Annotated in this window: 41 protein-coding genes and 5 pseudogenes (1 of these 46 running past the window's edge); 18 read left to right on the top strand and 28 right to left on the bottom strand. The window is 65.1% G+C overall.

Features of this window, described 5'->3' with window-relative positions; all coding sequences use genetic code 11:
• From ACNJ7E_RS08020 to ACNJ7E_RS08005, 4 genes are all read right to left on the bottom strand, one after another.
• Window positions 1–856 carry the 5' portion of a quinone oxidoreductase family protein gene (locus tag ACNJ7E_RS08020; protein ID WP_280780154.1) on the bottom strand. It extends 89 nt beyond the left edge of the window, so the window shows 856 of its 945 coding nt (coding positions 1–856); it begins with the start codon at window positions 854–856; the stop codon falls past the left edge of the window.
• Between the two features lie 54 nt (window positions 857–910).
• On the bottom strand, window positions 911–3253 hold the full coding sequence (locus tag ACNJ7E_RS08015; RefSeq protein WP_418339547.1) for a CaiB/BaiF CoA-transferase family protein: 2343 nt from the start codon (window positions 3251–3253) through the stop codon (window positions 911–913).
• 132 nt (window positions 3254–3385) lie between these two features.
• Window positions 3386–4366, bottom strand: coding sequence for an ABC transporter substrate-binding protein (locus ACNJ7E_RS08010; RefSeq protein WP_280780152.1), 981 nt, complete (start codon window positions 4364–4366; stop codon window positions 3386–3388).
• A gap of 31 nt (window positions 4367–4397) precedes the next feature.
• Window positions 4398–5189: an enoyl-CoA hydratase/isomerase family protein gene (locus tag ACNJ7E_RS08005; RefSeq protein ID WP_280780151.1), complete on the bottom strand. Its 792-nt coding sequence runs from the start codon at window positions 5187–5189 to the stop codon at window positions 4398–4400.
• 380 nt (window positions 5190–5569) lie between these two features.
• Here ACNJ7E_RS08005 and ACNJ7E_RS08000 point away from each other — a divergent pair, with 380 nt between their 5' ends.
• Window positions 5570–7327 carry a carboxylesterase/lipase family protein gene (locus tag ACNJ7E_RS08000; RefSeq protein ID WP_280780150.1) on the top strand — a complete coding sequence of 586 codons (1758 nt, stop codon included), beginning with the start codon at window positions 5570–5572 and terminating at the stop codon, window positions 7325–7327.
• 392 nt (window positions 7328–7719) lie between these two features.
• Here ACNJ7E_RS08000 and ACNJ7E_RS07995 read toward each other — a convergent pair whose 3' ends face one another.
• Window positions 7720–8364, bottom strand: coding sequence for an RES family NAD+ phosphorylase (locus ACNJ7E_RS07995; RefSeq protein ID WP_418339546.1), 645 nt, complete (start codon window positions 8362–8364; stop codon window positions 7720–7722).
• A complete protein-coding gene (locus ACNJ7E_RS07990) occupies window positions 8365–8991 on the bottom strand; it encodes a MerR family transcriptional regulator (RefSeq protein WP_418339545.1) in 627 nt (208 codons plus the stop codon).
• 193 nt (window positions 8992–9184) lie between these two features.
• On the opposite strand from ACNJ7E_RS07990, the gene ACNJ7E_RS07985 reads away from it, so the two are divergent.
• Complete coding sequence (locus ACNJ7E_RS07985) at window positions 9185–9718, top strand: hypothetical protein (RefSeq protein ID WP_280780147.1); 534 nt, start codon at window positions 9185–9187, stop codon at window positions 9716–9718.
• A gap of 121 nt (window positions 9719–9839) precedes the next feature.
• Here the strand turns inward: ACNJ7E_RS07985 and ACNJ7E_RS07980 are convergent.
• From ACNJ7E_RS07980 to ACNJ7E_RS07960, 5 genes and pseudogenes are all read right to left on the bottom strand, one after another.
• A pseudogene (locus ACNJ7E_RS07980) lies at window positions 9840–10013 on the bottom strand (YidH family protein); the annotation flags it as partial.
• A 151-nt stretch (window positions 10014–10164) separates the two neighbouring features.
• Window positions 10165–12180 carry a hypothetical protein gene (locus ACNJ7E_RS07975; protein ID WP_164061406.1) on the bottom strand — a complete coding sequence of 672 codons (2016 nt, stop codon included), beginning with the start codon at window positions 12178–12180 and terminating at the stop codon, window positions 10165–10167.
• Between the two features lie 35 nt (window positions 12181–12215).
• Window positions 12216–13487: an ATP-grasp domain-containing protein gene (locus tag ACNJ7E_RS07970; RefSeq protein WP_418339560.1), complete on the bottom strand. Its 1272-nt coding sequence runs from the start codon at window positions 13485–13487 to the stop codon at window positions 12216–12218.
• Window positions 13488–13917: 430 nt separating this feature from the next.
• Complete coding sequence (locus ACNJ7E_RS07965; RefSeq protein ID WP_418339544.1) at window positions 13918–14805, bottom strand: response regulator transcription factor; 888 nt, start codon at window positions 14803–14805, stop codon at window positions 13918–13920.
• A gap of 261 nt (window positions 14806–15066) precedes the next feature.
• Window positions 15067–15987 carry a LysR family transcriptional regulator gene (locus tag ACNJ7E_RS07960; protein ID WP_141470546.1) on the bottom strand — a complete coding sequence of 307 codons (921 nt, stop codon included), beginning with the start codon at window positions 15985–15987 and terminating at the stop codon, window positions 15067–15069.
• 432 nt (window positions 15988–16419) lie between these two features.
• Here ACNJ7E_RS07960 and ACNJ7E_RS07955 point away from each other — a divergent pair, with 432 nt between their 5' ends.
• The 3 genes from ACNJ7E_RS07955 (at window position 16420) to ACNJ7E_RS07945 (ending at window position 19995) form a co-directional block, all read left to right on the top strand.
• Window positions 16420–17814 (top strand): SLC13 family permease, encoded by a 1395-nt coding sequence (locus ACNJ7E_RS07955; RefSeq protein WP_317568902.1) that lies wholly within the window; start codon window positions 16420–16422, stop codon window positions 17812–17814.
• Between the two features lie 208 nt (window positions 17815–18022).
• Window positions 18023–19141: a PrpF domain-containing protein gene (locus tag ACNJ7E_RS07950; RefSeq protein WP_418339559.1), complete on the top strand. Its 1119-nt coding sequence runs from the start codon at window positions 18023–18025 to the stop codon at window positions 19139–19141.
• Window positions 19138–19995 (top strand): HpcH/HpaI aldolase/citrate lyase family protein, encoded by an 858-nt coding sequence (locus ACNJ7E_RS07945; RefSeq protein WP_418339543.1) that lies wholly within the window; start codon window positions 19138–19140, stop codon window positions 19993–19995. The genes ACNJ7E_RS07950 and ACNJ7E_RS07945 overlap by 4 nt, the downstream gene beginning before the upstream one ends.
• A gap of 6 nt (window positions 19996–20001) precedes the next feature.
• Here ACNJ7E_RS07945 and ACNJ7E_RS07940 read toward each other — a convergent pair whose 3' ends face one another.
• The gene (locus ACNJ7E_RS07940; RefSeq protein ID WP_283335027.1) at window positions 20002–20922 is read right to left on the bottom strand and encodes a LysR family transcriptional regulator; all 921 of its coding nucleotides are present in this window, start codon (window positions 20920–20922) and stop codon (window positions 20002–20004) included.
• A gap of 213 nt (window positions 20923–21135) precedes the next feature.
• On the opposite strand from ACNJ7E_RS07940, the pseudogene ACNJ7E_RS07935 reads away from it, so the two are divergent.
• A pseudogene (locus ACNJ7E_RS07935) lies at window positions 21136–21468 on the top strand (CoA transferase); the annotation flags it as partial.
• Window positions 21469–21861: 393 nt separating this feature from the next.
• On the opposite strand, the gene ACNJ7E_RS07930 reads toward ACNJ7E_RS07935, so the two are convergent.
• From ACNJ7E_RS07930 to ACNJ7E_RS07915, 4 genes are all read right to left on the bottom strand, one after another.
• The gene (locus ACNJ7E_RS07930; protein ID WP_418339542.1) at window positions 21862–22914 is read right to left on the bottom strand and encodes an AraC family transcriptional regulator; all 1053 of its coding nucleotides are present in this window, start codon (window positions 22912–22914) and stop codon (window positions 21862–21864) included.
• Window positions 22915–23077: 163 nt separating this feature from the next.
• Window positions 23078–24109, bottom strand: a complete 1032-nt coding sequence (locus ACNJ7E_RS07925) for a carbon-nitrogen hydrolase family protein (RefSeq protein WP_280780142.1) — start codon at window positions 24107–24109, stop codon at window positions 23078–23080.
• Window positions 24109–26541 (bottom strand): oxidoreductase, encoded by a 2433-nt coding sequence (locus ACNJ7E_RS07920; protein ID WP_418339541.1) that lies wholly within the window; start codon window positions 26539–26541, stop codon window positions 24109–24111. The genes ACNJ7E_RS07925 and ACNJ7E_RS07920 overlap by 1 nt, the downstream gene beginning before the upstream one ends.
• Window positions 26538–26948 (bottom strand): acyl-CoA thioesterase, encoded by a 411-nt coding sequence (locus ACNJ7E_RS07915; protein ID WP_280780140.1) that lies wholly within the window; start codon window positions 26946–26948, stop codon window positions 26538–26540. Before ACNJ7E_RS07915 ends, ACNJ7E_RS07920 begins: the two co-directional genes overlap by 4 nt.
• A 199-nt stretch (window positions 26949–27147) precedes the next feature.
• Between ACNJ7E_RS07915 and ACNJ7E_RS07910 the strand changes: the two genes are divergently transcribed.
• From ACNJ7E_RS07910 to ACNJ7E_RS07895, 4 genes are all read left to right on the top strand, one after another.
• The gene (locus tag ACNJ7E_RS07910) at window positions 27148–28260 is read left to right on the top strand and encodes a cupin domain-containing protein (protein WP_280780139.1); all 1113 of its coding nucleotides are present in this window, start codon (window positions 27148–27150) and stop codon (window positions 28258–28260) included.
• Window positions 28261–28308: 48 nt separating this feature from the next.
• The gene (locus tag ACNJ7E_RS07905) at window positions 28309–29205 is read left to right on the top strand and encodes a fumarylacetoacetate hydrolase family protein (protein ID WP_418339540.1); all 897 of its coding nucleotides are present in this window, start codon (window positions 28309–28311) and stop codon (window positions 29203–29205) included.
• 27 nt (window positions 29206–29232) lie between these two features.
• Window positions 29233–30030 (top strand): maleate cis-trans isomerase family protein, encoded by a 798-nt coding sequence (locus ACNJ7E_RS07900; RefSeq protein WP_418339539.1) that lies wholly within the window; start codon window positions 29233–29235, stop codon window positions 30028–30030.
• A gap of 410 nt (window positions 30031–30440) precedes the next feature.
• Window positions 30441–33953 (top strand): protein kinase domain-containing protein, encoded by a 3513-nt coding sequence (locus ACNJ7E_RS07895; protein ID WP_418339538.1) that lies wholly within the window; start codon window positions 30441–30443, stop codon window positions 33951–33953.
• Between the two features lie 171 nt (window positions 33954–34124).
• On the opposite strand, the gene ACNJ7E_RS07890 is transcribed toward ACNJ7E_RS07895, so the two are convergent.
• The 5 genes from ACNJ7E_RS07890 to ACNJ7E_RS07870 all read right to left on the bottom strand — a co-directional run bounded on the left by ACNJ7E_RS07890 (window position 34125) and on the right by ACNJ7E_RS07870 (window position 40990).
• On the bottom strand, window positions 34125–35363 hold the full coding sequence (locus ACNJ7E_RS07890; RefSeq protein WP_280780135.1) for a dienelactone hydrolase family protein: 1239 nt from the start codon (window positions 35361–35363) through the stop codon (window positions 34125–34127).
• Window positions 35364–35408: 45 nt separating this feature from the next.
• A complete protein-coding gene (locus ACNJ7E_RS07885) occupies window positions 35409–37130 on the bottom strand; it encodes a flavin reductase (protein ID WP_418339537.1) in 1722 nt (573 codons plus the stop codon).
• A gap of 35 nt (window positions 37131–37165) precedes the next feature.
• Window positions 37166–38386 carry a styrene monooxygenase/indole monooxygenase family protein gene (locus ACNJ7E_RS07880; protein ID WP_418339536.1) on the bottom strand — a complete coding sequence of 407 codons (1221 nt, stop codon included), beginning with the start codon at window positions 38384–38386 and terminating at the stop codon, window positions 37166–37168.
• Between the two features lie 24 nt (window positions 38387–38410).
• Window positions 38411–39205: an SDR family oxidoreductase gene (locus ACNJ7E_RS07875; RefSeq protein WP_418339535.1), complete on the bottom strand. Its 795-nt coding sequence runs from the start codon at window positions 39203–39205 to the stop codon at window positions 38411–38413.
• Between the two features lie 168 nt (window positions 39206–39373).
• Window positions 39374–40990 carry an AMP-binding protein gene (locus tag ACNJ7E_RS07870; RefSeq protein WP_280780131.1) on the bottom strand — a complete coding sequence of 539 codons (1617 nt, stop codon included), beginning with the start codon at window positions 40988–40990 and terminating at the stop codon, window positions 39374–39376.
• A 137-nt stretch (window positions 40991–41127) separates the two neighbouring features.
• Here ACNJ7E_RS07870 and ACNJ7E_RS07865 point away from each other — a divergent pair, with 137 nt between their 5' ends.
• Window positions 41128–41982: a PaaX family transcriptional regulator gene (locus ACNJ7E_RS07865; protein ID WP_418339534.1), complete on the top strand. Its 855-nt coding sequence runs from the start codon at window positions 41128–41130 to the stop codon at window positions 41980–41982.
• Window positions 41883–42311, top strand: coding sequence for a WhiB family transcriptional regulator (locus ACNJ7E_RS07860; RefSeq protein ID WP_280780129.1), 429 nt, complete (start codon window positions 41883–41885; stop codon window positions 42309–42311). The genes ACNJ7E_RS07865 and ACNJ7E_RS07860 overlap by 100 nt, the downstream gene beginning before the upstream one ends.
• A gap of 418 nt (window positions 42312–42729) precedes the next feature.
• Here ACNJ7E_RS07860 and ACNJ7E_RS07855 read toward each other — a convergent pair whose 3' ends face one another.
• From ACNJ7E_RS07855 to ACNJ7E_RS07835, 5 genes and pseudogenes are all read right to left on the bottom strand, one after another.
• Window positions 42730–44385 (bottom strand): indolepyruvate oxidoreductase subunit beta family protein, encoded by a 1656-nt coding sequence (locus tag ACNJ7E_RS07855; RefSeq protein WP_418339533.1) that lies wholly within the window; start codon window positions 44383–44385, stop codon window positions 42730–42732.
• Window positions 44385–46547, bottom strand: a complete 2163-nt coding sequence (locus ACNJ7E_RS07850) for a thiamine pyrophosphate-dependent enzyme (RefSeq protein ID WP_418339532.1) — start codon at window positions 46545–46547, stop codon at window positions 44385–44387. The genes ACNJ7E_RS07855 and ACNJ7E_RS07850 overlap by 1 nt, the downstream gene beginning before the upstream one ends.
• An 11-nt stretch (window positions 46548–46558) precedes the next feature.
• Window positions 46559–47332 carry a cyclase family protein gene (locus ACNJ7E_RS07845; RefSeq protein WP_418339531.1) on the bottom strand — a complete coding sequence of 258 codons (774 nt, stop codon included), beginning with the start codon at window positions 47330–47332 and terminating at the stop codon, window positions 46559–46561.
• 8 nt (window positions 47333–47340) lie between these two features.
• Entirely contained in the window at window positions 47341–48927 is a 1587-nt protein-coding gene (locus tag ACNJ7E_RS07840; RefSeq protein ID WP_418339530.1) for a phytoene desaturase family protein, read from the bottom strand.
• A gap of 906 nt (window positions 48928–49833) precedes the next feature.
• Window positions 49834–49946 (bottom strand): annotated as a pseudogene (locus ACNJ7E_RS07835) (4-hydroxy-2-oxovalerate aldolase); the annotation flags it as partial.
• 441 nt (window positions 49947–50387) lie between these two features.
• Here ACNJ7E_RS07835 and ACNJ7E_RS07830 point away from each other — a divergent pair.
• Together ACNJ7E_RS07830 and ACNJ7E_RS07825 are read left to right on the top strand one after the other, a co-directional pair.
• Window positions 50388–50894 carry a cupin domain-containing protein gene (locus tag ACNJ7E_RS07830; protein WP_418339529.1) on the top strand — a complete coding sequence of 169 codons (507 nt, stop codon included), beginning with the start codon at window positions 50388–50390 and terminating at the stop codon, window positions 50892–50894.
• 305 nt (window positions 50895–51199) lie between these two features.
• On the top strand, window positions 51200–52162 hold the full coding sequence (locus ACNJ7E_RS07825) for an NADP-dependent oxidoreductase (protein WP_280780122.1): 963 nt from the start codon (window positions 51200–51202) through the stop codon (window positions 52160–52162).
• 204 nt (window positions 52163–52366) lie between these two features.
• Here the strand turns inward: ACNJ7E_RS07825 and ACNJ7E_RS07820 are convergent, their stop codons facing one another.
• Window positions 52367–52981, bottom strand: a complete 615-nt coding sequence (locus tag ACNJ7E_RS07820) for a maleylpyruvate isomerase family mycothiol-dependent enzyme (RefSeq protein WP_418339528.1) — start codon at window positions 52979–52981, stop codon at window positions 52367–52369.
• 212 nt (window positions 52982–53193) lie between these two features.
• On the opposite strand from ACNJ7E_RS07820, the pseudogene ACNJ7E_RS07815 reads away from it, so the two are divergent.
• Both ACNJ7E_RS07815 and ACNJ7E_RS07810 read left to right on the top strand, forming a co-directional pair.
• Window positions 53194–53292 (top strand): annotated as a pseudogene (locus tag ACNJ7E_RS07815) (CGNR zinc finger domain-containing protein); the annotation flags it as partial.
• 89 nt (window positions 53293–53381) lie between these two features.
• Window positions 53382–53726 carry a CGNR zinc finger domain-containing protein gene (locus ACNJ7E_RS07810; RefSeq protein ID WP_280780120.1) on the top strand — a complete coding sequence of 115 codons (345 nt, stop codon included), beginning with the start codon at window positions 53382–53384 and terminating at the stop codon, window positions 53724–53726.
• Between the two features lie 498 nt (window positions 53727–54224).
• Here the strand turns inward: ACNJ7E_RS07810 and ACNJ7E_RS07805 are convergent, their stop codons facing one another.
• The gene (locus ACNJ7E_RS07805; RefSeq protein ID WP_280780119.1) at window positions 54225–56546 is read right to left on the bottom strand and encodes an ATP-binding protein; all 2322 of its coding nucleotides are present in this window, start codon (window positions 56544–56546) and stop codon (window positions 54225–54227) included.
• A gap of 402 nt (window positions 56547–56948) precedes the next feature.
• Here ACNJ7E_RS07805 and ACNJ7E_RS07800 point away from each other — a divergent pair.
• Window positions 56949–57187, top strand: a pseudogene (locus ACNJ7E_RS07800) (RNA polymerase subunit sigma); the annotation flags it as partial.
• The coding region (locus ACNJ7E_RS07795) for an anti-sigma-D factor RsdA (protein ID WP_418339527.1) at window positions 57171–57671 on the top strand (501 nt) is incomplete at its 3' end. The pseudogene ACNJ7E_RS07800 and the gene ACNJ7E_RS07795, both read left to right, overlap by 17 nt.

Genomic DNA, 57671 nt, shown 5'->3' with positions numbered 1-57671 from the left:
CCGCCATGCCGATCTCGCCGTCGACGAGGCGCCGAATGAGGTCGGGTGCGAGTTCTGCCTGTCGCGCACTCTTGCGAATCATGTTGACCGGCAGCAACTGTACATCCTTGAGCAGCCAGTTCGGCAAATCGATCGTGAGTTCGGTCCCCAGCGTGTAGCCGATCAGTGCGGCCCGCCCGCCGGGTAGGACGCGCTCGAGCAGGTACGGCAGCGAGTCGCCGCCGAGGGTATCGACGAGCACGTCCGCCACTGGATCGGGCCCCAGCGTCTCGGCCAGTTCAGATCCACGGCCGACCACCGGTCGGACACCGTCGGGGACGAGCGGTACCTGGTCCGCCCGCGCCACCACACCGATCACGTCGGCGCCGGCGAGGAGCGCGAACTGTGCAACCATGGACCCGACCGCGCCGGCGGCGCCGGACACGACGACCCGCTCACCGGCGGCGACGCGGGCGATGTCGTGGACCGCGACGAAACCCGTTGTGCTCGGGAGAAAGAACGTGGCCGCGATCGCCGGTTCGAGGGTCGAATCGAACGGGGTGAAGACCTTGTCGGCGGCCACGAGGTACTCGGCCCAGCATCCGGGCTTGAAGAGGCCGACTCCGCCACCCCGGACCAACACCCGAGTACCGGCGTCGAAAGTATCCGATTCGATCACGGTGCCGGCCCCGTCGGTGCCTCCGACGTGTGGTAGGGCCGGCTTGATGTCGAAGTTCCCGCTGCCGACGGTGAGGTCGAGGTGCCCCAGCGCCGCCGCGTCGATCCGGACGAGGGTCTGTCCGGGTTTCCGGGTCGGCACCTCGACGTCGTCGATGATCGGGTCGTGTCCGAATGTGTGAAAGCGGGCTGCACGCATGTTCTGTCCTTCGGGAGTGCTGTCGAGTGGAAAAGCCTGATCGAAGTGACCGGCTCAGGTGAGGACCGAGTCGGCTCGCAGCCGCGCAACGGTCTCCGCGGAGTAACCGGTGACCTCGCGGAGCACGGCATCGGTGTCCGCGCCCAGCACCGGCGCCGGTTGCCGGATCGTGACGGCTTTCCCGACCCGGATCGGAGCGCCCTGGTGGAGAAAGGCTCCCGCACGGGGATGGACTGCGGGCACGTAATAACCGCGGGCACGCAGATGCGGATCGGCTTCGACGAGGTCCCGCCCGTTCTGCACGGACCCGGCGGGGACGCCCGCCTGCTGGAGTTGCTCAGCGACGAGATCGGCAGGCCGCGGCGACGTCCATGCCGTGATCGCTGCCGCGATGTCGGCTTCGTGCGCCCGTCGCGCCCCGGGCGTGCGGAAACGCTCGTCCGTGGCCCATCGCGAGCGGCCGATCACCGCGCACAATCTGGTCCAGTCCGCGTCGTCACGAACGGTGACCGCGCACCAGCGGTCGGGTCCGAGGCAGCGGAAGACACCGTGCGGTGACATGTCGGGATGAGCATTGCCGAGCGGAACGGGAAGCTGTCCGGCGCCCGTCGCCTGCACGACACTGGTGCCCATGTGTGACGCCATCACCTCCAGCTGGGAGAGATCGACGTGCTGACCGCGGCCCGTGCGGCCTCGGTGCTCGAGAGCGGCGAGAACCGCTGCGGCGCCGTGTAATCCTGCAACGATGTCGCCATGACCGTAGATCACTCCGACGACGTCATCGGCACTCCACCCGGTGAGAGCGGTCAGTCCGGTGGCCGCGGAGACGATGTCCGCGTAAGTGACCCAATCGCGTCGCGGTCCGGTGTGGCCGGTCCCCGACATGGAGACGTACACGATGTCCGGACGTAACGACCGCAGTCGTTCGTACCCGAAGCCCATCTTCTCCATCACCGAGGAACTGAAGTTCTCGACCACCACGTCGGACTGCGCCACGAGGTCGGCGAGCACGGCCAGTCCTGCCTCGGAACGAGTGTCCAGGGTGATGCTGCGCTTGTTCCTGTTGACGTCGTTGAAGTACCCGCTGGTGTTCGGGTCGTCGTGTGGTCCGCGGGACAGGTGCATGAACGGCGCGAACCGTGTCGGGTCGGGTCGGCCCGACGACTCGACTTTGATGACGTCGGCGCCGTGGTCCGCCAGGATCTGAGTGCAGTAGGGACCGGCGAGAACCCAGGTGAGGTCCAGGACCCGGACGCCCGACAGGGGCAGCAGGTCAGGGCCGGATGCGGTCACGGTCGGTTCGAGGACTTCGGTTTCCGGCTCGTAGAGGAGGCACTGGTGCGCACCGATCGGCGGGACCGGCAGGGCCCGGGTCCTCCCTCCTTCCGGGAAGGGGAAGGAGAAGCCCAGATCTCGTACGGTGCACCCGGGCTCGTCGACGTCGACGAAGAAGTCGCGGGCCTGGAGTTGGGGGTTGGACAACAGTTCGTCCGGTCGGACGACGGCGGACCACGGCAGCTTGCGTTGTTGCGCCGTCCGCGCGAAGTCCTCCTTCGGCCACTTGTCGAGGAAACCCTGCAGCACGGCGAAGATGTGGTCCTGGTGCTCATTCCGCTCGACGGGGTCAGCCCATTTCGGGTCGTCCAGATCCTCCTGGGCACCCTCCTCGACCAGCCAGGAGACCAGTGCGTCCCACATTCGGGGACTTCCGCCGAGCCCGCCACCGACATAGCCGTCGGCGGCCCGGAACAGGCCGTGCGGTACCAACGGGTGCACCCGGCCGGGTCGGTCCGGGACGCGATCCTCGTGGAGATAGGCCAGGGCGCCGGCCTCGAGGCCTGCCGCCACGCATTCCTGTGCGGAGACGTCGATCAGGGGGACCGGGCCCTGACGCCGCGACCGGAGTCCGAGCAACACCGCGATCGCGGCGTTCACCCCTGCCAGCTGTTCGGCTTGGCCCTGAGGTAGAGACAGCGGGGGCCCAGCAGGTTCACCCACTTGAGCGAGCATTCCGCCGAGGGCCGCGAGCGTCAGGTCGGTGGCGCACCACTGGCGGCGCGGACCGTCGACGCCGAAAGGTGTGACTCGTACGTGAACGACCGATCCCGGCGCCGGCTCGATCGGCTCGTCGCCGACGGCGCTGCCATCGAGGTAAACGTCCGCCCCGGCCACCAGGCGCGCCAGTTCCGCACGGCCCACGGCTGTCTCGACGTCGATCGCGACGGATTTCTTTCCGGCGTGCCAGTGCGTGAATGCGTGGCCGTCCAGTTCCCGTCGGGTCGGATCGCCCTCCGGCGGTTCGACCAGAACGACCTCGTATCCCAGTCCGACCAGGATGCGGCCGGCGAATCGGCTCAGCGGGCTGGACAACTCCACCACGCGAATTGCGCTTTCCACCAGAAGGACTCCGTTTCATTGTTCCCAGCGGGCGTCCGCCCGTTCACTGGAACCGAACCTACGTCGCGTTCTCGTACCAGTGAATCGATCTGTTCTGCTGACCGAACCGAACGGACGCGCCGTCGCCGAGGGTCAGGCCGGGGGTTGGTTCACGTGGGCTGTGACCCACCCACGGAGCAGAACGCGCGAGGTATCGACTTCTCCTGTGATCTTGCCCTGGCCTCGGAAGAAGGTGACCAGTTGATTCGCCCGTGCCACGTCGTCGTCGGTGAAGTCGCGCACTCCGAAATCGATCTGGGAGACGGTCCGACGGGCCTCGGCCGGATCCATCTGGATCGAGTCGGAGATCGCCTTGGCAGCCCGGTCCGGGTCTGCATCGGTAATTGCAGCAGCCTCGGCGATCACGTCGAAGACCCGGGCTGCGACGTCCTCGTTCGCCGACAACCACGAATCGGACGCCAGGATCCACTGTGAATACTTGGCGCCGAAGTCACCGGTCGTCGCGACGACACGACCGCCTGTCCCCACGGCCTGCTCGACCCACGGATCGAACGACAGGAATCCGTCGATGTCACCGCGAGCGAGCAGCGCCGGTTGCTCGGGTGGACTGGTGTTCACGAGCTTGACCGATGCCGGATCTCGCCCGAGGCTCCGCAGATACAAGTCGGTGAAGTAGAGCCCGATACCGGGGAACACACCCATCGTCTCGATGTCCTTCGGCTCCACACCCTCGCGCAGGACCACCTGGAAGTAGCGGTCGGAATCCTCGAACACACCGAGCGCGCGCAGCGACGGATTCGCGGCCATGACGGTGAGCGCCGTGGAGTCGGCGTTTCCGGACAATTCCGAAGTCCCTGCCACCACGTTCTGCGCGCCGGCCGCTCCGCCTTCGGTCTGCATCACCTGAACGTCCAGTCCGGCGTCGTCGAACATGCCCTCGGCGTCGGCCAGGAAAATCGGCGCGTACGACGGGTCGACGCCCACGGAGATGCGGATCAGCCCGCTCCCCTGCGCTGCTTCGGTCGCTGGCCGGGTACAGGACGTCGAGGCGACGGTGAGGGCCGCCAGTGCCGCGACGGCGAGAAACGCTCGCCGTCCGATCGAGTGTGTCATGAGCATCCTTCGGGTGAGGTGACGAGCAGGGTCAGCGACCAGTGAAATGCGGCGGTCGCTTGTCGAGGAAGGCTTGTAGACCCTCGGCGGCGTCGGCCGTGCGAATGAGGTCGAGGACACCCGCAAATTCCGCGTCCAGTGCCTGATCGAGTGGGAGTGTCCGCCCCGCTTCGACCACCCGCTTGAGGAGGCCGATTGCGGCCGTCGGTCTCGCCGCCCACTCGGCGGCGAGACGGTCTATCCGCGCGTCGAATTCGTCGTCGGGTACCACCTCGTCCACCAAGCCGATCTGCCGGGCCTCGTCGGCGGACAGGCGCCGACCCTCCATCACGAGGAGCTTCGCTCGATGCGCGCCGAGCAAGCGGGGCAAGCGCTGACTGCCGCCGGCCCCGGGAAACAGTCCGAGGCCGATTTCCGGGAACCCGATCGACGCCGACGCCGCCATCACCCGCACGTCACAGGCCAGTGACAACTCCGCTCCGCCACCGAGTGCGTGCCCGTTGAGGGCTGCCAGCACGGGTTTCGGAGCAGTCTCGAGGACCTGCTGCACCTCGATCCAGGGCCGCATCGCGTGCTGCGTCTCCTCCGACAGTTCGCGCATCACTCGGATGTCGGCGCCGGCCACGAAGAAGCGTCCCGTTCCGCGCAGCACGATGCACCGCACGTCGGTGTTCGCCGCCAGCGGCTTCAGGGTGTCGAGCAATTCCGCTATCAGCGCAGGATCGAAAGCGTTCGCAGGCGGTCGCTCGATGCGCACGACCGCCACGGCGTCGGCCACAGCGGCATGGACCGACGCGGCGAGCGGAGGGAAGGAAGGCGTCATCTGTACTCCATGGGTCGGTCGACTGGAACTGAGAATTCGAGTATCGGTACCCGCGCGCCCCGGCACACCTCCAACGGTCCGGTAGGCGAACCCGCGACACGAAACCGGGCCGGGGACGCGAAGCATTTCGCCGAATCGCATGGACTCTCCGTCTCGACGCCTGAGAAACGGGGATGTGTCGCCGGGGCGCTGGCGTCCGGTAGTCAACGCCGACTATGTCTTTCGCAGATCTCCCGCATTCATTTCAGGTCAGCCTTTCGGGTCCGTCTACCGGGACGGCCTTGTTGCGCCGTATGCCTCCACCTGCAGATACTTGGCTGCCAGCGGCGAGGGCTTCAAGCCTTCCTGTACCTGCGAAGTCTCGGGGTGAGCCTGCCGCCGTGAAAACGATCGGTACCAGCATTCCCGAGCAATCCGCCCTACTCGCCCGTGGCGACATCGGCGCCTTCATTTCGTTCGACCAGGCAATCATCTGTCAATCCAAGGAGATTTGGGTGAGCGTTAGAACGCGACTGTTCGCGAAAACAACTATCGTGCTGGCATTGACGGCGGCCCTGACAGGTTGCGGCACACATGCGGGGCCCGAGCATGCAGCTTCACGTTCACAAGCAGAATCGGACAGTCATTCGTTGGTCGTCACAACGAAAACTGGTGACGTGGAGGGGATATCAGCTGGACAGGTGGACCAGTTCCTCGGCATGCCTTATGCGGCCCCACCCGTCGGCACCCTGCGGTGGGAGCCACCCGCACCGACGCCGACGTGGGACGGCATCCGTTCAGCAGCGGAATTCGGCCCGAGGTGCTATCAACCGGTGAGCAGTGGCAGCAACGATGTGTCTTATGGCGAAGATTGTCTGTATCTGAACGTATATACACCGTCCGAACGAACTAGAGGGCCCCTCCCGGTCCTGTTCTGGATTCACGGAGGTGGCTTCATGAGTGGTTCGGGAAGCCAGTCAGATGGGTCACGAATCGCGGAAAAGTTCAACACAGTCGTTGTCACCATCAACTACCGACTCGGCGCCTTCGGCTTCCTCCAGCTACCTGGGGCCGATGACGGCACCGCAGGCAACTTCGGACTCCTGGATCAGCAAGCAGCCCTGCACTGGGTTCAAGAGAACATCGCAGGCTTCGGCGGCGACCCGAGTCAAGTCACAATTGTGGGCCAATCTGCCGGAGGACACTCGGTGTGCGCCCAACTCGCGTCGCCGACAGCGAGCGGTCTGTTCCAGGGCGCGATCATCCAGAGCGGCGGATGCCCCAGCCACTCAACTGAAGAAGCCCAGGCCGACGCCGCCTCGTTCGCAGTTTCGACAGGCTGCTCCGAACCCGGCGACATGGCCCAGTGTCTACGATCCAGATCTGGTGACGAACTTCTCGCAGCGAGCACGAATTTCGGGGGAATCCTCACAGGCCCTCTGCCCATCGTTGGGGGCCCCGAACTTCCGATTACACCAGGCGCGGCGATCAAGTCTGGTTCGTTCAACAACGTCCCCATCATGATCGGAGAGACACGCGATGAAACCCGAGGCTGGGCAATCCCTTTCGCAGACATGACCGAGGACCGATACAAGCAGGAACTGCAAGAAGAATTCGGACCACTTGCACACGCTGTCGCCGACCAGTACCCATACTCGTCATTCCCGAGTCCGTACGGTGCGGCCTACGCACTCAGTACGATATGGAATGACAGCAGTGTGTTCTACGGGCTCGGAGGATGCCAATACCTGACGCTGGCGAACGAAATGGCTGTCCACCAGCCACGAGTCTTCTTCTACAGGTTCGACGACGAGCACGCGCCCACACGCGAAACCAAACTCCCCGATTTCAACGTAGGAGCAGCGCATTCCACCCAGCTGCCGTACCTGTGGGGCGGGGAATTGGCGACGCGGTTCACTCCAGAACAGCAGCAATTGTCGCAATCGATGATGGCCTATTGGGCAGGATTCGCCGCGCACGGCAGTCCCACTGCTCCCACTCAGCCCGAATGGTCAGCGATCGGTGAGGGCAAAATCATGGTTCTGGATTCCGGCACCAACACACGCACCGTCAGCACGGAGCAGTACGCAGCGGACCACCGGTGTGGATTCTGGAACGAGCAGAACTACAACTGGCTCCCCACCACTCCCACCGCCTGAGGTTCGTAACAACACTCTGGTTACCGTCACGCCGAGGCCCGCAGCGTTCTCACACGTACCGGGTCTTGTCAAGGAAGGACGCAGGCCAGCACCGGGAGCGTCGTCGTGGGTCACCGGCGGGTGGATCCACCTCATAGAGGCCGCTACAACCGTGCGCGGCCGGGGCGGAAACCCACATCATCCGTAGTGGACTCAGATGCAGGGTTTCCGGTTGTCAATACACCATCCGAATGATGAGTTGCGGACACCGACACGGGACACCGACATACAGTCCGACCGGACGTGTACCGATCACTTCCCTCCTCCGACCGAAGCGCGTCCTGCAGTCGATGTCGTTCCGTCACGGGACATGCGCCGCGTGCCCAACCGGTTCGCCCACGTGCGTCGCAGCGTCAGGTGATGGTGTAGCCGAGCTGATAGGCCGCGCTGTCGATCGGCCCGGACAACCCGGGATGCGACAACGGCAGCGACAACGCCGGCAGCACGGGGAACGCGTCGGCGGCGCGTTCGGTGATCGCGATGCAGACACCGCCGGCGAACCGGCCGCGGTAGACGATCCCATCGAGATCGTCGTGGGCCCGGTGAATGGTGCGGGCCCAGTGCTGGGTTCGGCCGTGCGCGGCGGAGTCGAGGGCGTGGTTGCCGCCGACCCGGGTTGCCCACGTCCCCTCGCCGATGCCGGACACATCGAGCAGTCTCAGCGGGCGGGTGAATCGCAGCCCGGTCAGATACGGGTCGCCGCGGTGCCGGTCGATCACCCGGGCGCTCTGAAACGCCTCGGCCAACCCGCCGCGGGGACTGGAGGCGCCGTACCAGATGCCGTAACCGGGACGCTGCGCCCGCGGGGGCGGGTGGTGGTCGAACCGCAGGATCGGCCCGAACGTGCGCAATCCATTCCACGGCAGCACGTGGGTGCCGGTGGTGCGATGCACCCGCCACACCACCTCGGCCGGTTGCCAGTCGAACACTTCCTCGCCGCGCACGCCCGCATCACGAAGGTCGGCGATGGACGGCGGTGCGGGCAGCATCGACCCCATCTATGCCGATTCCCATTCGGCGGCGGTGATCACGCCTTGGACCTGTTCGATATCGGCGGCGGTTCCGGCGCTGCCGGTCAACCACGCCACGATCGACACCGGCCGGCCCTCCACGGTCAGGGACGGTTGCGGGCGGGTCAGCAACGCCTGCACGGTCAGCGGGTGCAGGTCCTTCGCCAGCAACGGCGCCACCTGGTCGAGGTGCGGCACCGCGCCGGTGTCGGTGAACTGGGCGGGCGGCAGCAACCGGTTCCGGCCCGACTGGAACGCCCACAGGGTGCCCTCGCCGAGGCGTTGCCGGATCCGGGCCGCGGTCACCCCGAGACGGTCCGCGGCCTCCGCGATCGACAGGGAGTGGCGGACCAGTTCCTGCATGCGAATGTCGCGGTCCACTCGTGCGGTCGTCGCCGCGGCCGGGTCGTCGACGAACCCGGCCCGATCGAGCAGGGCTGCGTCGTGGTCGGACAGCGACGGTGCCGCCGGGTTCCGGCCGGAGAGGCTGTGCAGTATCTGGGCGAAGAACTGGCGTCCGACGTCGGTACCGGTCACCTCCCGCAGCGCCTCCTCGAAGCCGAGATCGCCGCGCAGGTAGCGGGCTTCAGTGCTGGCATCGGCGGGCTCGTTCATCACACCCACCCTCACTTTTATTAATTAACGGGCACAAATTCATGATAGCGGGAACTGGTTGGGGTCACTACCGCGCCCCGCGGCGGAGCCCTCGGGTACGAAGTCGACCCGATGTCACCAAAACAATGCCAATCAGTCGGTTTTTCCTGCACGATGCACCCAGCACCACCCACCCGACGAACAGGACCACCACATGCGCACGACCGCCCGCACCACACTCCTCGCCGCCGCGGCCATCCCCCTCGCCATCGCAACCGCCGCGCCGGCATCAGCGGCCGAAGCCACCGACGTCACCTACGCCTTCAGCGTCACCGGATCGACCGTGACCAACACAATCACCAACAACACCGGCGCCACCATCGGCTGCACCACCTCCCTCGCCGCCGCACCCGGCGGCGTACTCCCACCGCTCGACGACATCATGCGCAGCGGGCAGTCCCTATACCAGCAGGACGACATACCACCTGGCACCACAACCCAATCGGTCACCGACGTCCCCGACGGCTCCTACGTCGCCCTCGCCTCCTGCGGACGCGAAGGAACCGACCCCGCCATGTGGGTCTCCAACTACCCCGGCATCGAGCAATACCTGGTCCAGTTCCCGATGACCGCCTACACCGTGCAACAAGCCTCCACCGTCGTCACCGTGCCCAGCGTCGACCCCGCACCACCCGCCGCCGCACTCGTCCCTGACCTCAGCGAACTAGGCACCCTCTTCGGCAGTTGAGCTCACCTGCCCGAGCCGGCGGACTCGGCGGCGCCCACCCAACTGTGGGAGCCGCCGCCCCGCACCGCCAGCAGATGCGACATCGATCCTCCTGCTCGGACCATGCGTCACCGTGCGCAGCGGAACCCGCGAGCATTCCGATCACCAGCACCGTGTGGACCGTCGGGCCGACCAACTCGGCCCCAAAGGCTTGGAACCCTACGGCGGCCGCGAGAAGCCCTAGCGACGTCCGGATCCAGGCCAGAAACGTCCGCTCGTTCGCGAGGGTGAAACGTGGATCCGGATCTGTACCCACGCGGAAGGCTCGGGGTCGCCATCTGCCCGCACGAACCTAACTCGAGAACAGACACGGCGTCAGCAGGCCGGTGAGCGCACGCCAAAGAGGCTGATCCGTGCACGCCCGGGCATCGTCCGGACCGGCACCATGATTGCGGCGTGAAGTCGAGTCAACAGTCTGCGTGTGTCTCGAGTTCCGGCAGCCGATCCGCACCCCAACTGCGGTGGATGTGCCCCACCACGCGATCGAGCTCGCCTCGGGTGACCCCAGCTACTTCGCCTGGCTCCAGTGGATCGAAGTGGAATATGTACAGCCGGGAGGCAAACTGCTCGAACGGTAGCGAAGATTCGCCGAATCTTTCGCCTTGACCTGCGGTGCTCACGACGACGCCGTCACCCCAGTCCTGTCCGCTGTCATTGTTGGGGTTGTAGAAGTAAACGCGCATCACCTCTTGCGGGTCCAAATTGACCCGCAGCACGGTGATCGCATGCCAGCCGATGAATCGGGCGGCGCTGTCGGTGACAGCGATACCGGCCGGTTGGGGGTGAATGAGCGGTTGGTTGCCGTTGTAAAAGGGGTGATAGCTGGCATAAAAATGACGCAGGAACTCGTCGAGTTCGGTCAGTTTGCCGGTTGGCACGTCCACGTTGATACGGAACCCGCGGCCCGACCACCAGCCGTGGAACTCCGGGTTGACCCAGCGGTGCGGGTCGCCTTCGCGGTCGGCGCACCGCCTCCCCATCTCCGCGTAGATGCGGTCGAGGTGCGGCACGACGAGCAGCGATACCGGGTCGAGGTCGACTGGCAGCACGGTCGCAACACCGGACGCACTGTCGCGAGACGAAATCGGTTGCCCTTCGAAATGCATGACGATCTCGTCGTCCCGTGCCGCCCACACCAGGGTTTGGAGCAGGTAGTCCGGATCGTTGTACGCCCACATAGACAGCGCCCTCGCCGACTGGCACGTCGGGTTGTCGCCTTGTCCCACTCCCAGCGGCAAGCCCAGGATCGACAGCATTCCGGACAACAGCCAAGCCCGAGCGTCCAGCGTCGGCCCGAAGGTCTGGGTCAGGCGTTGCCGCGAATACTCCGACAGTGGTTGCGCCAGTTGGCGCCACATGGCGGGGGCGACGGCCGGTTGATAGAGAATGCCCCGTTCCAGCATCAACGCGAGACCGTAGATGCATTGGGCGGTCTCGATATGGACCGCATTGTCGATGAGGCTGCGCACCAGGTCGTGGTAGCAGAGCAGGCAGTCGCGGCCGGTGCTGGACAGCCCCAGGGCTTCCCCGATCAGGTACTCCCCTTTTTCGAGCAGGTACCGCAGCAGTACGGCGTGGTACGGCGAGACCAGTCCGGTGTCGTGCATTGCGCGCGCGAATCCGGCCGCTTCGTACTGGAGGCCGCTGCTGTCCATTGCTTCCAGGCGACTGCGGTAGACATCGACGCCCGGGTCTTCCCGGCAGGCATCCGTTGTGCCGAAAAGACTGCTGATCAGACGATCGGCGCCGACCCCGCTGGCACCCGGTTCGATGTCCGGACTGTTCCTGTATACGGCGATCTGTGTGATCATCTGCTTGACCTGATCGACCTGTATTGGCCGCTGCCGCAGGATCCTCCAGATCTCCTCCACGAGGTGTTCGAGGATGTTGTCGTACCCGACACCCTGTCCCAGATGACGGAACAGTGCCCGGGTCGCCTGCGCCAGGCGTCCCTGTTGTTCACGCTCCGCTTCGCTGGGGGGCGTCAACAACAGCGACATGTTGACGGCCAGGACTTGCGAAAGATGGTGCCTGGCTTGCTCGGCGGAGATCAACGGGTGCGCATACTCGCCCTTGGCGACGGCCAGCAGGCGCAATTCGTTGACGGCCTCCAGTACCACCGTGTCCGCATTGGCGCTGCTCAATGCTCCGGTGCTCAGCGCCGGGATGAGAATCTGTGGTTCGGCCCAGTCGGTGCCGACGAACAGGCCCGCTTCGTCCAGGTCCGCCGCGCGGGCCTGCACTGCTGCGGCGCCCCCCGGCTGCAACAGAACCAGACGCAGGGCGTCCAGCACCGGGCGTAGCTTGACGTGTTTACCGAAATCGCGGGTCACTGCCAACGATCGGGTGGCATCGTCGAGCCCGGCCAGACGTTTCTCCAACGTCGTACTGTCGGTATTCGTATCGCTGCTGGTCGATTTCAACCGGGGATCCTCACGTATGAACGGACCTGCTCGACTCAAACGTAGAAGTCGAGTTCTTCCTGTTTCTTCAGTAGATCACGCATCTCGTAGGGATCGTCACCGAAGAAGTGGAGGAGTCCCCAGTGCGTGCCGAATGCAGTTCGCTTGGTGACCGTCTCTTCCAATGGCGCTGTGAGCTCGTGGGATTCGAAATAGATGTGGTCCTCGGTCTCCTCTGGCATACACAGTTGGCTGACGACGCGTCGTCGTGGATAGACACCGAAACAGCCGGCATGCCCCTTGGCGTCCACCACTTCCTTCGGGAAGAAGTCCTCGATTTCTTCTTCCGTCGTCTTGGGATCGAATGCCAGCACCAGGCCCTGATATGCGTTGAACCCGTAGGCACGTTCCAGCAACTCGAACACCTTGAAGCCCGGCGGACGGTACGCGACCTCTCCGAAGTACATCTCTCCGTCGCTGGTGACGAAGTACTCGGGATGAACGAACCCGAATTCGATGTCGAAGGTCTTGATCAGTTTCTCGATCTGACGAGTGATCTCCGGACGGTACTTCTCCAACTCCGGTGTGGCCGGGACGAACACGGAGTATCCGAGGGTCACGTACTCCGAGATGTTGAGGAAGCGGATCTTTCCGTTGTGAATCCATGCCTCGACTGCGAACTCCCACCCGTCCAGATGAGACTCCATCAAGACCGGGAACTCCTCGTCCGGGATGGTGTCGACCTCATCCGGGGTGCGGATCACCCGGTGCCCGAGACTGCCGGCCTTGTCGAAGGCTTTGAGATGGATCGGATCGTTCGGGTCGCCGTCCAACTTGAGCAATGTCTGGTTGACTCGCTTGAGGAATCGGATGACGTCGTCGCGTTCGTGGGCTTCCTCGAAGATTCCCACGCGGATGCCGCCGAGTTGGGCGCGACGTTTCATCAAGGCCTTGTCGCGCAGCAGCAGAGACTGGCCGAAGAGTCGTGGATTGTCGAGAAGGACGGAGTTGATCGCGCCCGCCCACTCGACGGTCTCCTCGAACAGTGGGATCGCGACGTCGACACCTTTCGCCTTCAGCGTCTCGGCGATCTCCATGGAACGATCGTTCAATCGCTCGAAATTCCACGGCACATACGGAATTCCGTGTTCCTTGCAATAATCTTCGGCCCAATCGGGCGCGACGACGAGATATCGCCTGTCGAAACGGTCAACAGATTCGATAGCATTCAAACTCCAACCCAGAAGGGCGACATACCCTTTCTCCGGGTTTCTGGTTTTCGATTCGGGCTTCGATACCGACAACTCTCTGCTCCTCTCGAAAGGCATTCGGAACGCATGAGCGGGCAGACGAAATTCGGGCGTGGCCGCAGCGTCGTTGACAGCGCGGTAACGCTCGATTGCGTCGATCTTCACCCGCATCCATGCAGTGAAGGCTACCTGCAGGCGGTTTTCGGCCCGTTCCCACACCGGTTCAGTGCCGTCTCACACCGGCCTGACCAGCCGAGACGTTGTTTGGGTTGTTTCAGATCGATGCACGGGATGTGCTCGGTGAGAGGGGTATCGATGCGGCGGTGTCGGTGTGTGTGGTCACTGCATGGCAGCAGGCGGTGACTACGTTGTGGTGTAAGGCACCACCTGGTTGCCGCCGATGCGTCCGTTTTCCAACGGCCGAGGACGTTTCCGCTCTCGTCGAAGACGAACACCAGGGTCCGACCACGGAAGGTTTCGACCGCGCGGTCGCCGAGCGACACGGTTCCTACTGCATTTGAGGGCAGTGTTTCGATGTTCGCATCCGTGTACTGCGGTGCGGTGCGGTGCTGCAGGAGGCAGCGGCCATCATCACCGCCACCAACGCCGCGACGTGGGCCACAGAATTTTCTCTGCGTGTTTCGACGACCCATGCCGCGACCTGTTCGCGTGAAGTGAATCCCAACTTCGTAAGTAGGTGTTCGACATGCCCCTGAGCGGTGCGAGGGGAAATTTCCAAGCGAGCAGCGATCTCCTTATTCGTCAGGCCCTCGGCAATCAGATCAGCAACCTCCAGCTCACGCTTTGTCAGGTGTGCGGCGGGACCGCAAGGGGTCGACTCCGGAGGATGAAGTTGCTCACCCAAGGCGTAGGCGACCGCGGCGTCGAAACCTAACGCCGCGCCGTCACGATGCGCGGATGCATAAGCCTCCGTACTCGAGGCACGCTGCGTCGCGCCTTCACAGGCTTTCTGGTACTCACTCAAATTGGGCAGTACGACAATCGCGCTTCCCACAGACCGGCTGAGCTCCTCCGATGCCCGATCCATGCCAGCGCCTGCAGACATAGGCTTGCGTTGAACCGGTCGTTCACTTTGAGTCGATTTGCAGCGCCTGTTCGAGCAGCTGGACGCCTCGTTCACGATCGCCGCGTCGCCACACGTCGACCGACACTCCGGGACGATGGGGGTCGACTGGAAGTATCCCTTCGGGGCGAATTCGAGCATTGTCTCCAGCTCCATCGAAGGATGAGCCATCGCGCCCGTGACACGGGCGATGTCCGACCAGCGCAGCCACCGCGTATACCCGCCGTCGTCGACCGACTGCACCGGGTGCAGCACGCGGCCATAAGCTTCGAACCGGGCGGGCACGAGTGAGACCACCGTGGTTTTCCGCATCACCTCGACTCCGTCGCGAACCCAGTACCCAGCTGGCATGTCGTTCCGAATCCTGCCATTCGCTTGCCATACAGCCAGTCTCCGCGGGCGGCCGAATCACCACACGTGTTTGCAGGAACCCGCACCGGGACGAAGTGACGTCCCAGAGCATGCTGGCGGCAGTCCGCCTTCGTTCCGTAAGCGGATCCGTTAGCGGTGAAGCGCTGTGCGCGGTTTGCGGCTGTGAGCAGGCGGCGCCGCGGCCCGCATGGCATCCTCGAGTCAGCGTCGCGCGGTGATGGTGTCGGCGGCGTCGTGAAGTGCCCGGGAGACGGCATGCATGCTCGGGGTGTACTGCCGACGTGCGAGCGAAGCGATGTAAATCGATCGTGTCGGAACCCGGTCGGTGGGAAGAAATCGGACAGCGTGGACGTCCGGGCGATGGTGTGCGACGGCCAGACGCGGAACCATGGCGATGCCCACCCCCGCGGCGACCATCGCTTCGATCTCTTGGTAGTCATGGGCCTCGTAGACGACGTTCGGGGTGAACCCTGCCGTCTCGCAGCTACGGTAGAGCACTTCGGCGGCCGGGTGGTCTGCGTTGCGGATGATCCACTTCGCCGATCGCAGCGATGCTACCGCGACATTGTCGATGTATGGCCCGTCGAGCGGGACGAGCAGGACCGTTTCGTCCTCCATCAGCGGTATGAGGGCCAGGGATTTCTCGGTCTCCTCGGTCCAGTCGTAACTCCAGAGCAACGCCATTTCGACCTCGCTCGAATGGAGCATTTCCAGCAGTCGCGGGCGGACCGCGGATTGGACCCGCACGTCGATGCCGGGCCAGTGGGCGTGATAGTCCTTCAGCGCGTCCGAGAGTAGTGAGGCGCTGACGGTCGGGAAGGAGCCGAGTCGGACGGTGCCGCGCTCGAGCCCCAGCAGAGCTTCCAAGTCACCACGGGCAGCGCGCATTTCCTGGCGGAACAGCCGCGCACGCGTGACGAGAATTTCACCAGCCTCCGTCAACCGGACGCCGCGAGGCAGGCGGGTCAGTACCGGCTGCCGGATCTCCTGTTCCAACTTGGCGATGCGCTGCGACGCGGCGGATGGCGTGACGTTGGCGCGTTCGGCGCCGCCGGTGAGGGATCCGGCCTCGGCGATGTCGAGGAGCAGGAACAGTGTCACCACATCGAACGAGTTGCGCATCGATACCTCCCACAAGCCTTTAATCCTGCTAAACCCCGCCGTAGAAATACGACATTGTCATAAACATAACCCGCTCATAGTGTGATCTGGGTAATGATCAAGCGAAGGATGTGACATGCAGACGATCGCAACTCCCTCACCACCCGGGATCACAGCACCGAATCGCCCTGTCGATCCCGTCGGTCGCCCAGTGCGCTCACTTCGGCGCCCCTCGGCCGGCATCGATGAGGTACTGCAACCCGGTGCGGGGTGGGCGGCCGACGCCGTCGACAGTCACCTCGGGCGGCGGCGAGCACCGCGCACAGCGCCTGCGGGAGTGACAGCTCCCGATCTACACCGCGTGACTCCGCCCCATATTCACGTCTGTCCGTCGCGACCGGCCGCCGACCAGGCGCCGTTCGATCCGCCCCGCAGCGAACCGAAAGAACGCCCATGACTTCCATCGAGATACTGCCACTGATCGCGTTGGTGGCAATGTTCGTGATAGCCACCTTCTTCCCCATCAACATCGGCATATTGGGGTTCATCGGCGCTTTCGTCGTGGGGGCGTTCCTCCTCGGCTACGACGACAAGGAAATCCTCGCCGAGTTCCCCAGTTCGATCGTGCTGACGATCATCGGCGTCACCTACTTCTTCGGTATGGCGAAGAAGAACGGGACCATCGACCTCCTGGTCAACGCCTGCATTCGCGGCGTTCGCGGACGAGTGACGATCGTCCCGTGGGTGTTCTTCTTCTGCGCCTCCGTGCTCACGGCCCTGGGAACGTTCAGCCCGGCGGCCGTCGCATTGATCTCCCCGGCGGCGATGTCGTTCGCCGCCCGGACCCGGATGAGTCCGCTGGTAATGGGCATCATGACCATCAACGGCGCACACGCCGGAGCGTTCTCCCCAATCTCGGTCTCCGGTGTCCTCGTCCGCGACATCGTCGAGTCGAGCGGCCTGACGATCGCCCCCTGGACCCTGTTCTTCGCCAGCTACGGCATCAATTTGCTGCTCTCGGTCCTCACAGTGGTCGGCTACGCCGTCCTTGCCCGGGTACGGAATCTCGAGTTCTCCGCCACCGGCTCGAGCGCCGGCATCGACTCCGACGGTGGTGGGAGCGCGCTGAGCACCCCCACCGCGGGACCCGGGGGAACGCCGGCCGGCGAATCGTCCAGTGGGGGCGGCACTCAGGTCCTCATCCGGACGCCGCGCACCGAGGTCGTCACCGACCACGACGTGCAGCCGGTCACCGGGGTCCAGAAGCTCACCCTCGTCCTGATTGCCGCGGTGTTGGTGCTGGTCCTGGTGCTGCATATGCCGATCAGCTTCGTCGCCATCGCGGCCGGTGCGATCCTCGCCTTCACCGACCTGTCCAAGCAGAGTGAGGCTATCGCCGGTATCAGCTGGTCCACCGTGCTGCTCGTCGCCGGCATGGTCACCTACATCTCGCTCATGGAAGAGATCGGCACGATCGACCACCTCGCCGAGATGGCGATCACCATCGGCGCACCGCTGCTGGTCGCCGTCGTCCTCTGCTACGTCATCGGCGTCACCTCGGCGTTCGCATCGTCGACGGCGCTTCTCACCGCCGTCATCCCGCTCGCGCTTCCTCTGCTGCAGACCGGGGCGCTGCCGGTCGTCGGAGTCGTGGCAGCACTCGCCATCTCCGCCACCGTGGTCGACGTCTCCCCGTTCTCGACCAACGGCGCACTCGTCCTCGCCAACGCCCAGAACATCGAGCGGCCCCGGTTCTACCGGCAACTGCTCCTCAACGCGGGCATCGTGGTCGCGATCGCGCCGGCCCTGTGCTGGCTGGTGCTGGTGGCCGTCCCGACACTGGTCTGACGCGCAGACCGCACCGGCGAGGGTTTAACTGAAGTTAACCCTCATCGACTTATTCGCCATTGTTCTCCACCCTGATGTAGGTCAGGGTGGGCAGTGGGACACCGCTGGGAAGCACGCTCCCCATCCGATCAGAGCCTCCAGCGGTGCCTCACAAACTCTTCGAACCCGAAAGGTGGGCCGGACCGTGTTCACACTTCATGGAACCTGGATGCGGGGAGGAACCAGCAAGTGCTGGCTGTTCAACGCATTCGACGTCGATCCGCTCATTGCTCAGGCCGGCGGCCTCGATGCCATCTTGACGTCGGCATTCGGCTCGGGTGATCCGCGTCAGCTCGACGGTGTCGGCGGCGGCAGCTCGACCACCTCGAAGGCGGCGATCGTGCGCCGCTCCAGCGAGCCCGGAATCGACGTCGACTACCTGTTTGCTCAGGTCGCGATTGGTGACCGCCAGGTCGAATGGGGCAGCAACTGCGGCAACTGCGCCACCGCGATCGGGTTGTACGCGCTGCAGTCCGGGTTCGTTCCGGTCGACTCCGCGACGACGACCGTGCGGATGCGGAACCAGAACACCGGCGCGATCCTGAACGCCGAGATCGCCACCCCGGGCGGGATGATCCCCACCGAAGGCGACGCTGCCGTGCCCGGTACCAGCGCGTTGGGTGTCCCGGTGGGGCTCACCTTCACCGGTCTCGCCGGCGGCGCGGCCACACTGCTGCCCACCGGCGCATCCATCGATCGTGTCACGATCGCGGGCCGCAGCTATCACGCCACGATGGTCGTCGCCGGCGCCCCGGCGGCGCTGTTCGACGCCGCCGACCTCGGCCTGACCGGCCCGGAGGACAACCAGACGATCGCCGAACACCTGCCGCTGCTGCTGTCGCTACGTCGGGAGTCCTCGTTGCGGATGGGGTTGAGCAAGCCGGGAGACCCTATCTCCCATGCGATTCCGAAAGTCGGTGTCGTGGGTCCGCCGGCGGACTACCGCACCAGCGCCGGCGTCGATATCCGCGCCGAGGACTACGACATCTCGGTCCGGATGCTGTCGATGCTCGCCCCGCACCCGGCGATCGGGCTCACATCCGCGGTCGCCGTCGCCGCGGCGTCCACCGTGACCGGAGGTGTCGTCACCGACAACACGCAGGTCCGGTGGCCGGGATCGCTTCGGGTGGGGACACCCGCCGGGGTACTCGATGTCGACCTCTCCGTTTCCCTCGACGGGGTACTCGAATCGGTCACCCTCCACCGGGCGGCCCGCCGCATCGCATCGGCGGAACTGTTCGTCACCGCCCCGGCGCCGGCTCCGGCACTGGTCGGCTCCGCGCGATGAGGATCCGAACACCGGAGAACGTGGCGATCGCACGTCGGGAAATCGATGCTCGGATCGCCCGATCCTGGCTCCTGGTCAACGGCACCCGCACCGACCTGTTCGACCAGGCCTACCGCTCCTGCGCGGACCAAATCGTCCTCGACATCGAGGACGCCGTCGACCCCCAACTCAAGTCCGACGCACGGGAAGAGGTCGCCGCCTGGCTCGAGAACACCTCGGCCTGGGTGCGGATCAACGACCGCTCCTCGGCCTACTGGAGCGATGACGTCGATAGCCTCACCGGGCTTCCCGGACTGGCGGGCGTGATGCTCGCGAAAACCGAAGCCGCCGAACATATCACCGAAACTTTCGACCGACTCGGCAGATCCACCCCGGTACTCGCGTTGGTCGAATCCGCCCTCGGAATCGACCAGGCGCGTGATATCGCCCGCACCCGCGGCGTCTTCCGGCTCGCCTTCGGCAGCGGCGACTATCGCCGCGACACCGGCACCAGCGCCGACGACCTCGCCATGGCCTACCCCCGCTCCCGGCTGGTGGTCGCCAGCCGAATCGGCAACCTGCCCGGACCGATCGACGGCCCCACCGTCAGCAACAGTCACACCGTGCTGCGCGAGCAGTCCGCCGTGTCCGTGTCCCTCGGGTTGACCGGGAAGCTGTGTCTGGACACCGAACAACTGCCGGTAATCAACGAAACCGTCAGCCCCACCCCCTCGGACGTGACCTGGGCGCGGGAGTTTCTCGCCGATTTCGAAGCCCGCGGCCGGATTGTCCGCGACGGCAGCGACCTGCCCCGGCTCGGTCGGGCCGAGAAGATCACCCACCTTGCCGACTGTTTCGGAATCGGCCGAAGCTGACCGGTCCTATCCGGTTTCGAAGCCCTCCTGCAGCTGGTGGGCGGCGGCAGCGCACACCGCGATTCCTTCCTGCGCGGCCGGGCTCAGCCGCCGCTCGGTCAGATGCGCGACCAGGATCCGCCGTTGCGGCGGACGGGTAGCGAGGGGAATCGACCGGACGTCGGGCCGAAGGTTGAGCACGGCCAGTCGCGGAGCAATAGCCACGCCGAGGTCGACGGCGACCATCGCCTGCACCTCACCGTAGTCGTGCGCGAAGACACTCGTGCGTGGCGTGAAACCACCTTGCTGACACAGTTTTTCGAGGGTTTGCGCGACCGGATGATCGTCGGCGCGGACCACCCACGACTCGTCGCGCAATTCGGCGATCCGGATCGAGTCGCGGTCGGCCAGTCGGTGCCGTTCCGACACCAGCAGCACGGTCGGATCGTTCATCACGTGGTGGTACGTCAACGTGGGGTCATCCACCCGGTTCCACTCGTAGTCCCACAGCAGCGACAGTTCGGTCTCCCGGCGGCGAAGCGCATCGACCAAATACGCGAATCGGCCACTGAGCACCTTCAGTTCGACCCCCGGGTGCCGGGTCTTGAACTCCTTGACCACGAGTGGCAGCAGTGACGACCCGGCCGTGGGGAACGTGCCGAGCGCCAGCACACCCGCGCGCAGTCCTTTGATCTCGGCGAGTTCGGCATCGGCGGCCTCGAGTTCGATCAGGATGCGTTCGGTGTGCTTGACCACCGATCGCCCCGCCTCGGTCAACACGATGCCGCGCGCGTGCCGCTCGAGGAGTGGTTGCCCGGCCTCCTTCTCCAGCTTGGCGATTTGTTGGGAGACAGCCGAAGTGGTGTACCCGAGCGCCGCCGCTGCCGCGGTGATCGAGCCGTGCTCGGCGACCTCGCGCAGCGTGAACATCCTGGTCGTGTCCAGCACCCGACCCACCTCCTGACTTTAGAAGAAGTTAATGCCTGTCGACATACCCGCAATTGTAGTTGAACCGTGTGGGTGCCAGTCTGAAGTGGCGGCAGCGGCGCCCTGACAATTTTTCGGCCGCGCCGGGACACCTGGCACCCGCCTATCGGGCGGCACTCGTCCGCGGCGAGCGCCGCACCCATATCGCCTCCCCCCACCACGCGAGGACAGCCTATGACTGCACACCCGAGCGACATCCACTCGCCCGACGACCAGGCCGACGAGAGCACGGGCGCCGGCTCTACTCCGGCGCGCGGTCCCTTGCACGGCATCCGCGTCCTCGACATCAGTACCGTCTACGCCGCACCGATCACTGCGATGATGCTCGGTGACTACGGCGCCGACGTCATCAAGATCGAGCACCCCACCGGCGACCCCGCCCGCTCACACGGAGCCCAGAAGGACGGGCACGGTTTGTGGTGGAAGGTCATCTCGCGGAACAAGACATGCATCACCCTCAATCTCGGCACCGCCGAGGGCCAGCAGGTGCTCCGCGACCTCGTCGTAGCTCAGTCGGAGGAATGGCCGACCAGCCCCAATTCGCATCTGCTCATCTCGACGCACGGTGCGCACGCGGAGAACATCCCGCCCCTCGCGGTGCGCACGATTGCGCTCGTCTTTCGTGGACTGCAACTGTAACCGCACGCATTCGTAGTGACCGCTCTTGTACGAGGCATCCATCACCGAAGATCCCGTACTCCTCATACGTGTCTCGGATCATCAGCCCCGCCGCGATGCATCGTTGCACACCGACTCCCTGTACCGAACCTCGATCCCGGCGCATCGGCGACGCCGAACACCGCGACATGGACAGCTTCATGGATTTGGCTTGGGTGGCACTGTTCCTACAGATTGTGCAGCGCCCTCAGTCCGGTCGGTGAGCAGCGGGCAAACCCACCTTCATCGCCGGAGCGTTGCCGATGGCGTCTCGCCGAACTTCTCTCGGTACTGCACGGAGAAGCGTCCGAGATGCACGAATCCACATCTGCTCGCCGCATCGGAAACCGTCGTCGTCGACGGATCGGCCTCGAGTAGCCAGGCGCGTACAGCCTTCATGCGAACCTCGCGCAGATATCCCATCGGGGTGGTGCCGTAGTACTTCTTGAAACCGTCTTGAAGCGCCCGAACGCTGATGCCCGTAGCCGATGCGACATCCTCGACAGTGAGCAGTTCGTCCGCGTGGTGTTCGAGTATTTCGACCGCACGGCGAATCGTTCGAGGCGCCGCCGGCACTGGCCGCTGCAACGCCTCTGTGTAGTTGTTGGGTTGGGCCACAATGAGTTGACTGAGCAGAAGTCGCTCGAACTCTTTCATAACGATCGGCTCGTTCGGCAGTGAGCCACCGTTTTCCATTTCCCCCCGCAAGAGCTCGAGCACGCTGCGCCAAGAGCGAATGCCGGGTCGCTCCAGTTCCATTCGAAGGTCGAACCGGAGTGGCTCGCGGAGCGGGGCCCCGAGCGCCTCTTGTACTTGCCGCTCCAGACCCTGGCGATCGATCCGAACAATCAGCTGCCGGTTCCCCTTGCGCCATTCCATGGTCGTCGCCCCTCCCGGTTGGAGGATCGATGCGACAGCCGGTGTTGACTCGAATGTTTCTGCACCCCAATTTATTTCCGCCACTCCAGAGAGGGGAATCTGAACGAGATAGAAGTCGTCGAGATCGCTCGGGCGAATGCGCATACCGATGCCGTAGTCCAGGTAGTGCAGGCCGATAGTTCCGGCGGTGGCCGAGTGAAACCTGCAGGACGCCGCACCGTCGCCACCTGTGGGTTCGAGCGTATGCGGACAGAAGGCGGAACCGACCACCGATCGCACCTGGTCCAGATCGACGGTATGAACCTGCTCGAACCGGGCAATGGGCAATGCAGCCAAGTCCGCAACCAATGTCGGGTCCATCGCCATCCCAGCCTTCCAGCGCGGTCGAAATAGCGGCGCCGAAACGATCGTCACCATCTCTACCTACGTATCGTACCTTCCCTGGGGTTCACGCGAAGTGAAGTTCTCGACCGACCCGGTACCGAGCCCGCCACCACAGCTCGGTCCTCGGGGTCTGCGGTGCGCGAGCAATGCGGATCCGCACGGATCCCAGCTATGCGGCGAGTGCCGTCCGGGGCGACTATCTCGCCGGAATCTCGTCCTCACCCCAGGGGCCGATCAGTACGCCTTCCGGCTCTGGCGGCGCTCCCGCGCCGTTGAAGGTGACCGGCTGCATCGGCGCGGTGTTGACGTTGAGGGAAAAGATGTCGAAGCGGTTGTAGTGACCGATGATGTCGTGCATCTGCTTCGGGGCGATGCAGCGTGCCAGGTCGATCTCGCCGTAGACGATTCCTTCCTTGTCCACCAGAGGTTCGGAGACGGGGCGACCGTCGGGTCCGAAGATCCCTGACAGGGCGCTGCGCTCGCGCCGTAGCATCTGGGCCGCTTCCTCGTCGTCCCCGGCCACAATGTCGATAATTTCCTCGGAGACGGTCGAGCAGGAGACGACCGAGAACAGTTTGCCTTCGAAGGCGTGGGCCGCGGTGCGGATGGCGATGGCGTCAGCCATGTCGTAGTCCTTCGGCGCCACCGGGAGGGAGATGTAGTTGGCGACGTGCACGAGTTCTCCCTGTGCCAGCAGCGCGAAGCGGGCGAGGGTGTTCGTGTTCTCCCCACAGGCGAGGACGCCGAGTGGACCGACGTCGGTTTGGTGCACGCGGAGGGTGGATCCGTCGCCGTTGGTCCAGGTCAGCTTTTCGGCCCAGGTCGGTACCAGTTTCCGGTGGACGGCGATCAGGGAGCCGTCCGGCCCGATCGTGAGGACGCTGTTGTACAGCACTCCCAGGCTGTGTCGGCCGCGTTCGTTGACACCGATCACGACCGTGGTCTTGGTGGCTGCCGCAGCGGCACGGAGGGTGTCCAGATGCGGACCGGGAATGTCGATGGCGGCGCGGTACAGCCGTTCGAACCACTCCCCTCCCTTGACCGGGTTCATCGTCCAGTTCCAGTACGGGTACCCCGGGACGAACACCTCGGGGAAGGCGATCAGCGTGGCGCCGGCCGCGGCGGCCTCGTGGATGAGCCCGACCGCTTTCTCTACGGTGGCGTCGGGGTCGAGATACACCGGGGAGGCCTGAACGGCGGCCGCGGTGAAACGTGGGAAGGTGTCCATCAGCGTGCCGCCTCGGTCACGGCGCTTGCGCCTGGGCGCCAGCGTTGGTGGATGTTGTGTTCCGCCTCCCCGAACAAGGCCAGCTGAGGCCGCGCCCGTCCGGCTGTGGGCGGCTTTGCCGATCCGGCAGCGTAGAGAGTCGGCCACTGGCCACCCGCTCCGCGGTATCCGATCTCGGCGGCGGCATGCAAGGTCCACGAGGGGTTGTGCAGGTGCGCGCGGCCGATTGCGATGAGGTCGGCGCGCCCTGCGAGCAGGATCGAGTTGGCGTCGTCGTCCGAGGAAATGGCGCCGACGGCGATGGTGGTGATGCCCACGTCGGCGCGGATGCGCTCGGCGAAGGGGGTCTGGTAGCCGCGCCCGTACTCGGGTCGCTCTTCGGCCACGACCTCACCGCTGGAGACGTCGATGGCATCGACGCCGTGTTCAGCGAACGCCCGCGCGATGGCGACGGCGTCGTCGATGGTGGTGCCGCCCGGGTGCCAGTCGACCGCCGAAATCCGCACGAGGAGCGCTTTGTTCTTTGGCCAGGTCGCCCGTACCGCATCAATGACCTGAAGCGGGAATCGGAGGCGGTTGCGCAGGCTTCCGCCGAAGTCGTCGGTGCGCTGGTTCGTCAGCGGCGACAGGAAGGTCGAGAGCAAGAATCCGTGCCCGGCCTGAATTTCGAGGACATCGAAACCGGCGGTGTCGGCGGCCCGGGCGGCCCGGGCGAAATCCTCGGCTATGCCCTCCAACTCGGAAGCGTCGAGTTCGCGGGGCGCGGGAAGGTCACCGAAAGCGATCGCGGACGGGCCGACGGTCTCCCAGCCCTTTTCACCGAGGGAGGTACCGAGGGTTCCGGCGGCGGGAACGGTGGTCGCACCCTTGCGTCCGGAATGGTTGAGCTGGACGCCGATGGCCGCTGTGGTGTTGTTGTGAACCAGATTGATGATCCGCCGGTAGGCGAAGATTTGTTCGGGGGCGTACAGGCCAGCGCACGCGGGTGTGACGCGTCCGGCAGCACTGACGGCGGTCATGCCGGTCATCACCAGGCCGGCACCGCCGAGCGCCGCGCCGCCCAGACGTACCAGTTCCGCGTCACCGACCAGCCCGTCCGTGGCGGAGTAGGTGGCCACAGGTGCGGCGACGATGCGGTTCTTCAGCCGCGCGTTCGCGATCCGATAGGGCTCGAACATCGGACGGGGCGGCTGTTCGGCGGAGTCCGGCGACTGGGCACGGTGGTACCAATCGTTGAGGGTGTCGATGTATTCCGGATCGCGGTCGCGCAGATTGTCGTAGGTGACGCGGCGGCTGCGGGTGAGCAGGTTGAAGCCGAACTGCGGCGGTTCCTGCCCGACGGAGTGCTCGATCGATTCGAACCACTCCAGGCTCGCCTGCGCCGCACGTTGGGTGGATTCGACGACGGGGCGCCGTTCCTGCTCGTAGCGGAGCAGGGCCTGTGGGACGTCCCGGTCGTCGACTGTCAGGCTCGCTGCAAGAGCGAGGGAGTCCTCCATGGCGAGCTTGGTTCCCGAGCCGATGGAGAAGTGCGCGGTGTGCGCGGCGTCGCCGAGGAGGACGATGTTGCCGTCGCGCCACGACGTGTTGCGGACCGTCGAGAACTGGATCCAGCGGGAATTGTTGGTCAGTAGCCGGCGCCCATCGAGATGCTCGCCGAGCAGGCCGGCGCACAACTCGACGCTTTTCATATCGCTCTGCCCGACGGCGACCTCCTCGGCGGCGAAGGTATCGAATCCCGCATTACGCCAAGTCTTCTCGCTCATTTCTACGATGAAGGTGCTGCGTTCACTGCTGAACGGATAGGCATGCACCTGGATCGGCCCGAATTCTGTCTCCGCGACGATAAAGGTGAAGGCGTCGAAAATCTTGTCGGTCGCCAGCCACATATATCGGCAGTTCCGAACATCGAGGTCGGCCCGATAAGCGTCGGGACGCGACTTGCGGGTGATCGAATTTACCCCGTCGGCGGCCACTACCAGGTCGTGCGTGCGGGCGAGATCTTCCGCGGTGGGGGCGATGGTTTCGTATCGCACGTCGACACCGAGTTGTGCGCACCGCGTCTGCAGGATGTTGAGCAGGGCCCGTCGCTCGATAGCCGCGAACCCATGTCCTCCCGAGGTCAGCACCTGACCCCGGTAGTGGATGTCGATATCGGACCACCGGGCGAATTGGGCTTCCATTTCCGCGAAGATCGCCGAATCCGCTGCGGTGATTCCGTCGAGGGTCTCATCCGAGAAGACGACGCCGAAGCCGAAGGTGGTGTCGGCAGCGTTACGCTCGAATACCGTGATCTCCCGTCGCGGGTCGAGTTGCTTGGCCAAAGCGGCGAAGTACAGGCCGCCCGGGCCGCCCCCGATCACCGCGATCTTCAACGACGGCAGGCCGACATCGACTCGTGCAGAACGCGCTGTTGCTTCTTGACTGGTCACTTGGTCACCACTGCTTCCTGGGCACGAATCGTGCCGAATGCGTCGATTACGGGTTGCGGCCAGGGCGTCGATGTCGGCGACTGTGGGGTGGCGTGGGCGACGACGAGGGTTCCGTCCGCCGCCACGCCCTCCTTGCCGCGCACCTCGAAGGCGTACTGGAGTGAGGTGTTACCCAGGCGAACAACCTCGAGGGTCACTGTCACCGTTTCGCCGAACCACAGCCGCGATCGGTAGTTGACCTCGTGGCGGACCCGGGGAGTCTCCCCGAACAGCCACGCCAGATCGTGCTCGCGGAGCAGCGCTGCCTCTGCAGCTTCCACGAATCGCACGATGCACGAATGATGTTGGTGGCCAGCAGCATCGGTGTCGTACCACTCCACCGTCCGTTCGATCGTCACTTTCGCCATCTGTCACTGACCACCTTTCAACGAAGTCGATGACCGAACTTTATAGCGCTCTTGTGACGCTCGTCAAGACAGGTGTATATTCGGTTTTGCGGCGGGCGGTGACAGCTTGCACAGTTCGATCGAAATCCACGCAGGTTCAGGTCGGCCGCACGCGCCCATTGCCATACACATGCGTCGCCGACGAAAGGGAGGAACACATATGTCACTCAGTGACGACGTTCTCGGTCGGGCTCGGGTCAAGGACACCGAAGCCTTGGAAGCGTTCTATGACGAACTCGGCAAGCGCGACACGGTGGCGCTATGGACCGTGGCCAACAAGATCGAGCCGTGGTTCCCGCAGCCGGCGTCCGTGCCCATCCTCTGGCGCTACGAGGACATCCGCCCGTTCGTCATCGACTCGCTCGACCTGGTCAAACCGGAAGACGCCGGCCGACGAGTGGTGGCCCTGGTCAACCCCGAGCGCAAGGACGTCACCGCGGCCGTCGGCCTGCTGTACACCGGCCTGCAGGGAATGGGACCCGGAGAGTCGATGACCGCGCATCGCCACATGGCGGCCGCCCTGCGCTTCGTCGTGGAAGGCCAGGGCGCCTGGACTGTGGTGGACGGACAGAAACTGAAGGTCGGCCCCCGCGACTTCGCCATCACCCCCAGCTTCACCTGGCACGAACACGGCAACGAGGGCTCCGACGAACCGGTCATCTGGCAGGACGGACTCGACATCCCCCTGGTCAATGCCCTCGACGCCGGGTTCTACGAGGTTCACCCCAATCACTATCAAGAGCGGGGGGCGGTGATCAACTCCTCGCTGCTCACATACGGCGCGGGCCAACTGCGTCCCGTGGGCTTCGAGGACGGTTGGACCAAGCCCTACTCCCCGCTCTTCGCCTACCCTTGGGAACCGACCTACGCGGCCCTGCAGAACGCGGCGAAGGCGTCGGAAGGATCCCCCTTCGACGGCATCCTGCTCGAATACTCGAACCCGCGTACCGGCGGGTCGGTGATGCCGACGTTGAGCGCTCATATCCAGTTGCTCCGGGCCGACCAACACACCCGCGCACACCGGCATACCGGATCGGTCGTCTACAACGTGGCCAAGGGAGAGGGCTATTCGGTCATCGCGGGCCGGCGATTCGACTGGAAGCAGGGTGACATCTTCGTCGTGCCCTCCTGGGCGTGGCACGAACACGCCAACCTCAGCACCAGCGACGACGCGGTCCTGTTCTCGTTCAACGACTTCCCAGTGATGCGCTCGCTGTCCTTCTGGCGCGAGGAGACATACCTGGAGAACGACGGTCAGCAGCCGATCCTGTAACCCGCCCCGTACACCATGTCTCACCAACCCTCAGAATAAGGACCGTTCATGATTCTCCTGACCTTCTCCACTCGTGACAACACCCCCCGGCTCGGCGTCCAGCGCGACGACACGGTCATCGACGTCTCCGCCCTGGCACGGAGCACCGGCGCCGAGGCGCCGGCCGACCTGGCGACCCTGATCAACCAGGGCAGTGCGGGACTTGCCGCGCTGACCACGCTGGTCGGCGGGGACGAGGCGCAGCAGTTCAGTCTCCCGATCTCGGAGGTCACCGTGCACGCCCCGCTGCGCCCGGGCAAGATCATCGGTGTCGGCCTCAACTACACCGAACACGTGGCAGAGTCGGCTCGCACACTCGACACCGACAAGGAATTGCCCCAGCGCCCGGTGCTGTTCAGCAAGCCGGCGACGGCCGTCGTCGGCCCCGGCGAGCCGATCCGCCACAACGCGAACCTCACCCATCAGCTCGACTGGGAATGCGAGGTGGCCGTGGTCATCGGTCGCACCGCAAAGAACGTCTCGGCGGCCGAGGCCCTCGACTACGTCTTCGGATACAGCATCATCAACGACATCAGCGCCCGCGATCAGCGCCGCGGCGGTCAGTGGTTCTTCTCCAAGGGCCAGGACTCCTACGCACCCTTCGGCCCGGTCGTCCGCACCGCGGACGATCTCACCGACCCGCACGACCTGGACCTGTCGCTGCGCGTCAACGGCGAAGTCAAGCAGAAGTCGAACAGCCGCTACATGCTGTTCAAGATCCCCGAACTGATCGAGGACATCACCTCCGGAATGACCCTCGAGCCCGGAGACGTGATCGCTACCGGATCCCCCGCCGGCGTCGGCGCCAGCTTCGTCCCCCAGCAGTTCCTCTCCCCCGGTGACATCGTCGAGTGCACCGTGGAATCCATCGGGACGCTGAGCAATCCAGTCATCGATGCTCGCTGACACCTGCTCGATCAGAAAGGAATCCCGGTGAACAACCGCCCTTACCGCATCGGCCAGATCGTGCCGAGCTCCAACGTGACGATGGAAACGGAGATCCCCGCCCTTTTTCGCGCGCGGGAAACCGTCGCCCCCGAGCGATTCACCTTCCACTCCAGCCGCATGCGGATGAAGGAGGTGACCAAGGAGGAACTCGAGGCGATGGACGCCGACTCGACCCGATGCGCCGCCGAACTCTCCGACGCGCGGGTGGATGTCCTCGGATACGCGTGCCTGGTGGCCATCATGAGCATGGGCAAGGGGTACCACTGCGTCTCCGAACAGAAGCTGGCGCAGATCACCCTCGACAACGAGGCCCCGGCTCCCGTGGTCACCAGCGCCGGCGCGCTGGTCTCCGCGCTCGAGGTGCTGGGAGCCAAGAAGATCGCCCTGGTGGCGCCCTACATGAAGCCACTCACCCAGCTCGTGGTCGAGTACATCAAGGATCAGGGTATCGACGTCGGTGACTACCGAGCGCTCGAGATTCCCAACAATCTCGACGTAGCCGCGCATGATCCGCGCAACCTGGTGGGTATCGCCAAACAACTCGACCACCAGGACGCCGACGTCATTGTCCTCTCCGCCTGCGTTCAGATGCCCTCGCTGCAATCGATCGAGATCGTGGAAAACGAACTCGGCAAGCCGGTGGTCTCGGCGGCGATCTCCACCGCGCATCAGATGATGCGGGCACTGGATCTGCCCGCGATCGCCCCCGGCGCCGGGGCTCTGCTGTCCGGAAAGTACGCCGACGCTCCCTACATCCCGAGCCTGCCGATCGCCGCGAAGTGATCCTTCCGGCCTTGGGCACAGTGTGACCGTGTGGGCCTCGGCGCGATCCGCCGGGGCCCACACGGAACCGTGGGCCGCTCGGTTGGTCGCATGTCGGCCCCCACGGCCCGCCCGGACTTTTCGAAAGCGGCGCCCTGACGAGTGCGGACCGAGTCGACCTGGTCCGATCACACCCGTAACCGGACCTGTCGCTGTAGGTGGCTCCGGTCTCCGCTGACACAGGTTCGAGTCGCCGCGATCAACGGGGTGCCACCGCCGCCACGCTGGTGTGATACTGGGGCAGAGGTGGTGACATGTGCGAGCCCACGATAGATCGGCGTTCGAGACCTAACGGCACCGGGCCGCACCGGTGGCGGACGTCACGGTCTGAGCTGGATTGCCCCGACCGAGTTCGTTGAAGGCGCGTACTGGTGGATGATTTCGATCCCTTTGCAACACAAGCCGACGTCCACCCCACTGTCGTCGGCGACCTGATCCTGGACGGCTTCGACGAGCCCGTAGAGATCGGACGCGGCGGATTCGGTGTCGTCTACCGGTGCATGGAATCTGCGCTCGATCGGACGGTCGCGATCAAGGTGCTCTCCGGGGTGGACGAAGAAAACCGGAATCGCTTCGTCCGCGAACAACGGGCCATGGGCCGGCTCTCGGGCCATCCGAACATCGTGACCATCTACCACGCCAGTAGCACGCCCCACGGTCAGCCGTACATCGTGATGGAGTACCACCGCCACGGCTCTCTGGAGGAGATCATCCGCCGCGACGGACCGCTCGGCTGGGAGAAGGCACTCGGTGTCGGCATCAACATCGCCCGGGCCCTGGGCAGAGCGCACCAGGCCGGGATCCTTCATCGAGATGTCAAACCCTCCAACATCTTGCTCACCGACTACGGCGAACCCCAGCTCACCGACTTCGGCATCGCCCGCATCCACGGTGGTTTCCAGACCGGCACCGGCGTGGTGCTGGGTTCGCCTGCCTTCACCGCACCGGAAGTGTTCACCGGACGGGCCCCGACCGTGCAGTCCGATCTTTACAGCTTGGCCGCGACTCTCTTCTGTCTCATCACCGGCCACGCCGCCTTCCAGCGCCGCGACGGTGAAAAGCTGGTCGCGCAATTTCTTCGAGTTACCTCCGAACCGGTGCCCGACCTCCGCCAGACCGGCATCCCCGCGCCGGTGTGCAGCGTCATCGAACGCGGGATGTCGGAGGAGGTCGCGCGCCGCCAGGAGTCCGCAGAGGCATTCGAACAGGACCTCCGCACAGCCCTACGACGCACCAGCACCGGATCCCCGGATCTGGTCCCGACAGACGCGGAGATCACGCAACGCGGGCACCCAGACCTGGCCCGTGGTACGGACGAACACGCCGGGCCGCCCTCGGTGACGCCGCCACGCTTCTCGACGAAGTACCGGCCACGTACCCAGCCCCGTGCCCCAGTGCAGCGGCGCCGCCTGATCGAGGCCCTGCACGCCGGCGGGGATCGGCGGCTCGCGCTGATTCATGCACCGGCAGGATTCGGCAAGAGCACCCTCGCCGCCCAATGGCGCGACCTGTTGACCAACTCGGGAGCACCCGTCGCCTGGCTCAGCGTCGACAACGACGACAACAATGTCGTCTGGTTCCTGGCGCACCTCCTCGAAGCGATTGCGCGGATACGACCGTCACTCGCACGCGACCTGCCACAGGTGCTGCAAGAGCAGGGTGAGCAAGCCGCACTGTACGTCCTTTCCACACTGGTCGACGAGATCCACGACACGGGCGAGGTGATCACGGTCGTCATCGACGACTGGCACCGAGTTTCCGATACGGCGACGATTTCCACGATGGCGGCGCTGCTCGACAGCGACTGTCACCACCTGCGATTCACCGTGACCAGCAGAACCCAGGCCGGGCTTCCGCTCAGCCGGTTGCGGGTGCGCGACGAATTGGTCGAAATCGACTCCACTGCACTACGTTTCGATCTGCCGGAGGCGAAATCTTTCCTGGCCGACCAAGGTGGGCTCGCCCTCACCGCCGCCGACGTAGCCGATCTTCGCGAATCCACGGACGGATGGGTGGCGGCCCTGCAACTGGTCTCCCTCTCACTACGGGGACACGCCGATCCGACCACGCTGATCGGTCAACTCTCCGGCCGCCACCACGCGATCGGCGAGTATCTCGCCGAGAACGTCCTGACATCGCTCGAACCCGACCTTCTCAACTTTCTGCTCGCGACGTCGGTGACTGAACGCATCAGTGGTGGACTCGCGTCGGCGCTGACAGGTAGCAGTCACGGTCAGGCTCGGCTCGAGGAGATCGAGAACCGGGACCTGTTCCTGCGACGACTCGACGAGGACGGTGAGTGGTTCCGCTATCACCACTTGTTCGCAGAGTTCTTGCGCCGCCGGCTCGAGCGGGACCAACCGGACATGGTCGGCGAACTTCATCGCCGTGCCTCCCACTGGTTCGGTGAGCACCACCTGCTCAGTGAGGCCGTCGATCACGCCTTGGCATCGGATGATCCCGACCTGGCGGTGACGTGGGTCGAACGCGACGGAATGCGATTGGTCGAACAGTCCCAGATGACGACGCTGATCGGACTGATCGACAAGCTCCCATCCCACCAGGCGATCGCACACCCGGTGTTACAGATCGCACTGGCCTGGTCGCATGTACTGCTGCATCACCCGGCGCCCTCGGCGCTTCGGGCGCTGGACCGCGCCGAAGCGTCGCTGAGCCTGCCCGCCCGCGCAGACGAGGACACGACCGCCCTGTCGATCGAGGCTTCGTTGATCAGGGCCGTTGTCGAGCTCTTCGCCGATCGTTCCGACACGCTCAGCGAGCGGATCTCGGACTGCCTAGAGCGGCCCGAGACCGTGCGGCCGTTCGTCGTCTCGGGGGCGGCGAACGTCGCGTCCTTCGAGGCGATCTACCGGTTCGACTTCGCCGCGGCCCGCCGATGGCAGGAGTGGGCGACGCCATACAACCAGCAAACATCGGGACCGTTCAGCGTCCTATACGGATACTGCTTCGCCGGGATCGCCGCCCGTGAACAGCTTGACATCACCGCGGCCGAGAGATACTTCCGGATGGCGCTACGGCTGGCGAAACAATCCGGCGGCGGGCAATCGTATGCAACCCGCGTGGCCGGCGCGATCTTGGGAGACTTGCTGTACGAGCAGGGTCATGAATACGACGCCGAAGAACTTCTCGACGCCAGTCATAGCCTTCGGTCCGAGGGCGGCATCGCCGATTTCATGCTCGCGACCTACGGCACCGGATCTCGTATCAAGGCGCTGCGCGGAGATCTCGGAGCCGCGTACCAACTCCTCGACGAAGGGGCTGAGATCGCTGACATGCTGACGTTGCCGCGGTTGTCCGCCCGAATCCGGAACGAGAGGATACGGTTGGCGCTCGCCATTCCTGCGGTTCTCGATGAGCATCCGCGATGGGCACAGACAGTCCCACGGGACAGCGCCGGCCCGGCATCCCGCACGAGCGGGATCGACCTGATCACGTGGGAGCTGCACGAAGACTCCGACATTCGGCTCCTGCTCCACGCCGCCTCGCCGACGGATCGGGAATCGTCGGAGGCGGCGTGTCGTCGATCGCAGGCGCTGGTGGAGCGAATCTCCCGGCAGGCGCGGCCGAAAGCGCTGCTCCGGGCGAGGCTTCTGCACACCACGTGTTTGTTCGCAGCCGGCCGTACGTCGGAGGCGAAAGAGTTCGTGGTACCGGCTTTGGCGCTCTGCGCCGACCGCGAACTCCCCCGCGTCGTGCTCGACGCAGGGTCAGCGGTGGCCGAGGTGGTCGCCTCGCTCGAGACCGATCTGCGGCTCGGCAGATGGCAACGCGGATGGGAACGTGTGCCGAGTTCATTTCTCACGCAATTGGTGGACGACTCCGGGTCCAGCGACGCTGGTGATCCGCCGGTGTCCACGACATAGGCCGCGGCACGGGGCCCGCATCGGTTCGCCATGGTGGTTGGGATCAGGGTGACGGCACCATAGGACCTCGGGTGCGAGCCGTCAGCAGCCGGCGTACGGTCGCGCCCTCACTCGGCGGGCGCCGTACGCGGCTGCATCGACCTACTTCGCGAACCTACCGTCGGCAGGTCGCTAATCGATCGGTTTGCCCTCGCTGCTCGCCCAGCTGGGCATGAGTTCGTTCGAGGGAAGCGTCTTGTCGAGAAGTTTTTTGCCCTGTGCGATGCCGGCAACGGGGAGCCCGTCCGGATCGAGCAGGCCGATCTGCACCAGCACTCCGGCCTGATCCCAGTAGATGTGCTCGTTGTACAGCTTGTCGCCGCGCAAAGTGACAACAGCAACGAGCGGGATCTCGACGTATCGTCCGGTCGGCTCCACACCGGGAAGCATCCAGTCGATCTCGCGGTCGTGCGTAAAGCAAAACAGCTGTTCTTCCACGATCCGATCGGCTCCGACGGTCCGAGAAATCGGGATCGACTTCGTATCTTCAGGATTGTTGTGCACGAAGTGGTGGGCGTAGAACCGTGAGAGGTCCTTCTGCCCGACGCCGCCGGTCAGCGTCGGGATGTGGTTGACGTAAGGTTCGTCGACCATGGTGGCCATGGTGGCGGGTACGTCCCGAGCCTCGAACTCGTAATAGATGTGCCGGTCCCAGAGTGCAGACAGATCGTATCGGGGTCCGATGGTGGCGCGCAGCACCTCGAGGGTGCGCGAGTAGGCCAGTCCCGCGGCGAGGGGTTCGAAGACATCGCGGCCGTGGGTGGCGAAGGCATGATCGACGCCGGGGTAGTCGTAGATGCGCACCCGGTCGTTGCCGTCGAACGCCTTGCGGATGGAGTTTCGGGCATCCTCGGGGCAGTACGAGTCGAGTTCAGCCAGGTGGAAGACCATGGGAACTGTCAGCTGACTCGCTTCACCGAGGTAATCGTGGACACCGACACCGTAGTAGCTGATGGCGCAGTCGACCTCGAGCCGGACCGCGGACAGGTAGGCGAGCAGTCCGCCGAGGCAGTATCCGATGAGTCCGACGCCCCCGACGTGATTGGTCAGACCACGAAGGGCTGTGACGGTGTCGCCGATGTCCGTGATAGATAGGTCCTCGTCGAGTTCGTCACGCAGTTCGAGCCCACGAGTGAATCCGGCTTGGTCGTAACCGAGTTCCTGCCGAGCACCCGAGCGCCAGAACAGGTCGGGAACCAAGACCACGTAGCCTTCCTCTGCATACCGGTCCGCCATGTCCCGCATATAGTCGTTGATTCCGAAAATTTCTTGTAAGAGAACCAGTCCCGGGCCGGAGCCCTGGGCCGGTTCGGCAAGATACGCGGCGAACGACTCACCGGAGGTCTTGCTGATCTCGATGTACTTACCCATTGATTCGTGTCGCTTTCCGTGGAGAAGCAGCTGCGCGGCTGCAATTCAGAAGTCGGGATGCTTGGTCACCAGGCGATAGGACCCCGAGTGGAAGACCAGCGGTTCGCCGGGGTCCGCATCGTATTGTTCGATCTCGCCGAGGAAGATGATGTGGTCACCGGCCTCTACTCGTTGGACTGTTCGGCACTGGAAATGCGCGATGGCGTCATCGATCAGCGGAACGCCGGCAATGCCCTCGGTGGTCGCCACTCCCGCGAACTTGTCCTCGGCCGGCGTCGAGAATTGCCGGGACAGGTCGTGTTGGTTGGCCGCCAGGACGTTGACGGCGAAATGGGTTGCTGCCGTGAGGTCTGGGAGGCTCGGCGCCTTACTCGCCGGGCACCACGACACCAGGGGCGGATCCATCGAAACCGAGGTGAACGAGTTCGCCGTGACACCGATCTTCCGACCATCGGGGGCCCGCGCGGTGATCACCGTGACCCCCGTGGCGTATTGGCCGAGGGCACGCCGTAGATCGCGGGGATCGAATTGTGCCTGCTCGGCGTCCCGGGCGGCGTCGATCACACGCTGCGCTTCTGCGTCGTCGAACCACCAGTTGTGCACGGTGCGTGGATCATCGAAACCGGTTGCGATTGCCGACGCCAGGGTCGGCGAGTCCTGTGCCGCCACGAACAATCCGAGGACCGGGTCGGACGGTCCACGGAGCAGGTCGTTGGTCCACGACACGGCCCACTGAGCCCATCCGCGCCAGAACTTGTCGAAGGTGCGTTGCATCCATTGCGCGTCGAACGGCCGGTCACCCCGGTCCACGATCGCATCGAGGTACACGGCGACGGCTTGGGCAGCATTGTTGCTGCCCTGACCGGTAAGCGGATCGTTGAGGACCACCGCGTCCGCCATGCCCAACACGACGCTGCCCGATGCGAGTTCGGCCACCGGGCGGCGGACCGTCGGCGTCAGGCGGCCGCGCAGTACCCCGGCTTCGTCGGTCAGAGAGATGTCACCGGTCCTGGCGAACTCTGCCGGGAAGTGCTCGGCCAGCACCTCCTTGGCGCGCTCGAGGTGTTCTTGCGGGGTGTGGACATCGTCCCAACAATCCATCGGTCCACCGGGGACGCCTTCGAACACCATCACATGACAGGGCCCGGTGGTGGTCAGAGCCGGGAGGACGAAGTACTCGCCGACCCCGGGGAGGATGTTCAGTGAGAGGTCCGCGCCGTCGGGGTGGGCCGCGAGACCGTTCACGTAGGCCAAGGCCAGGGCCCGCTGCGGCCGGTTGTAAGGCGATTTCACCGGATCCGGAGGGAAGAGTCGTCCGAGGTCGCCCTTGCCGCTGGAGATGATGACGAGGTCGTGGCTCTGGGCGAGGTTTTCGATGTCCGTGGGGCTCGCCGCCTTGATGATCAGATTGCCTCCGAGTTCTGTGAACTCGTCGACCCAGTCCGCGCACTTGACTCGCTGATCGACCGATTGTGCGAAGCCGATCAACGGGGTTGTCACGGCGATCTCGTTGCTGCCGTGCGTTTTCGCCACAGTCAACGCCATCGTGTCGATGCGCGGGCACCGCTCCTCCCAGCGGTCGAGCCCGAGATCCCGCTCGATCTGCAGGGCCGAGTCGAACATGCACTGGCTGGACATGACGGGACCGACCCGGACCTCGTCGGGTGTTCGGTCGGTCACCAGGGTGACCTCGAAGTCACGTTCGAGTAAGGCGAGGGCTAGCAGTGCCCCCGATTGTCCGGCTCCGACGATTGCGATGCTGCGCATGACTGACGGGCTCCAATCGATGAATCGGGCGACTGTTAGTTCGCGACGTCGGTGAGGTACTGTTCGGCGGCTTCTGGTGTCATGAACCAGTGGAAGAAGTCACGGGGATCGTCGAAGCCGTTGGCAAACCTACGAGCAATGCGCGGCTCGGTGGCGGCGGCGGCGAGCAGGTTCAGCACATGCTCCGGCGGCGGGCTGAGCAATGCGTTCGTCCAGGTCGCGACGTATTGTGCGTAGTCCCAGTACCGTTCGAAGGTGGTGGTCATGAATGCGGCGTCGAAGGGCCGGTCGCCGTGTTCGAGGATGCTGGCGAGGTAGGAGGCTGCGCATTTGCTGGCGTTGTTCGAGCCCTGACCGGTGATCGGATCGTTGAGGACCACCACGTCGGCCAGTCCGAGGATATTCGCACCCGAGGGCAGGACTCCGATCGGTTTGCGAACGGTGGGCGGGAACCGTCCCGCGAGGATCCCGTTGTCATCGGTGAGGGTGATGTCGGCGCAGCGCTCGGCCTCCCAGGGGACGAACGTCTCGACGACCCACCTGGTCTTTGCCAGATGCTCTTCGGGAGTCCTCACGTCCGCCCAGCAGTCCATCGGCCCGCCCGGGATGCCCTCCATCACCATGATCTCGCAGGGCCCGCTGGTGGTGAGCGCAGGAAAGGCGAAGTACTCACCGACACCGGGAATCATGTTGAACGCCACCGCGGAATGTTCCTCACGCGGCACCATCCCGCTGACGTAGGTCAGCGCGAGGGCGCGCTGGGGGCGATCGAAGACCGACCGCGTCGCGTCGCGCTCGAATATCTTCGCGATCTCGCCCTTGCCTGCGGCGAGGATCACCAGATCGGAGGCGACAACGAACTCTTCGAGGTCGCCGATCCCGGCATCCTGGAGTACCAGCTTGCCGCCGCGTGATTCGAATTCCTCGAGCCACGCGGGCATCTTCACGCGCTGATCGACCGATTGGGCGGGAAGGTCGAGGCGCGATGCCCAGGAGAAGGCCTGGTTTCCGTTGTCGGCGACGGTGAACGAGATGCCCTCGACTGATGGGCATTCATCGCTCCAGAGGTCCAGTCCGACGGCACGCTCCCGCGCGAGGGCCCCGCCGAACATACACTGGCTGGACATGACCTTGCCCTCACGGATCTGCTCCGGAGTTCGGTTGGAGACGACGGTCACGTCGTATCCGGCGTCGACGAGACCTATGGCGAGCTGGAGTCCTGCTTGTCCGGCTCCAACGATGGTGATCTTGCGCATGAGGAGAGGATCCTTTGGTCGAAGTTATTGGGCGAGTTGCGGGATTGCCGGGGAGGACTGTTCAGGCCCCATCGCGGAATAGCCTCCGTCGATGGCCCAGTCGGCTCCGGTGACGAATGCGGCGCGCGGCGAACACAGGTAAGCGATGACGTCGCCGACCTCGGTGGGCTCTCCGACTCGGCCGGCGAGGTGGAATTTGCCGGCCACCCGGTCGGTCTTGGCGCGGTCCGATCCCGACAGCTCGTCCATCACTTTCGACCAAATCCAGCCTGGGCTCACCGAGTTGACGCGGATGTTGTCCCCTGCGAGGTCCATCGCCATGTTTCGTGTCATTTGCACCACGGCGGCCTTGGAGACCGGGTACAGCCATCGCCCGGTCTGCGCGACCTTCGAGGAGATGGAACCGAAGTTCACGATGGCACCGCAGCCCTGCGCGGCCATGTGCGGGCGCACCGCCTTGGCGAACATGGCAGCGCTCACGACGTTCACATCGAGAGCGGTGGTCCACTGTGCCCGGCTGGACTCGGCGCCGTCGTCGATATAGGTGCACGCCAGGTTCACCAGGAAGTTGATGGAGCCGAAGGTGTCGAGGGTGGTGGCCACGCAGGCGTCGATCGCCCGGTCGTCGGTGATGTCGGTTTCGCTGAACAGAGCGTGGCCCTTGCCGTCGACCGCCTTCTTGCCACCGTCCCGGTCGATGTCGGCGACAACAACGTTGACACCACTCTCGTGCAGAGAGTCGACGACACCACGCCCGATCTTGGTCGCACCGCCGGTGATGATGGCGGTCTTGCCACCGATCCCGAGATAGTCGCTCATGTGCAAATCTCCTGACTTCGTCACGATGTGATCTGCAACACTAGGAACATTCCGCTCGATGATCTATCCGCTGGACGCGTCGACTGTGCAGATTGCGCTCACTTTCGATCACGCAGGGCACGCCCGACGGAATCCAGCACCACCGGGCGGCTGTGGCGGGGCAGGCGGCTAGCGCAGGGCGCGTCGGGATTCCCGCAGCCGGTAACGCTGAATCTTGCCGTTCGGGGTGCGCGGCAACTCGGCGAGGAATTCGATACTGCGAGGGTACTTGTACGGTGCCAGCTCGTTTTTGACGAATTCCTGGAGTTCGCGGGCCTTGATGTCGCTGCCGACGGCGTCCGAGATCAGTACGACTGCCGCGTGGACGATCATTCCCCGATCGGGGTCGGGCAGGCCCACGACCGCGCATTCTTTGACGTCGGAGTGCCGGCCCAGCGCTTCCTCGACCTCCGGACCCGCGATGTTGTAGCCGGACGAGACGATCATGTCGTCACTGCGTGCCTGATACCAGAAGTAACCGTCGGAGTCGCGAATATACGTGTCGCCGGTGATGTTCCACCCGTTCTGGACGTACTGGCGCTGGCGCTCGTCCGCAAGATACCGGCAGCCCGTCGGACCGGTCACCGCCAACCGTCCCGGTGTGCCGTCGGGAACGGGGTGACCATCGTCGTCGAGTACCGCTGCCGTATAACCCGGTACGGCCTTCCCGGTTGCCCCCGGTCGGATGTCGTCGTCGCTTGCCGCGATGAAGACGTGCAGCATTTCGGTGGCACCGATACCGTTGATGATGCGCGTTCCGGTCTCCTCGTAGAACTCTTCCCACACCGCTTCGGGCAGATGCTCGCCTGCAGACACGCAGCGGCGAACCGAGGCGAGGCTCTGCGCCTTGTTCTCGCGGAGAAGTGCCCGGTACGCAGTCGGGGCGGTGAACAGTACCGATACTGCGTGTTCCCGTACCGCATCGGCCAGCTCACTCGGAGTGGCCTTCTCGAGCAGCAACGTCGCGGCCCCCACCCGCAGGGGGAAGACCACCAGACCGCACAGCCCGAAGGTGAAGGCCAGTGGTGGCGTTCCCGTGAAGACATCCGATTTACTCGGCCGGAGAATCCGTGCCGAGAAGGTGTCCGCGACGGCAAGGATGTCGCGGTGGAAGTGCATCGTCGCTTTCGGAGTACCGGTGGTTCCGGACGTGGTGGCCAGTAGAACGACATCGTCGGCCGCGGTGGCGACGTTGGTGAATTCCCCGGACTTGGCGGATGCGCGGGCGGTGAGGTCGGCGGGTTCGGTGCCACCGTAGAACAGCGCGGGGATCTGGTCGGTCTCGAGCAGATCGGCAGCGAACCGGTGATCGCACAGCGCGAGTGAGGGTTTGGTGAGGTCGATGATCTTGCTCAGCTCACCGCTGCGGAGCAGCGGCATGGTCGTCACGGCGACACCGCCGGCCTTGACCACCCCGAACCAGCAGGCCGCCATCCAGGGGTTGTTCGGCCCGCGGAGCAGAACGCGGTTACCCGGTACCAGCCCGAAGTCTTCGGTGAGTATCTGGGCGATCTGGTTCGCGCGGCGCAAAAGCTCCCCGTACGTCCAGCTTTCGGACGGCGAGAGCAGCGCCGGGCGACCACCACCCAGCGCCGCGACCTGATCGTCGAGCAGCGAGGATGCGCAGTTCAGGCGGTCCGGGTACCGCAACTCCGGGAGGGTGAACTCGAAGTTCGGCCACAGATTCTCCAGCGGGAGGTTGTCGCGGCAGAACGAGTCCAAGTGCGCCGACGGAGACAGCGTCATAGTTGACCTTCCACTATAGATATGAACGGCCCAATCGTATGCAACTCTTGTTACGCCCGTCAATGATACGAAATATGACTCCCCCAACTGCGGGCCTTCTGACGCCTGATGGCCGTGGCAACGGTTATGGTGTATCCATGACGACGGGGACCTTTGCCGACGACTTGGCCACTGAACGATCAAGCGAGCTGCAACCGCGCGAGTTGATCGTGACGATCTTCGGGCTTTACGCGCGGGCCGAGTCGAACTGGTTGTCCGTGGCCTCCGTCGTCCGACTCATGTCCCATCTCGGTGTGGACGGAGCCGCGGTTCGCTCGTCGATTTCCCGGCTCAAGCGGCGCGAAACGCTGGAAGCCCATCGTCATGATGGCGCCGCAGGCTATTCGCTGTCCAAGCCGACTCTGGATGCTCTCGCCGAGGGCGATGTCAGGATTTTCGATCGCAAGCGCGCCGAGATCGAAGACGGCTGGCTGATGGTGGTCTTCTCCATCCCCGAATCCGAACGGGACAAGAGGCACGTTCTCCGTACGTTCCTGACCCGGCTCGGCTTCGGCACCACCGCTCCAGGGGTATGGATCGCACCGGGAAGCCTCGTTCGCGAGACCAGGGAAACGCTGGAACGGCGTGGACTCAGCGAATACGTCGACATGTACAGCGCGGAACACCTCGGCTTCGGCGACCTCCGCACGAAGGTGCGCACCTGGTGGGATCTCGACGCACTCACCACTCTCTACGCCGCGTTCCTCGACAAGTATCGCCCGGTGCTCGAACGGTCGACAGCAGGAACACTCACCCCCCAAGACGCGTTCGCCGAATACGTGCCCATGCTCACCGAGTGGCGGCGGCTACCGTACCTCGATCCCGGCCTCCCTCTCCCCCTACTTCCACCTGGATGGAACGGTGTCACCGCCGGCCGGCTCTTCGACGAACTGAACGCCGCCCTCAGCGGACCCGCCAGAGAACACGCAATGCGGATCATCCACCAGCCCTGACCACTACCCGCCGAAATGCGGATCCTCGAGTCTTTTTCGCCTGTGAGGACGAGAACAGATCTACCCGCCGTGACCGTGAACAAGCAGCGAAGCGGCTGCGGCTGCACTGCCCCGTCCACACCGACTTCAGACGCCATGCACTCTCCACCCGCGAGGCGTACGGGGTGTGGGGCGGAACTTCCGAAGTCGAACGGCGATACCTCCAGCCCGAGCCACGCGCCGGAAGCGGACTCCACTGCGAATACGGCCTCGGCATCGCCCTCCTGGGCACCGCGCCTACAAGTGAGAATAGCCAAACCATTTGCGGCAGAGAATCTTCAATAGCGTAGCCGGTACACCACAGAGCGACCGGCCGACAAACGACAGAACAGCTGCCCCCGAAGCCCCTATGCCAGCACTTCACTGCGACGTTCACTGCTGAGCGGATGATTACACTGGCAACCCAGGGGTGCACGATGGAAATCGGATCCCGAGCCAATTACGAATGACCAAGAGCTGAAGTTGCTGAAGCGATCACCGACCAAACCGCCGATACTTCACACCACTCACCTGTTCACCGGCGTTCCGAGATACGCGGTGCGATGCGTGCCTTGAAGTGGCCGTTGTGTCCCCACTCGGTGTGCGGGATCGACCTTCCTGCAGTCACCTTCTCCAAGGGCGCGCCGTCAGCCTGGAGTGTTCCAGGCCCTCTGCGGTGCCTGCCCCGTCAGGGTCCTCGGAGGAACGGCTACCCATGCGTCCCGCGAATCACTTCGAGGTGGCCTCCATCGCTTGGACAAGGCTGTCCCCCAGCTTCATCGTGGCAAGCTTGGCGTCCAGTCGGGCTCCGTCTTCGTCGGCGAGGGCGGCCTCACGAAGCCCTGCCAGCGAAGTGACCGCATCGGGTGAGCCGACTAATGCGTGGGCCGCGGACATCAACTTGCCGAAACTGTCGCCGCCGTGCTCGTAGGTGGCACCGTAGCCCTTGAGGACACGCTGGCACTCGACGATCTCACGGCCGAGGTCGGCATCGATTGCTGCAGCCCGGAGAGCTTGGTCGATCCACTCCTCGATTGCCACCTGCTCCCGGACGAACCGCAGTGAACGCGGGCGGAGGGGACGCATTCGCGCCATCGTGCTCAACATCGTGTAACCGGTCACCGAACTCGTGTTCAGGATCATCCCCTTGTGGGTGATCGCGCCGACCAGGCGCTGGAACCTCTTCGAACGATGCATGCGAGCCCCCAGTCGGGAGGGCATCGTGTCGGTGATCTCGTCGATTTGTGGATGGAGATACTCACGAACCTGCATCAGTTGGTGCCGTTCCGCGCGCGCTTCCTTGCGGATTCGGTCCATCCGCCCCTGTCGGGTCTTCTGCATTGCCACCTGGATCGTGTCCTGGTAGCACATCCACAGCCCGATGTGGCGGGCCGCCTCGCTGGTCAACCGGGCCGCTCCCGCAGCGTCCGGATCCACCTCCGCGAAGCGGGTGACCCGGGACAGGTACCGTTCGGCGTAGTCCAGATTCTGATAAACCGCCGCCCGCACGAGACCGTGCAGGATCATCGACCGCGCTGCCGGCGGAAGGTCGAGGACGCGGTCGGCGAGCGGCCGCAGCGCCGGTCCGACCAGGGCGGAGGGGGTGGTCGCCGCGACCGTCGTGCGCCGTGCTTCTTCCTCGGCCTTTCGGTCCTCCAGTGTCACCGGGCGTGGTCCGATGGAGATCGGAATCGGGTTCGACTTTCGCGGAGGTGGTTTCAACTGCTGCGCGGCAGCGTCAAAGCCCGCGGAGAAGGCGCTCAGTGAGGATTCGACGCCCTTCCCGAAGGCGTGGATGGGGGCCTCGAACTGTTCCCTGCTGAAGGGAAGGGTCCCGGATCCGGCAAGGGCACCGAACAACGCGGCGCTGATGACGCTGCGGCTCTGTTCGGCCATTTCCATGAAGTCTGCGGCGATCAACCGCTTCGAGGCGCGTTGCGCTCCCGCGACGAGTTCGGAGCTGTCGGCGCGGCCGTCACCGAGCGCCATCTTTTCGTCGATGGAGTACACACGATTGGTGGAGGTGATCAAGGTCGTCCGGTCGGGTGTGACGAACCCTCGCTGGACGGCTCGGCCGCATTCCATCAGTTCCGAGGCGATGAGGACATCGACCTCGCCGGGGCTCGGGAACACGCTGAGCACCGGTTCGATTCGGGCGTCGGCTGCCGATGACGGATCCCGGTCGTCGCCGGGCGGGAAGATCTCGACGTAGTAGACCGTCGCCCCGGTGCGCTGGGCGACACCGGCGACGGAGGTGTTCTGCGCGTAATGGCCGGCGTTCTCGGCGACAGCGACGATCCAGTCGGCAAGCACGCCGCCGCCTTCGCCGCCGAGGGCGACAATTGCCAGAGTGATCGGACGTTGACCGTTGTACCAGTTGGACATTATGCAGCCTCGAATTGTGCGGCGCGGCGCTCGAGGCCGCGGGATGCGATCTTGATCCACCACGAGCGGACGCCGGCGAGGAGTTGCTCGCGACGGGTGGGGTTGTCGACGACGTCGGTGCGATAGAACGACGGGCACAGAACCGCCGCGTGTGCATTCGCCCCGCACACTCCGCAGCCGACGCAGCTGTCGAGGACCTCGGCGATCGGGTCGGTTCGCATCGGATCCGGATTGGGTGCGATCGTCAACGACGGGCAGCCGGAGATCCGGATGCAGGCGTGGTCGCCGGTGCAGGTTTCGGGGTCCACCCCGAACCGCTCGCGCACTACCCGCTTGCCGGCCGCGAGCGCCTTGGTCCGGTCGCGTTTGACGCGGCGCTGGGCGTTGAGCTGGCACTCGCTTTGCATGACGAGCACCTTGGGACCGGCCTCGTCGGTGGTGAGAGCCTCGACGAACGTGTCGCGCACCTTGCCGACGTCGTAGGTGTTCTTGATCGTGCGCGCCCATTTGACGCCGATACCGCGGACGGCCTTCTCGATCGGGTGCTGGGTTGACCGGGTGGGGAGGTCGGCTTGGGAGGAGAGTACGTCCTGGCCGCCGGTCGCGGCGGCGTAGGCGTTGTCGACGATCAGGTGGACCTGATCGCTCTTGTTGAACACTGCATTGCCGACGCCGCTGGTCAGGCCGTTGTGCCAGAATCCGCCGTCCCCCATTACCGCGATGCTGCGCCGGTCGGTGTCCTTGGAGTTCAGTGCGGAGGCGCCGGCCGACCCGAGGCCGTATCCCATTGTCGTGGCACCGAGGTCGAACGGTGCGTTCACGGCGAAGAGGTGACAGCCGATATCGGCGCTGACGTGGTGTTTCCCGGTCTCCCGTTCGGCGAGCTTCAAGCCACTGAAGATGGGGCGCTCAGGGCAGCCGGTGCACAGGCCCGGCGGTCGCGGCGAGATGACCTCGGACGAAACTCTGGGGGCGGTGGGGCTCGTCGGGTCGTCAGGATCACGCAGCAGTGCCGGCTGGTGCTGGACGGCATCGGGTAGGTACTGCTGGAGGAACTCATTGACGCCGCGGGTGACGACCGTCGAGGTGTACTCGCCGGCGAGTGTCAGCATGTCCTTGCCGTGCAGTGCGGTGGCAATGTCCGCCCGGCGCAGGATCGCGTTGAGGTTCTGCTCGATGTAATCCGGCTGGCCCTCCTCCAGAAGGAGCACGGCGCGTTTGTCCTTGCAGAACTCGATGATCTCGTCGTCGACGACCGGGTAGGTGACGTTCATGACGTAGGTCGGAATCTGGGTGCGTCCGAACGCGTCGGAGCAGCCGAGCAACTCCATCGACCGGTTCAGAGTGTTGTACAGACCGCCCTGCACGATGATGCCGATGTCGGCTTTGTCGTTGCCGAAGACCTCATTAAGGCCGCGGTCCTTGATGAACTTGATCGCCGCCGGCCACCGCTCGGTGACCTTTTCCTTCTCGTGCAGGAAGCTGGCCGGCGGGAGCACGATCCGCTCGACATCCCGCAGCGGATTTTCGAGGGCGTCGGTGACCGTCATGGGCGGGCGTTTGTTGTCCTTGGCGTCGAACGCCCCGTGCAGATGGCAGGAGCGGAGCCGCAGATCGAGCATCACCGGGGTGTTGCTCGCCTCGGACAGCTCGAAGCCGACCTCGACCGCGTCGACGATCGCCGAGACATTGGGCCGGGGATCGAGCAGCCACATCTGCGACTTCATCGCGAACGCGTGGGAGCGCTCCTGCATGATGCTCGAGCCTTCACCGTAGTCCTCGCCGAGGATGACGAGCGCGCCGCCGGTGACGCCGCCACTGGCCAGGTTCGCCAGCGCGTCCGAGGCGACGTTCAGGCCGACGGTGGACTTGAAGGTCACCGCGCCGCGCAGGTGATAGTGCACCGACGCTGCGAGCATCGCGGCCGCCGTCGCTTCCGACGCGCTGTTTTCGAAATAGACGCCGAGTTCGTCGAGGATCTCGTGCGCATCACCGAGGACATCCATCAGATGCGAGATCGGTGCACCCTGGTAACCGCCGACGTACGCGACACCGGATTGCAGCAGCGCCTTGGTGACGGCGAGGATGCCCTCGACGTGCAAGGTGGTGCCGGCACCGTTGCGGAGTTGTTCGACCTCGGCGGCGAACGAACGTTCAGCCATGTTCTCTTTCCTTACTTCTCGACCAGGGCGACCACGCGGGCCGGACTACCCGATCCCCCGACAATGGGCAGCGGCAGGACCGCGAGCGCGAACCCGGTCGCCGGCAACTGATCCAGGTTCTGCAGCTGCGTCAGTCCCAACTTGCCCGCGCCGAGCAGGTGGTGATGGCACGGGAACGCCGGATCCAGCGCCGTCGCCTGACCGGCGTCGGTGCCGACCGTTTCCACACCCACCCCGACCAGCTCGGTCTCTTCGGCGAGCCAGCCTGCGCACTCGGCGGTGAATCCCGGCGTGTGCGGTCCGGACTCGTCGGCGTTGAGGAAGTCGTCGCTGTTCTCCGACCGGCTCGACCATCCGGTGCGGTAGAGGAGCCACCCCCCGGCAGGGAGTGCGCCGTGCGTACGTTGCCATTCTTCGATGTCGGCGACATCGAGCAGGAAGTCCGGGTTGTCGGCAACCCGGTCGGTGACATCGAGGACGACCGCGGGGGCGAGCAGTGAACGCAACGGCACCTGTGACACGTCGAGTCCGTCGCGTCCGGTGATCCAGTGGTTCGGGGCATCGAGGTGGGTGCCGGTGTGTTCTCCGGTGTGGATGTTGTTCCAGTACCAGCCCGGCCCGTCCTCGTCGAATCGGCTGATCAACTCGAGCCGGAAAGGCAGGGTGTTCTTGAACGGTTCCGGCAACGCCAGCACCGGGGTCTTGTCGGTCAGTGGTGCAGTGAGGTCGATGAGCTCGATGCGTTCTCCGGCGATGGACGCGAGCAGGTCGGTGATTACTGGCATGTCAACTCCTAATTGGATTTACGGTGCCGCTGGGCAGCAAGTTTGGTGGCAACGAGGTGGCCGGAACCGGCGCCGAGTCCGGCCCCCGGATGTGTGGATGCCCCGATGTGCCAGAGACCGTCCACACAGGTCCGATGCCGCCCCGCCTCGGGCAGTGGGCGCCACAGAAAGCTCTGATCCAGCTCCGAACTGCCGCCGTACGGGTCCCCGCCGACCGCATTCTCGTTGTAGGCCGCGAGATCGGCGGGCGAGATCACATCCGTTCCGAGGATCTTCAGACCATGGGTGTGCGCGTCCAAGCGATCGATGACCCGCTGGGCGTAGGCCTTGGCCAGTTCAGGCGTCCAACCGTCTGCAGTGTTCAGCTCGCCGGCGGCGTCGCCGAGCGGTTCGTACGGAACCTCCTGCAGTTGCAACCAGAGCGACGCGGCACCGGCCGGAACACGCGAGGGATCCAAGAGGGATTGTTGCCCGACCACGACGGTCGGTTTCCTCGGAAGAAGACCTGCTTCCGCTTCCGCCCGGGCTATGCCGGTACTCGCCGATCCATCCGAGATATGCACCAGCGGAACATCGTTGAGGCGGGCATCGCGCCACTGGGGTTGTTCGGACAAGGCGATGTGGATCTGCATCTCACCGCGCCCGTACCGGTACCGCCGTGCCTGGGCACGCAGCGGGGCAGGACTGGCGTCCGGGGGCAGCAGCGACCCGTACAAGGCAGTCGGCGTTACCGACGCCAGAACGGCGCGCCGGGCCCGGTAACGCCGCCCAGCTGCCTCCACACCGGTCGCACGGCCCCCCTCGACAATGATGCGGTCAACGCGGGACCCGGTATGCACCTCGACGCCCAATTCGTCGAGTAGTCCTCGGAAGGCCTCCAGCAGTCGTGCAGAGCCTCCCTCGACCACAGGCAGACCGAAACCGTGGACCGTTGCCGCCAGCACCGGAATCATGAAGCCGCCGGAGGCATTATCCGGCGACAGACCTGCGTGCAGCAGCCACGGCACCCACAGGTGATCTACTTCGGGACCGACGTACTCCCGAGAACAGTAGGCGCGGCCCGACGCAGCGAGGTCTCGCAGCCACTGCTCGGAGCCACGCCGTCCATTGGTCTTGAAGAAGCGCGCCAGTAGTGGAAAAACTCCGGCGCTGCGGATTTCGCTGCCCATCATTCCGCCGATCACCGGTGCGTTGCGGCCGAACCGTTGCAACGCATCCAGATACGCATTCCCGTCTTCTTCGTTGCCGAAGCCTGCTGCCGTGAGCTCTGGATCGCGGTACGCCAGGCTGACACGGCCGTTGTCGGCAACGCTCGCGGTCACGGCCTCGTCGGTGTTGCAGAACCGCAGCCCGTGACGGGCCAGGTCGTCGCCGAGTGCCGTGTGCGCCGGGCCCGACACGAATAGCGGGTACCAGGACGAAAACGTGTCGTGCACGTAGCCGGGCACCGTGCGCTCACCGCTCCCGACAAAGCCGCCGATCTCCGGATTACTTTCCAGGAGTGCCACTTTCCAGCCCGATCGCGCCAGCGTTGAAGCGGCGACGAGTCCGTTGATTCCGGACCCGACGATGACGGCATCGACTTCGTTGTGCATCACATCTCCGTTCGACTGTGAGCGACGACATTAGTGACATAGGAGGGCGGAAGCTATCCTGTTTGCGCGCGTCTTATCCGAATGCCGCTCAGTCTTGCGATGACCCGGCACCGATCCGGGTGACGCGTCCTGACCGGGCTCATTGCCTCGATTGACTCAGCCAAGACTGGAGGGCGGACTGGGCTGACCGGAACGTCGCGTCCGCACCCGTTCCGCAGTCGCTTCTCCCCCAGATGCGCCTCCAACGAGAAGTCGAGGAAGCCCATCTCGTACTGCGCTCTACCGGCGATGCAGTGGCGCGGAGTGAAAAGACAGATCGGATTACGAAGTTATTATCGGGTCGACGGCCGGTAGCCACCGCCACAACCTCGGGGTGCGAGCCAGTTCGGTCCCACACCACTCCAACGAGCGTGAATGAATTGAAAAGGCCAGCTCGCGGTCGGTACCCCCACTTACGGTATCCCCCGCCAGCAACCCATCGTGCCCTCGGCCTGTCGGCGCACCAGAACGCGGGTGCCCATCGCCACTGTGGATCGGGCACCGACTCCTTCGCGCTCGCGCAGGCGTGGGTATGGGCTAGGACGCGCCGCGGCCGACACCGGACGCCTTCGTAGCCGGCGGTGCTCGACGCTTTCACCGAAACACGGTGGGTCACCGAGCAAAGGGCGATGCCCGCGTATCCGTTCGGACGAGATAACACGTACCCTGGCCGTCGCCGTTGGGTTGCTCGTGCACACGGGTGCCCACTGGGTGGCGTGTGCCCCGTAGAATTCCGATGAGGACGGTGTGCTCGCCTTGGGAGACCCTACAATTCGCGAGTTGAAGTAGACCTCCCATTGCGACGGATATCCGATTCCCCTCCGCCGCAGCCGGACTCAGCTCGTGACCGGCCTCAGGGTTTGTGGCGAGCAGGTCGAGGGCGATGTCGACGATGAGGCTTCCTGTCCACCGACGAGGCTGCGGCGGCCGACCGCGAGAAGGATGGTGCGCACGTCGACGCCGTACCGCTGGGAGGCGGCCGGCGTGCCGGGAGGAAGGACGAGTGACACGGACCTGCGCTCTGAACGGCCGGCCCTGATTCGCATTAGCTGTAGGTTCCACATTTCCGTGTCGGCTTCCAGGTTTCGTGTCGGTCGGGACCAGACTGCGGTTGATCCACGTCAGGTTGTCCCGCGGACGGCCTGTTCGTATGGTTCGAAATCACCACCGGCGGCACTACGCGGGCCTGTTCTGGTCGGTTACCCACAGCAACCATGTCGCGTACGAATGTCGACTGGAGCTGGACCGTCTGCGGATGGCGGACTTCGCGCCGGAAGCGAGGCGGATCGCCGCGCAACCGTTGGGGATGAGCGCACCCGATGGAGCGCCCCGAGAACGTTGACAATGCCTGCGCCGTCGGCGGAAAGTTGAGCAGGGAACTTGTGACCTGATCTGTCAACGTCGGTGAGTAGGTGAGAGGCGTGAGCGCAACCGATCCCCCACCGCTGGTCGTCGTGCCGCCGGGGACCGGGCAGACCGGTGACCTGGGCCCGATTGGGGTCGAATTCAAGCTCTGGGGCCGTGACACCGGTGGGGTGCTGTCGGTCGTCGAGCACCCGTTCCCGGTCGGTGCGCTGGTGCCGCCGCACCTGCATACGCGGGAGGACGAATTCTCGATTGTTACTCAGGGTGTGATCGGATACCGCTCCGGCGACCGGGAGGCCGTTCTCGAACCCGGCGGATACATCACAAAGCCCCGAGGTGAGATGCACGCCATGTGGAACGCCGGCACCGTCCCCGCGCGCATGATCGAGATCATCAGTCCGGCCGGCTTCGAACATTGCTTCCTGGAAATGTCCGAACTGATCGCCGCCGGCGAACCGGATGTCACCCAGATCGCCGCAGTTGCCGAGCGCTACGGTCTGCAATTCGGCGAACCCGACTGGTTGCCCGACGTGATCGCCCGATACGCCCTGACACCGCCGTGAGCCCCGCTCGAGCCTCGACGCATGCGGTGTCGTTCACAGGTCGGGGAGGCTCAGCTCGGCCAGTCGGTGAGCCGACGACAGCTTCGGAGGACCGCCACAGCCTCCTGAAGGTTCCCGGTACCGGAGAACAGTGGATTCGTTTGTGGTCGAGGCGTTCTCGTCGTGCGCAAGGAAGGGTCAACGCGCGCCCGCGGGTCGGAAGTGGTTCTGGTTTGTCTCACGGTTTGGCCACCGCATTCTGTCTGAAATTCCTGACATCTCTTCTGTCGTCACCGGCATGACAGAGGCCGGAGAGGTAGAGGAACATGGAAGAAATGAAAGCGGTGCGGCTCCACGCCTATGGCGGACCGGAGAATCTGGTCTACGAGGAAGCGCCCCGTCCGGAGCCTGCCGGGGACGAACTCGTGGTGCGGGTGCACGGCGCGGGGGTCAACGTGTTGGACTGGTTGCTGGGCGAAGGCGGGTTCGAACACTTTCCCGATGTTCCGCTGCCGTGGATTCCGGGGTGGGACATCTCGGGAGTAGTGGAAGTGGTCGGTAACGGCGTCAGCGGGTTCCAGCAGGGCGACAGCGTCTACGGAATGGTTCGGCTGCCCGAACCCGGCAACGCCTACGCCGAGTACACGGCAGTCCCCGCCAGTCAGGTCGTCGCCAAGCCGCCCACCCTGGACCACATGCACGCGGCGGCGGTGCCGATGACCGGATTGACGGCGTGGCGTGCCCTCTTCGACGAGGCCGGTCTCCAACGAGGGCAGCGCGTGTTGATCCATGCCGCCTCGGGCGGTGTCGGCCATCTGGCCGTGCAATTTGCGAAGGCCGTGGGAGCGCACGTGGTCGCAACCGCGTCCGGCTCCAACCGGGAGTACGTGAACTCGCTCGGCGCTGACGAGTTCGTCGACTACCGCGAGCAGCGGTTCGAGACGTCGGTGGCTCCGGTGCATGCCGTGATCGACACGGTCGGCGGCAAAGTCCAACAGCGGTCCCTCGACGTGCTGAAGCGAGCCGGGGTTCTCGTCGCCCTGCCGGCAGAGGTCCCGGACGACGTCAAGGCCGAAGCCGAGCGACGCGGTATACGAACGCGACACTTCAGCGTCGAACCGAACGCCGACACGCTGACCAAGATCTCCCGGCTCATCGATGACGGCAGGGTGCGGCCCACGGTGAGCTCGGTATATCCCCTCGCCGAGGCGCAAGCTGCCCACGAAGAGGGCCGGGCAGGACACGTCCGAGGGAAGCTGGTCCTCGACGCGACCACGGTCGCTTCCTGACCGGCGTGCTACGGGACGGGCGCCGCCTGCTGCCCGCAATGCGCTGGGCGCCTGTCTCGCCCCGGTGACGGTTCGGCGTGCGGACAACTGCGGGACGAGCAACAGACAATTGATGCGTGCCTGTCGATACGTTCAGCGCTGGAGGCGATCGCGGACCGCAGCGCGGACCTGTCACAGGCCATCGGGGCGCTGTCGGCCAGACCGTCACTTCAGCGCAGATACTCCGGGTCCGTCGAGATCACCCAGCGCCGACTTGCGCCCCGATATCGCCATGAGCAGTGATAGTGCCGGGCCGCAGACTTCTGGGCCATCACCGATCGATACGTCTGCGTCGGTGGCCCGCAACTGGACCGGGGCAATGAGTTGCTTCGCACCGCCCAGGGATACCGGGGTGCGCGCCTGATACCGCAACGATCTCACGACCGTCTCCAACGGATATACACGGTTGATGCCCAGCGGCCGTCGGATGTCTTCGCCATGGACGACCTCTTCGACCAGTCTGCTGTCGAGCGGTGCCGGCGGCGTCGACGTACGTGTTGCGACCTGCTGAAGCCGGGCGAGCGTTTGGCGGGGTGTGGCGCCGCGTTCGCGTTCGACGCCTTGGGCGTTTTGGCGATCGAAGTTGAAGCGCGCCCGGGCCATGTTGCGCACGATGCCGAGGCGGGTGGTCTTCGCGTTGTTGATCAAGTGTGCGGCGACGTCGTGCACGGTCCAGTCACCACAGAGTGAGGGGTGGTCCCACTGGTCGTCGGTGAGGTCGGTGAGGTCATCGATCAGCGCCGCACGCTCCGCATGGACGGTCGGCCAGACATCATTCATGAAGCCAGTGTGACAAACTCTGCCCGTCACCGACTGGATTGGGCCCGACGCCTGGCCGGGCGCAGGGCGGGACCGGACACGGCGATGACCGGCATTGCCAGCGCCTTCACCGCAGCCGGGTTCACCGAGGTTGCCAGGCCTAAGCACGACCGCCCTGTCCTGCGCTACGAGCTGCCGCGACCACCGCCACGGCCCGGGTCGAGGACCACTTCATCGCCGGTGACGCCGCGCTCGACTTCGCCAACACCGTCTACCGCCGCACGCCCGAACTCGGCGCCGACCTGTTCACCAACGCCGAAGCACTCGCCACCTGGCTCGACCGGGCCCACCTGCTACCTGCGATGGGTCCTCCGGAACGCGCCTTCGCCGACATCGCGGCCGCCCTGAAGGAGCTCGCGCTTTGCGTGCGCTGTTCTGGACAGTCTTCGACGCGCAGAAGGACGGCCACAACATCCCCGCGGACGCCTTCGCACGGCTACTCGGCACCGCCCCTCGCGGCAGCGACACCATCACCCTTGCGTCCGACGGCTCCATGACTCCACTGGCCGCTGAGGGCGTGTTCACGATCCTGGCGCTGCGCGCCATCACCCTCGTGCTCGCCCCACCACCGCAAGGAGTGCGCGCCTGCGACAGCTGCGGCTGGTTCTTCATCGACTTCTCCCGCAGCCGCCGTCGCCGCTGGTGCAGCATGAAGACCTGCGGCAACCAAGCCAAAGCCGCCCGCTACCGCTCGACCCACGCGTGATGAGTATGTCCAGCATCTGGTTCTCACCGTCGCACTCGCCCGGAAGCCCAGCCGCGTCGCCAATGCTCAAGCCGTCACATACTGTCCGCTGCCCCTCCGTGTCACGTCTCCGCCAATCCCAAGTTCGCAGCGAGTCCGACAGCCGGGCACTCGCTCCCCAGCGCTGGGGCGCTCTCGCATCGGGCACTGCCAGTCGGATTGAGAACCCGCATGAAAACGCGACTCGTGACGCTCAGCGCCCACCAGAGCGATCTGCAGCAACACCACCGCCCGCTAGTGGTGCGCAATGTGCCCGCGGCAAATGAAATCGGGGGTGGTGAGAAGCAAGCCCCTCTTACGCGTGATTACCGAAGTAGCGGCTCCCCTGCACCGCACTAGCAGCTCCACCCCGAGCTCCCCGACCCACCCCACCGGAGCCCCGCGGTAAGACTCCGCCCTCCATGCGAGGCCGAACGACCTGTGCCGGAATCTGTTCCGTGGACAGGGTGGCGTGAACGATCAGGGCTCGCCCTGCCTGCGCTCGATGACCCAGGCCGCGATCTGAGTCCGGGAGGTGAACCCCAGTTTGGACAGAATGTGCTCGACGTGGCCCTGAGCGGTGCGCTGGGAAATGACGAGTTTGTCGGCGATCGCCCTGTTGGTCAGTCCCTCGGCGACGAGCTCGGCGACCTGCCGCTCCCGCCGCGTGAGAGTCGTCGACCCCGGTCCGACCGCCGCGGCGGTCGGATCTCTCTCGTCGAGGGCGTACCCAGCGGCCTCCTCGAACCGCATCCCGAGACCGCGCCCGAACTCCGCCTCGAACGCGCGGTCACCGATCGCCCCACGGGCCTTCTCCTCGTACCGGTCGTGGTGGACGAGCAGCCTCGGGTAGAGGATGCTGGGGCTGCAGCCGGCCCGCGCGAGGCCCTCAGCGGCACCCATCAGCGTGGCCGCCCGCCGAGGAGCACCCTCATCCACCGCGATCCACGACAGGACCTCGATGCACCCCGCGCCGCCGGTGCGGTCATCCACCGACCGGGCGAGCTGCAGCCCCTGCATGACAAGCTCTTTCGCCCCGGAATACTCGCCGCGCCGCCACGCCCCCATCCCGGCACCCCACAGCGCCCAGCCCCGGTACATGAACTCGCCGCGCGATTCGGTCAGCGCAAGCATCTCCCGCTGACACTCCTCGCTCCGCGCCCAGTCTTCGGCCGCGTCACTGGCCGCCGCGAGCCCGGACAGGGACCAGATCATGTACAGCACGTTGCCGTCGTCTCGGAATACTGCGAGCGAGGATTCGAAGTGCTCACACGCTGCCCGGGCATCCAGGGTGATCAGTGCGTGCTGGCCGGCGGCATCGTCCATCAGTGCCGCGGCGGTGCGATCGCCGAGCTGCGCCGCCAGGGCACTGCCGCGCTGAACATAGATTGCCGACGCGTCCGCGTCGCCGTGCAGCCCGGACAGCACACTGAGCACGTACAACGCCGTGATCTGTTCGAGCCCGGGTTCGTCGCCGCGCACCGCGAGAAGCTGCGCCAGCCACCGCATCCCCTCGCGCAGCTTGCCCCGCACCCGCCAGTACGGGTACATCGCGCCCGCCATCCGAATCCCCGCGTTCGCCTCGTGCGGGCCGGTCAGGCAGAACTGCAGACCCGCAACGATGTTCGACTGCTCAGCGTCGAGGCGCAGGGTCCAGGACAGCTGCCGCGAACTGATCCAATCGGACTCCGCCCGCAGCACCAGGTGTGCGTACCAGTCCCGGTGCCGCCGTAGCAATGATGCGAATTCGCCGGTCTCCTGCAACCGTTCCACCCCGTAGTCACGCAGCGTCTCGAGCATCCGGTACCGCGCCGCACCTCCCGTCTCCTCCCGGAGCAGGATCGATTTGTCGATCAGCGACGCCACCACGTCGACAACCTGTTCCGGCGTCATACCGCCGGAACAGATCCCTTCCGCCGCGTCGAGCTCGAAGCCGCCGGCAAACACCGTCAGCCGTCCCCACATCTCCCGCTCCACCCGGGTGCACAAGTCGTAGCTCCAGTCGATACTCCCCAGGAGAGTCTGCTGGCGGGACGGCGCCCCGCGGCTACCCGTCGTCAGCAAGGTGAAGCGGTCGGTCAACCGGTGCAGGATCTGCTCGACCGACATCACCCGCAGCCGCACCGCCGCCAATTCGATCGCCAGCGGCAGACCGTCCAGACGCCGGCAGATCGCCGCGACCACGCCCTCGTTGCTCTCGGTGATCTCGAAGCCCGGCACCGCCGTCGCCGCGCGTTCGGTGAACAGGGTCATCGCCTCGTAATGGCCGAGCCCCCCGCCGGCCACCGACCGCTGCCTCGCCTCCGGCAGCGTCAGTGGCGGCACCCGCAGCACGGCCTCTCCCCCGATTCCGAACGGCTCCCGGCTGGTCGCGAGAATCCGCACGTCCGGACAACTGCGCAGAAGGGTTTCCGCGAGGTTTGCGACCGGGCCGACGAGGTGCTCGCAGTTGTCCAGCACGAGCAACAGCTTCCGCGGCGTCAGATACTCGACGAGCTGCGTTTCCGGGGCGCCGGGCCCCTCGCGCAGGTTCAACGCCGACAGCACCGCGTCGACGACCGCGCCCGGGTCGTACAGTTCCCCCAACCCGACCGACCACACACCGTCGTCAAACGCACGAGACGAATCGGCGGCGACCCGCAGCGCGAGCCTGGTCTTTCCCACACCCCCCACACCGGTCAACGTCACGAGCCGCGACACGGAGAGTAGACGGCGGATCTCGGCGATCTCATGACGGCGGCCGACGAAACTCGTCAATTCGTAGGGAAGGTTCCCCACGTTCGCCGTGCCGCCGGAAGGCATGAAACCGTCACTTTCATCTCACATCCCCTTGCCGACCACGGTACCTTCGCCGCCACGACGCGATCCGGTCCGCGACCACCCTGTCGCTACCCTCTCGTGGCTCTGCACGGGTGATCACCGTGCTGAGCGCCCCAGGGGATCCTCGCCACCGAGAGCTGGGCCTCGCCGAGTACCGGCCACCGGTGGGATAATCCACCTAGGAGGATCGTCCACCCCGAAGACGATGTCCTTGCAGAAACGTCGACCCCGGCCCAGGGCCTCAGGACCGCCCGAGTGCGCCGGGGTCGGCCCACAGAGGAGGGGTGTGGTCCTGCGGCAACCGACGGCGTGCGGAGAACACCGGGAAACCCACAACCGACGCGCATGGTTCCGATTTTGTGTCGCTCTTCCCTGCCATGCGGTAACAAGTCGGAGCCCGTTACCGACGTACTAGATGTCGTAGTCAACGATGACGGACCCGAACAGCGGGCGCTGGACTCGAAACGCGAGCAGGCAGATGAACGAACTGCTTGATCCTCCGCCTCGTGGTCGGTACGTCAGCCGAGAAAACGGCCGCGGCCGTGGGTAGTACCGCGGGAGCTGTCCGCGCGGCTCGACACGAGCCGGCGCGGGTGACGAGGGCAGGTGAGAGGTTTGGCTAGGGGCATCAAGCGCAACGGCAATCCCGATGCCGATCTCCCAGGAGACGACGCACCGGTGGACGTCGCGGCAGTGCGCCGCGACGACGCTTTGATCGACGCGATCGCCGGCGGCGGTCCCGTCGCAACGGATTCGCCGGAGCAGTACGAGCTCGCGCTTCTGCTGACCAATTGGCGCGCCGACATCGTGGCGACGCCGATGCCGACCGGGCCGCTGCTGGACGACGTGATCGCGGCGATCGACGCCTCGGACGCCCGTTCCGCACGCAGCGCTGCCCGCAGCAAGCTCCGCTTGTTGCGACCCATCGCAGGCGCTGCCGCCGCGATCGCGGTCGTCATGGGTGGCGCCACCATCTTCTCGTACAACGCCGCACCCGGCGATCCGCTGTGGAGCGTCAAGTCGGTCGTGTTCAGCCAGCAGGCCGATTCGACCGTCGCGCAGATCGACACCACGTCGCAGCTGCAGGAGGCCGAGCGGCTGATCGCC

It is taken from the genome of Rhodococcus mengyinensis (assembly GCF_048381435.1).
Taxonomy (GTDB): Bacteria; Actinomycetota; Actinomycetes; order Mycobacteriales; family Mycobacteriaceae; genus Rhodococcus_F; species Rhodococcus_F opacus_D.
Note: the sequence above shows the minus strand (reverse complement) of the source record. Positions and strands in the feature narration are given on the sequence as shown.

Excerpts from the sequence above, each read along its gene's own strand:
- ACNJ7E_RS07910 (WP_280780139.1), top strand. The coding sequence starts at position 27,148 with ATGTCACTCAGTGACGACGTTCTCGGTCGGGCTCGGGTCAAGGACACC.
- ACNJ7E_RS07850 (WP_418339532.1), bottom strand. The coding sequence starts at position 46,547 with ATGGCTGAACGTTCGTTCGCCGCCGAGGTCGAACAACTCCGCAACGGT.
- ACNJ7E_RS07885 (WP_418339537.1), bottom strand. The coding sequence starts at position 37,130 with ATGCGCAGCATCGCAATCGTCGGAGCCGGACAATCGGGGGCACTGCTA.
- ACNJ7E_RS07990 (WP_418339545.1), bottom strand. The coding sequence starts at position 8,991 with ATGAACGAGCCCGCCGATGCCAGCACTGAAGCCCGCTACCTGCGCGGC.
- ACNJ7E_RS08005 (WP_280780151.1), bottom strand. The coding sequence starts at position 5,189 with ATGACGCCTTCCTTCCCTCCGCTCGCCGCGTCGGTCCATGCCGCTGTG.
- ACNJ7E_RS07805 (WP_280780119.1), bottom strand. The coding sequence starts at position 56,546 with ATGCCTTCCGGCGGCACGGCGAACGTGGGGAACCTTCCCTACGAATTG.
- ACNJ7E_RS07965 (WP_418339544.1), bottom strand. The coding sequence starts at position 14,805 with ATGCGGAAAACCACGGTGGTCTCACTCGTGCCCGCCCGGTTCGAAGCT.
- ACNJ7E_RS07880 (WP_418339536.1), bottom strand. The coding sequence starts at position 38,386 with ATGCGCAAGATCACCATCGTTGGAGCCGGACAAGCAGGACTCCAGCTC.
- ACNJ7E_RS07840 (WP_418339530.1), bottom strand. The coding sequence starts at position 48,927 with ATGCACAACGAAGTCGATGCCGTCATCGTCGGGTCCGGAATCAACGGA.
- ACNJ7E_RS07930 (WP_418339542.1), bottom strand. The coding sequence starts at position 22,914 with ATGGTGACGATCGTTTCGGCGCCGCTATTTCGACCGCGCTGGAAGGCT.
- ACNJ7E_RS07845 (WP_418339531.1), bottom strand. The coding sequence starts at position 47,332 with ATGCCAGTAATCACCGACCTGCTCGCGTCCATCGCCGGAGAACGCATC.
- ACNJ7E_RS07915 (WP_280780140.1), bottom strand. The coding sequence starts at position 26,948 with ATGGCGAAAGTGACGATCGAACGGACGGTGGAGTGGTACGACACCGAT.
- ACNJ7E_RS07960 (WP_141470546.1), bottom strand. The coding sequence starts at position 15,987 with ATGCGCAACTCGTTCGATGTGGTGACACTGTTCCTGCTCCTCGACATC.
- ACNJ7E_RS07890 (WP_280780135.1), bottom strand. The coding sequence starts at position 35,363 with ATGGGTAAGTACATCGAGATCAGCAAGACCTCCGGTGAGTCGTTCGCC.
- ACNJ7E_RS07945 (WP_418339543.1), top strand. The coding sequence starts at position 19,138 with ATGAGGATCCGAACACCGGAGAACGTGGCGATCGCACGTCGGGAAATC.
- ACNJ7E_RS07820 (WP_418339528.1), bottom strand. The coding sequence starts at position 52,981 with ATGAATGATGTCTGGCCGACCGTCCATGCGGAGCGTGCGGCGCTGATC.
- ACNJ7E_RS07955 (WP_317568902.1), top strand. The coding sequence starts at position 16,420 with ATGACTTCCATCGAGATACTGCCACTGATCGCGTTGGTGGCAATGTTC.
- ACNJ7E_RS08010 (WP_280780152.1), bottom strand. The coding sequence starts at position 4,366 with ATGACACACTCGATCGGACGGCGAGCGTTTCTCGCCGTCGCGGCACTG.
- ACNJ7E_RS07865 (WP_418339534.1), top strand. The coding sequence starts at position 41,128 with ATGACGACGGGGACCTTTGCCGACGACTTGGCCACTGAACGATCAAGC.
- ACNJ7E_RS07825 (WP_280780122.1), top strand. The coding sequence starts at position 51,200 with ATGGAAGAAATGAAAGCGGTGCGGCTCCACGCCTATGGCGGACCGGAG.
- ACNJ7E_RS07870 (WP_280780131.1), bottom strand. The coding sequence starts at position 40,990 with ATGACGCTGTCTCCGTCGGCGCACTTGGACTCGTTCTGCCGCGACAAC.
- ACNJ7E_RS07950 (WP_418339559.1), top strand. The coding sequence starts at position 18,023 with ATGCGGGGAGGAACCAGCAAGTGCTGGCTGTTCAACGCATTCGACGTC.
- ACNJ7E_RS07855 (WP_418339533.1), bottom strand. The coding sequence starts at position 44,385 with ATGTCCAACTGGTACAACGGTCAACGTCCGATCACTCTGGCAATTGTC.
- ACNJ7E_RS07970 (WP_418339560.1), bottom strand. The coding sequence starts at position 13,487 with ATGCCTTTCGAGAGGAGCAGAGAGTTGTCGGTATCGAAGCCCGAATCG.
- ACNJ7E_RS07995 (WP_418339546.1), bottom strand. The coding sequence starts at position 8,364 with ATGGGGTCGATGCTGCCCGCACCGCCGTCCATCGCCGACCTTCGTGAT.
- ACNJ7E_RS07875 (WP_418339535.1), bottom strand. The coding sequence starts at position 39,205 with ATGAGCGACTATCTCGGGATCGGTGGCAAGACCGCCATCATCACCGGC.
- ACNJ7E_RS07905 (WP_418339540.1), top strand. The coding sequence starts at position 28,309 with ATGATTCTCCTGACCTTCTCCACTCGTGACAACACCCCCCGGCTCGGC.
- ACNJ7E_RS07925 (WP_280780142.1), bottom strand. The coding sequence starts at position 24,109 with ATGGACACCTTCCCACGTTTCACCGCGGCCGCCGTTCAGGCCTCCCCG.
- ACNJ7E_RS07860 (WP_280780129.1), top strand. The coding sequence starts at position 41,883 with ATGGAACGGTGTCACCGCCGGCCGGCTCTTCGACGAACTGAACGCCGC.
- ACNJ7E_RS07985 (WP_280780147.1), top strand. The coding sequence starts at position 9,185 with ATGCGCACGACCGCCCGCACCACACTCCTCGCCGCCGCGGCCATCCCC.